This window comes from Methylobacterium sp. J-118 (assembly GCF_057836565.1).
The window spans coordinates 2,274,058-2,322,500 of record NZ_JBYQFA010000001.1 but is presented as its reverse complement, the minus strand read 5'-3'; the positions used below and the strand labels follow the sequence as shown (position 1 = coordinate 2,322,500).

The following is a 48,443-nucleotide window of genomic DNA, read 5'->3' as shown; positions in this document are numbered from 1 at the left end:
GCGGGCGGCAACTGGGTGGTCACCCTGGAGGATGTCAGCACCCGCAAGGCCACCGAGGCCCGCGCCGACGCGATGGCCCGGCTCGATCCGCTCACAGGCCTGCCGAACCGGCTGCTCCTGCGCGAGCGCCTCGCCGCAGCCCTGGCGCGCCTGGCACGCACCGGCGAGGCCTGCGCCCTCCTGCTGATCGATCTCGACCGGTTCAAGCCGGTCAACGACACCCTCGGCCACCCGATCGGCGACGCGCTGCTGGAGAAGGTGGCCGACCGCCTGCGCTCGACGATCCGCCCCACCGACACGGTGGCGCGGATCGGCGGCGACGAGTTCGTCATCCTGCAGGCCGGCATCCGCGACGCCGCGGGCACCCAGGCGCTCGCCCGAAGGATCGTCGACCTGATCGGCCGCACCTACATGGTCGAGGGCCATCTCCTGACCATCGGGGCGAGCGTCGGCGTGGCGCTGGCCCCCGCGGACGGGACCGATGCCGACCGGCTCCTGAAGAACGCCGACCTGGCCCTCTACCGGGCCAAGCTCGACGGGCGCGGCACCTACCGGTTCTTCGAGCCGGAGATGGATGCGCGCATGCAGGCCCGGCGGAAGCTCGAACTCGACATGCGCCAGGCTCTGGCCCGCCGCGAATTCCAGCTGCACTACCAGCCGCAATTGCAGCTCCAGAGCGGGACGCTGATCGGCTGCGAGGCCCTGATCCGCTGGCGCCATCCCGACCGGGGGCTGGTCTCCCCCCTCGACTTCATCCCGCTGGCCGAGGAGATCGGGCTGATCGTCCCCATCGGCGAATGGGTCATCCGCCAGGCCTGCCGCGACGCGATGACCTGGCCGGCCCACATGTCGGTGGCGGTGAACGTCTCGCCCGCCCAGTTCAAGAGCGACCGGCTGGTCGAGACGATCATCTCGGCGCTCGCGAGTTCGGGGCTGCCCGCCCGGCGGCTGGAGGTGGAGATCACCGAGGGCGTTCTCCTGCAGGAGAACGAGAAGACGCTCCAGACCCTGCACCGGCTCCGGGAACTCGGCGTGCGCGTCTCGATGGACGATTTCGGCACCGGCTACGCGTCGCTCAGCTACCTGCGCAGCTTCCCCTTCGACAAGATCAAGATCGATCGCTCGTTCGTGAAGGACCTCGCCACCAAGCCCGACGGCGAGGCGATCATCCGCGCCATCGCGGGCCTGGGCAAGAGCCTGGGGATGACCACGGTCGCCGAGGGGGTCGAGACCCCGGAGCAGATGCAGCGCATCCGCCTGGAGGGCTGCACCGACGTGCAGGGCTACTTCATCAGCCGCCCCGTCCCCACCGAGGACCTGCTCCCGATCTTCGCCGCCTATCCGCAGGTCTGATCCCATCCCCCCGGACGCCCCGCCATGACCGATCTGTACCGCCTCGTCTACGCCAGCAAGAACCTGGTCCAGGGCCCCGAGTCCGAGGTGACCGCCCAGGTCCGCCAGATCCTCGACGCCTCCCGGCGCAACAATCGCGATGTCGGCGTCACCGGCGCGCTGATGTTCAACGCGGGGGCCTTCGCGCAGGTGCTGGAAGGCCCCCGCGCCGGGGTCGAGGCGACCTTCGAGCGGATCCAGCGCGACCTGCGCCACAGCGACGTGACGGTCCTGCAATGCGGCCCCGCGGAGAGCCGCGGCTTCGCGACCTGGTCGATGGCCTTCGTGGGCCAGGCTCCCGGCGGGCAGGCCCGGTTCAGCGGCCTCGCCGCCGAGAGCGGGTTCGATCTCAGCCGCCTCGACGGCGACCGGGTCTTCTCCATGCTGCACGATCTGGTGATCGAGGAGGAGGGCATCCCGGTCCCGGCGATCGCGCCGCCGACGGGCGCGGTCGCCGGGCTCGACGTGGTGCAGGTCCGCGCGGAGCTCGCGGCGTTGCAGCCGGACAGCCCCGCGCCGGTCAGCCCCGCGGGCCGTGCCGCGCCGGCCCGGGGGGCGACCGAGACCGCCCTCTGCGTGCTCAAGGCGGCGCTGGCGAGCGAGCGGGCACGCACCACCGAATTGCGGGCGGAGATCGACGCCCTCCGGATCGCCCTGGCCTCCGCCGAGGAGCAGGCCGGTGCCCTGCGCGACGCCCGGGACCTCTGGGCCGGGCGGGCGCGGCGCCTCGCGCAGGCGGTGGTGCGGGAGGCCGACGGTCTCGACGCCGACGCGCCGGCCCGGGAGCCGCAGGCGGCGCACCCGGTCGCCGCCTGATCGCGGCCCCGGTCCCTGGATCACGCCTCCGGTCGCGGGGCACCGGCCCACCGGAATCACGATCCTCGGTTGGGGAAACGGACCGTTCATCGCCGCGCCTGTGGCGTCGCCCGCGGCGGGCTTGCGGCGGCACAGATCGCGTGCGGATCTCGTCCCCGGTGGCCAATGCCCCGGTTCATGCGCTGGTGCGGGGATCTGTCGGCACCGTCGCCCCCAGAGGGACGGTGCGTGGCCGGTCCCGACCCGCATGTCCCGTCGAATCGCCGCGGGAAACATCCCTCCGCCCGAGCGGCATGCCCGTAAAACCCCTTGCCGGAGGATCGACCTTACGGTTGGCTGCGCCACACGGCCTCGAGGGTAGGACGGGCATCGCCGCCACCGGCGCGGGATGGGCTGGGCCCGGAGATCGTTCTCTTGAAAGTCTGATCCGTTCTCCATAAAGAACGCGTCGGGATTCGGCTGGACGATCCGGCACCGGCGCGGAGGGAGAATCGATGTCAGAGGGATTTGCGGCACGCACCGTCGCGGCGGCCAACGGCGTGGCCCAGGACACGTCCTTCGGGGCGGTGATCGCGCCGATCCACCTGTCGACGACCTTCAAGTTCCCCGCCTTCGAGCAGGCCGGGCCCTACGACTATTCACGCCTCGGCAACCCGACCCGCGAGGCGCTCGCCGACACGATCGCCAAGCTCGAGGGCGGTGCCCGCGCCGTCATGGTGGCGAGCGGCATGGCGGCCCTGGACCTCGCCCTGTCGAGCCTGCGGCCGGGCGACCTGCTGGTCGCCCCGCACGATTGCTACGGCGGCACGCATCGCCTGCTCAGCCTCCGCAGCGCCCGGGGCCATTACCGCGTGGCCTTCGTCGATCAGACCGACCCGGCCGCCCTGGCGGCGGCCCTGGCCGAGGGGCCGAAGGTCGTGATGATCGAGACGCCGAGCAACCCGCTGATGCGGGTGGTCGACATCCGGCGGATCACCGCGGACGCGAAGGCCGCGGGGGCGCTCACGGTCGTCGACAACACCTTCCTGTCGCCCGCCCTGCAGCGGCCGATCGCCCTGGGGGCGGACCTCGTCGTCCACTCCACCACCAAGTTCCTCAACGGCCATTCCGACGTGATCGGCGGGGCCGTGATCGCCGCCGAGGCGGCGGTGGGCGAGGACCTCGCCGCCTGGGCGAACACGATCGGCGTCACCGGCTCGCCGCTGGACGCCTATTTGACGCTCCGGGGCCTGCGCACCCTGTTCGTGCGGGTCGAGCAGCAGCAGCGGACCGCGGGCCGGCTGGCCGCCTTCCTGGAGGGGCACCCGGCGGTGAGCCGCGTCCATTATCCGGGCCTGCCGTCCCATCCCGGCCACGCCCTGGCCAAGACGCAGCAGGCGGGCTTCGGCGCCATGCTGAGCTTCGAACTGGCCGGCGGGCGCGACGCGGTGCGGGCCTTCGTGGAGGTTCTGCGGGTCTTCACCCTGGCCGAGTCCCTGGGCGGGGTCGAGAGCCTGATCGCCCACCCGCCGACCATGACCCATGCGGCGATGGATCCGGAGGCGCGGGCGATCGCCGGCATCACGGACGGGCTGCTGCGTCTCTCGGTCGGCCTGGAAGCCGAGGACGACCTTCTGGCCGACCTGTCCCACGGCCTCGCGGCTCTGGGCGGCTGAACTCCTGGCCGGCTGAACTCCTGGCCGGCTGAACTTCTGGCCGGCTGACTCCTGGGCGGCTGAACCCGCCGCTCAGGCCTCCTCGATCACGCTGAACCCGGATTCGTCCTCGACCACCCGGAACCGGGACAGCCGCAGGGTCTGGGAGCGCTCGGCCGCCTCGTCCCGGCATTTGAGGACATGGGCGGCCCGGTTGACCACCTGCAGGTTCGGCGCCCCCCAATAGGCGAGCAGTTCCGGCCAGGGCCGGGCGCGGTGCTCCCGCCAGACCTGATAGAGCGGCAGCGCGTGATCGACCTCGGCGGTCCGGAGCAGCCGCTTCCCCGAGGCCGCGCAGCGGTGCCGCTGACGGAGCTTCAGGACCCGGATCTGCGCGTGCGGGGCGAGCCAGAACTTCCAGGCGGCAACACAGGCCGCGTGCCAGCCGGCATTGCCGTTGGGCACGCCGCGGCCCCAGAGGTCCCGGTGCCAGCCGAACCGGTAGACCGGCTGGCCGCAGATGCAGCAGGCGCCGCGGCCGCGGGCGAAGGCGGGGTCGCGATAGGGGGCGGGCGGCATCCGGAAGCTGCCGGCGCGGGCCTCACCCGGTCCCTCGGGGCCGATCTGCCAGGTCCAGCCCTCCGGCGTGCCGGAGCGGGCCGCCAGGGCCCGGGCGAGCCGGTCCGCCCGGAGGATGTGGCTGCGCCAGTAGCTCTCGACGGCGCGCCGCGGCGTCGGCGGGATCAGGGCCCGCGCCAGGGCGTGCCGGAGGACCGGCACGGGGAAGACCGGCGGCAGGGCCCGCTCCAGCCGGGCCCGGGCCTTCGCGTTGCGGAGATCGCGCCAGCTCGCTGTCGTCATGCCCCTCCGCTGCTACCAGGCGCGGGCCCGGGCGGCGATGACGCCGCCGCCACAGGGCCGTGCCGTCGTCCCGGGGCGCGCTGTGTTTCCCGTGAAACATCGGCGTTCGGTCCGGCGGCGGACGAGCCCGGTGGGCGTCCCCCGAAGAGCGACCGGATTCACGCCTGTCCGACGAACGAGGGCAGCGGGCCGGACACCGATGCACCTCCCTCACCCCCTCTGGGGGCTACCGGATTCACACGTCTCTGGCTGACACGACCATCTCGAAACGGAGGCGCCGTTCCCCTCCCCGCAAGCGCGCGCGATCCCGGGCAAGCCCGGGACCGCCAGGGGAGGAGAGCGCGTCGCGCCTCGCAGCAAGTGATGCGCGGATCCCTCCGCCGCGGCCGGGCGGGGACCGCCGAAGGGGTCGGGAACGGCCCTACTGACGCAGCGGCTCCGGCTTCTGGCCGTCGGGGAGAATCGCGCGCAGGTGATCGTGGACCATGTCGGCCGTGAACGGCTTGCCGATGAAGCGGGCGCCCTCGGGCATGTCGCCCGGCCCCGGCTGCACCTGTCCGGACGCCACCACGATGGCGATGTGCGGCCATTGGCTGGCGGTCTCGCGCGCGACCGCGAAGCCGTCCCGCGAACCGGGCATCTGCACGTCGGTGAACAGCAGCACGATCAGCGCCTGCTCCCGGGCGAGCAGGGCCATCGCCGCATCCCCGTCGCTGGCCTCGAAGGTGCGGAACCCGGCCTCCGCCAGGATGTCCATCGCGTCCATGCGGATGAGGCCGTCATCGTCGACGACGAGGGCGTAGGGTGCCGGCGGCGGGACTGAATCGTTCATCCCCCACCAAGTCCGAACACGCGCGAAAGGTCCGCGGCGCGCCCCGGGGATCGACCCCCGCCGGTGTCATTTCGGGTATGCGACCTCGGTGCCCTCGCCGACCCGGGCGAGCAGATCGTCCAGGCGGAACGCGCACATCTCGGCCAGGGAGGCCCTGTGCTCGGCCTGGATGACGCGGAACTCGGCCTCCATGCAGCGCACGACGACCCGTTCGTAATCCGAGGAGATCTCCGCGAGGGCGCGCTCCAGGTCGGCGTTCCGGCGATCCATCCGCGACAGGTGGGATTCGAGCTCCCGGATCGTCTCGTTCTTGAGGGTGCGGTCCTCGTAGACGCGCCGGAACAGCCCGGTCGCCCGCCGCTGGACCATGTCGCGCCACGACCAGAACCCCCGGATCTGATCCCCGGCCTGCTGGATGAGCGCCAGCGTCCGGACCGGATCGACGACGCGGAAGGCGGCGTGCGAACCCTGCGCCTGAGGGATCGCCCCGCCGATCTCGTCGGATTCCATGGTCGTCGGCCGCGCCATCGTCGCAGGGGGACCGCGGCTACTCGGCGTCTTCGGCGGGGCTGGCCACCGGCGCGAGCTTGACGCGGGATCCGAAGGCCTCGACCGCGGCGTCGTGGAGACGCACGAGCCATTCCTCGGCCTCCGTCGCCCGCGCCTCCGCCAGCCGGGCCCGCTCCTCGGACCGTGCCAGGTTCTGGGCCCCCGTGGCGATCTCCTGCTCCAGGCGCCGGATCTCGAGATCGGCCTGCGCGACGACCTGGGCCAGCTGCGCCTCCAGCTCGGACGCCCGCTCCTCGCCGACCCGGATCGCCTCGCTGGCCTCGCGGATCAGGTCGACCGCGGAGGCCCATTCGCGGGTGGGGATGCCGACCGCGTTCGGGCTTTCGGTGGTGACGACCGCCCCGTTCCGGCTCTCGAGACCCAGGAAGCTCACCACCTTCTCGGGGGACGCATCCGCCTTCGCCTGCCACGCGCGCATCATCACATTCGGGCTTCCGTTGTAGGACGCGTCGATCGGGGCCCTATCGCTCATCGTTCGAACCTCTCACAGGACCGCATCGGATCAGCCGGCCGTGCCGGGCGATGTGAACGGGTGCACATTGCTCGACGCCTCGGGTTCCGGCTGCGCGGCGAAGTCCTGCCCCGACGGCAGGCCCTCGCCCGCCCCGTCCGGCTTGCGCCATCCGCGACCGGAGCGCTTGAGCGCCTCGTACTGCTTCTGAAGCGTCGTCCGGGTCTCGCGGGCGATGTCGAGGGCGCCCTGGACCAGGGCGCGCTCGGAGCGCTCGTTCTGCAGATCCTCGGAGAGGCGCCGGTTGGCGGCCTCGAACTCGATCCGCGCGGCCTCCTGCCGGTGGGTCAGCTGCTCGATCCGCTCGGTCAGGGCGGCGTTGCGGGCCGCCGCCTGCTCCAGGGCGGCGTCCTTGGCGGCGAGCGCCTTGCCGAGCATCTCGCAGCGCGAATCGAGGTCGCTGCGGGCGCGCTGCATCTCGACGAAGCGCTCCGTCTGCCGGGACAGGTCGTCCTGGATGGTCTCGAGCCGCCGCTCCGCCGTGACGCGGGCGATGTTGGTTTCCTTGAAGGTGCGTTCCGCGAGCCGGTGCGCCTCGTCCCGCTCGCGCAGCTGCGCCCGGGCCTGGCCGAGCAACTGCTCGTTCGAATCCGCCCGGTTGGCGGCGGCCTCCAGCTTCATCGCGAGGGCCGAGCGCTCGGTGCGCAGGGCGGTGGCATCCGCCTCGAACTGGGCCTCGATGCGGACGCGCGCCGAGGTCTCGGCGGCGAGCTGGCCTTCGGCGGCGCGCGCCTTCTGGCGCTCGGTCTCGACCGCGGCCTCAACGGTCCGGCACCGGGCCTCCACCTCGCCGAGGCGCAGGGACTGCTCCTCGTTCTGGGCCCGGAGCCGCCGGTTGTCCTGTTCGAAGGCCGCCAGGGTCTCGCGCGCCTCCAGCCGGTCGTGCTCCGAGCGCGTGAGGGCGCTGTCGGCGGCCTGGGCCTCCGCCCGCAGGGCCTTGCCCTCGGCGACCAGCGCCTTGCTCTGCTCGATCTCGGCGGCGAGGCGGCGCTCCAGATTCTCGGAGGCCAGCACCCTGTCCCGCAGCTCGACCCCCTGCGCGGCCAGGGCGGCCTCCCGGGCGTGCAGCAGCTCCTCCGCCCGGGCCACCCGCGCCGTGGCATCGGAGAATTCGTTCGTCAGGATCGAGATGCGGGCCGAGAGTTCGGCGGCCTCCAGCCGGACCGCCTTGCCGGTCTGGAATTCCTGGGCCAGCGAGGTCTCCAGCTCGGCGATGCGCATGCTCGCCCGCGGAAGCTCGTCGCTGATGCTGACGATGGGCTCCAGGATCGAGACGAAGTCGTCCTGGAGGGAGCGGATGTCCTCCAGCCGGTCGACCATGGCGTCGATGCGCTGGCGCAGCATCTCGTCGCGCTTGCCGATCGCGTCGAGGGAGGAATGGGATCGGTCGGCCAGGGAGGCGCGCTGGCCCGGCGCCTCGGCGGTCGTGCGCACCCGCGCCTGGGGCATCGCCGGCTCGGCCGCCGGCGGCAGCGGCTCGGGCGTGCCATCCGGCGCGGAAAGCATGTTACGGAAAGACGACCACGCCATTAAATAAACTCTCCCGCGCCCTCAATCCGAGGAAATTAACTAATCTTAAACCTGTTAGACTGTCGAGTCGGTTTTTGCATTTTACTTCGTACTGCACAGGGTGAGACTAGAGCATCGTGCCGGTTCCGGTTCCCGGAACCATGGGCTCGGGCGCAATTGCATAGGGATCGCGGGCGGGCGAAGGCCTCCGGCGGGCGGACCGCGCCGCACGATCCGAAAGCCATGCGCCGGGACAGCCGCGGGCGCCTGCGGTTTCGGGAGAAGCTCCAAGGCGCACCACGTCGAGCCTTCCTGATCGCGCAGACCCGGCCCCGGATCGGCCTGTTAACGCGTCATTAACGATTTACCGGACGTTAATAAACCGGTCCATGGCTCGATAACTGAGAAACCGTGGATCGTGGCCGTCCTGTTCAACCGCCGCGCGACGGAACCTGTGTTCAGGGCCACGGGCCGTTCGATGAGGGGTAGGAGGGTGCGGTGACGGCGATAGTCTTGGCGGCGCTGGCCGCCGAACCCCAGCGCGAGGACCGGCGGCGCTACGCGCCCCAGCTCCTCCTGGCCCTGGGCTGGTTCGGCCTGTTCGCCTATTGCGCCACCTACCTGACCGAGGACATGCCGTTCCGGACTTCGGCGACGCCGGCCATCGGGGAACCGCTGCTGGATCAGCCGGAGGACCTGCCGCGCCGCGTGATCGCCTTCGCTCCGCCGGAACAGCCGGCCAGCGCGCCGTCGACGCTCGCGGCCCCCGCGGCGGCACCGGCGACCGAACCGGCGGCCCCGGCCGTCACGGTGCAGCCCGCCGCGGCGCCGGCATCCCCCCGCCCGGCCCCGGCCGGCGCCGATTATGTCGGGACCTGGGGGCCGGCCACCGAGGCCTGCAGCGCCCCGTCGCGCCGCCACGGCTACCTGCAGGCGACGATCACCCCCGAGCGCGCCAGAGCCGGCGACACCGTCTGCAATTTCCGCGACGCACACCGCACCGGCAACGCCTGGTCGATGGCGGCCGATTGCGCGGATCGCGACCGTCGCTGGTCGTCCCATGTCCGTCTCGTGGTCGACGGTGACCGCCTGACCTGGACGAGCGCCTGGGGCACCTCCGCCTATATCCGCTGCAACCGCCGCGCCGGCTGAGGGGCGGCCGGCCCCGCCGGGGCGGCGCCGGCTCCCGTCTTGCGGGCTTGCGGAGGCACCCGCCGCTTCCGGATACAGGCGATGGTCGGACCGTCGCGCGCCGCCAGTCAGGCTCGGATCAGGGGCCCGTCGTACGGCCGGCCTGCGCGGGTCCGCCGGATCGCTCTCAGCCGCCGCCGCCGTTACCGCCGGAGCCGCCGCTGCCCGTGGAGCCGACGCGCGACGGCTGATCTTCGTTGCCTGCGGCGGCCGAATCCGTCTCGATCCCGTCGGCGGCGCGGCCGGTGGGCGAGTACGTGAAGGCGTCCTGATCGCCGGTCGAATTGCTCTGACGCGTCACGATGCCCGGGGCCCCGGGCGGCACGATGACCTGGGTGCTGGTCGGCGTCTCGATGACCTGCGCGAAGGCAGGCGTCGCCAGGGCCGCGAGGGCCGCCGTGGCGAGGATGAATCGGGTCACGCAAATCTCCTGATGCGTCGGACATGCCGGAAAGCTCCGGATGCCTCGACCAACCCGATCCCGGCACCTGGGATCCGCGGACGGTATGCAAGCGTGTACAGAACGTGCGCCTTCGCACGTGATTTACATATGGATACATCGTGTCCATCGGGGAATTATTGATTTACGCCTAATTTTACACTCAATCCCCCTTGAAAGATCTTTCTCAACACAGGCCGGGGCCGCGGGTTGTTCCGGACGCGCGGCGAAGCTGAGCCATCCCGCCCTGGGACGGCCCCGCCGCGGCCCCCGATACGGCCGGCTAACCGGCGGGCGTCATGCTCCGGCCCGGGTCGCCCCGCGGGGCGGCTCATGCGGGTGAAGTCGGACGTCCGCCCTCCTCCGGGCGGGGCGGACGCATGCGTCGAGGAGGCGCCCGATGTCGGATCCGAACGGACAGCAGCTCTCGGACGAGGAACTCGACCGGCTGGCACGCAAGCTGTTCGCGGAAGTGCGGGCCGAGAGTCCCGAGGCGAAGGCGGGACGCGCCCTGGAAACCGCCGGCGCGGTGGCCGGCGAGGTGATCCCCGGCCTCCCCGACTGGCTCCTGTCGGCGGGCGGCGACGCGGATGAGACCGACGGCTGATCGGGGCGCGTCTCCCCAGGCGCCCGTCCGGCTAGCCACGAACCAGTAAAGACCCGCGCCGCCGAGCCGGCGCTCATCGGGCAGGACGGTGCGTCAACCGCCCGGACTGTCCAGGCCCCGCGCCGTGAGCACGGACCGGAGGGCCTTCGCGAGCCCGTCCGCGGTGAAGGGCTTGCGCAGAAAGCCCGCCCCCATCGGCATCGCGCCCTCCTCCGGCCACGCCAATCCGGACACGATCAGGATGGCACGCTCCGGCCAGCGCGCCGCCACGGCCTTGGCCAGGGTGAAGCCGCTCAGCGGCTCGCCCGGAAGGTCGACATCCGCCACCAGGGCGATGAGTTCGGGCCGGGCCACCAAATGGGCCTGCGCGGCCTCGACGGTGGCGGCCTCGGCAACCGCGAAGCCCGCATCGCGCAGGGAAGCGGCCGCCTCCATGAGCTGCACGGGGTCGTCCTCGACCAGCAGCACGGCGGGCTGCGGTGCAAACGCGTCCGCCATTGAGAATCTCCCTGCGACCGGTGCCGCATCAACGCGGGCGGGCCCGATTGGCCCACGCGCGTCCGGTCACGTTGCCGTGGCGGTCCGGCGGACACGGCGCGCCCGAGCCGGGTACGCCGTGCCCGCCCGCGCCGGTCAGGCGGCGTCCGGCATGCGGTCGAGGAGCTTGTCCAGGGTGATCGGATAGTCCCGGACGCGGATGCCGGTGGCGTTGTAGACCGCGTTCGCCACCGCGGCGGCGATCCCCGAGATGCCGAGTTCACCCACGCCCTTCGCCTTCATGGGCGAGGACATCGGATCGACCTCGTCGAGGAAGATCACCTCCTGGTGCGGGATGTCGGCGTGGACCGGCACCTCGTAGCCGGCGAGATCGTGGTTGGCGAAGAAGCCGCGCTTGGCGTCGACCGCCAGCTCCTCCATCAGGGCCGCGCCCGTGCCCATGACCATCCCGCCGATCACCTGGCTGCGGGCCGATTTCGGGTTGAGGATCCGGCCGGCCGCGCAGACCGCCAGCATCCGCCGGACCCGGACCTCCGCGGTATAGAGGTCCACGCCGACCTCGACGAAATGGGCGCCGAAGGTCGATTGCTGCTGCACCTTGGAGATGTCGCCGAACTCGATCGTATCCTCGGCCACCAGCTCGCCGCCGGCGGCGGCCTCGGCGAGCGGGATCGCGCGGTTGCCCGACCGAACCTCGCCGTCCTCGAACACCGCGTCGGTGGCGTTGAAGCCGAGCTTCTGCGCCACCGCCTCCCGGAGCTTCACGCAGGCCGCGTAGACGCCGGCGGTGGACGAGTTGGCGCCGAACTGCCCGCCCGAGCCGGAGGAGGTCGGGAAGTCCGAATCGCCCAGCCGCGCCACCACCCGGTCGAGGGGCACGCCCATCATCTCGGCGGCGGTCTGAGCGATGATCGTGTAGCTGCCGGTGCCGACATCGGTCATGTCGGTCTCGACCGTGACGGTGCCGCTGGCATCGAGGCGCACCCGGGCGCCCGACTTCATCACCATGTTGTTGCGGAACGCCGCCGCCATGCCGATGCCGACGAGCCACTGCCCGTCCCGCACCTGCCCGGGCTTCGGATTGCGCTTGTCCCAGCCGAACCGCTCTGCGCCGAGCTTGAGACAGCCGACGAGGTCGCGGTGCGAGAAGCGGCGGTCCGGCTGGTTCGGATCGACCTGGGTGTCGTTGCGGATGCGGAACTCCACCGGGTCGAGGCCGAGTTTTTCCGCCATCTCGTCCATGGCGATTTCGAGCACCGCCAGGCCCGGGGCCTCGCCGGGGGCCCGCATGGCGTTGCCCTCGGGCAAATCGAGATGGGCGAGCTTCATGGCGGTCAGGCGGTTCGCCCCCGCGTAGAGGAGCTTGGTCTGGTTCACCGCCGTCTCGGGGTCGCCGTCGGGCAGGTTGCCCGAAATGCTCTCGTGGGCGATGGCCGTGATGGTGCCGTCCTGCGTGGCGCCGATCCGCACGCGCTGGATCGTGGCCGGCCGGTGGGTGGTGTTGTTGGCGATCAGGGGACGCGTCAGCGCCACCTTCACGGGCCGCCCCGCCGCCTTGGAGGCGAGGGCCGCCAGCACCGCGTCGGCGCGCACGAACAGCTTGCCGCCGAAGCCGCCGCCGACATAGGGCGCATCGAGCCGGACCTTCGCCTTGGGCAGATCCAGCATCTTGGCGATGCTGCCATGCCCCCAGCCGATCATCTGGTTGGCGGTCCAGAGCGTGACCCTGTCGCCGTCCCAGGCCGCCACCGTGGCGTGGGGCTCCATCATGGCGTGGCTCTCGTCGGCGGTCGTGTAGGCCGCGTCGAGGGTCACGGGGGCCTGCGCGAAGGCGCCCTCGAAATCCCCGACCCGCTCCTCGCCGTCGCCGCCGCTGCCCTCGCCGCTCTCGGCCGGGACCGGCTCGGCCCCCGCCGCCTCGGCGGCGAGGTCGAACTTGCCCGCCTCGGGGGCGTACTCGACCTGGACCAGGAAGGACGCCGCCCGGGCCTGCTCGAAGGTCTCGGCCACCACCACGGCGATCGCCTGGTGGTAGTGCTGGATCACGTCGCCGCCGAACAGGTAGGCGACGTTCATGACGCCGCGCTCGACCCGGGGCGTGTCGAGGGTGGTGACGATCGCGATCACGCCGGGGGCCTGCCGGGCCGAAGCGGTGTCGATGCGGCGCACGCGGCCCTTGGCGATGCCGGCGCCGAGCACGTAGCCGTAGGCGGCGTCGGGCGCGACGTCGTGGCGCTCGTAGGCGTAGGGGGCGGTGCCGGTGGTCTTGTACTTGCCGTCGATGCGGTCGGTGGGCTGGCCCACGACCTTGAGCCGGTCGATGGGGTTCTGGCCGGCGGGGGTGTCGAATTTCATGGCTCAGGCCCTCGCTTGGTTGAGCGCGGCGCCGAGGGTTCGCTCGGCGAGCTTCAGCTTGTAGGCGTTCTCGTGGGTGGGCCCGGCCTCGGCGAAGACCCGGTCGGTCACGGCCTTGGCGCCCTTGGGCAGATCGGCCTCGGCCGCCTCGACCCGCCAGGGCTTGGGGGCGACGCCGCCGAAGGCGACGTGGCCGCTGCCGTCCTTGCGCAGGATCGCCGCCACCGAGACCAGGGCATAGGCGTAGGAGGCCCGGTCGCGGACCTTGCGGTAGATATGCGTGCCCGCCACCGGCTCGGGCAGCGTCACCGCGGTGATCAGCTCGCCGGGCTTCAGGGTCGTGTCGCGCTGGGGTTCGTCGCCGGGCAGGCGGTGGAACTCGGCGATCGGGATTTTTCGCGCGGTGCCCTCGGCATCGATGGTCTCGACCGTGGCGTCGAGCACGCGCATGGCCACCGCCATGTCGCCGGGATGCGTGGCGATGCAGGCCGCGCTCCCGCCGATCACCGCGAGCTGGCGGCTCACGCCGTCGAGCGCCGAGCAGCCGGAGCCCGGCTGGCGTTTGTTGCAGGCCTGGGCGGTGTCGTAGAAATACGGGCAGCGCGTGCGCTGGAGCAGGTTGCCGGCGGTGGTCGCCTTGTTGCGCAGCTGCCCCGAGGCGCCCGCGAGCAGCGCCCGGGCGAGCACCCCGTAATCCCGGCGCACCCGCGGATGGGCGGCGAGGTCGGTGTTGCGCACCAGGGCGCCGATGCGCAGGCCGCCCTCCGTGGTCGGCTCGACCGTGTCGAGGCCGAGCCCGTTCACGTCGACGAGGTGGCGCGGGGTCTCGATCTGCAGCTTCATCAGGTCGAGGAGATTCGTGCCCCCGGCGATGAACTTGGCCTCCGGCGTGCCGGCGACGGCGGCGGCCGCCGCGGCGGGGGAGTCCGGGCGCTCGTAGGTGAAGGACTTCATGCCGACCTCCCGGCAACCTCGGTCATCGCCTCGACGATGTTGGAATAGGCGCCGCAGCGGCAGATGTTGCCGCTCATGCGCTCGCGGATCTCGGCCTCGGTGACCGTGGGCGCGGCCTCGAGGTCGGCGGTCACGTGGCTCGGGATGCCGGCCCGGATCTCGTCGAGGACGGCCACCCCCGAGCAGATCTGGCCCGGGGTGCAGTAGCCGCACTGGTAGCCGTCGTGCTTCACGAAGGCGGCCTGCATCGGGTGCAGGGCGTCGGGCTGCCCGAGACCCTCGATCGTGGTGATCTCGGCGCCCTGGTGCATGACCGCCAGGGTCAGGCAGGCGTTGATGCGCCGCCCGTCCACGATCATCGTGCAGGCGCCGCACTGGCCGTGGTCGCAGCCCTTCTTGGAGCCGGTCAGGTGCAGGTGCTCGCGCGCCGCGTCGAGCAGGCTGGTGCGGGTGTCGAGTTCGAGGTCCCGGCGCTGGCCGTTCACCGTGAAGGTGACCTTGGCCAGGACCGGCGCGTCGGTCGGTGCAGGTGTCCGTGCGGACGTGTCCGTGGCCCTGGCGCCGGCGCCCTCGGGCGCGGCGGCGGTAGCTCCCAGCATCAAGTCTCTCCGGTTCAGATCGCGATGGCGCGGGCGGCGCAGCTCCCGCACCCGCGCGCAGGGCGGGATGCGCGGGGAAACCCCCGATACCCTGGATTTGCTCCAAGGTAGGGGATACCGGCGCCGCGATCAGGGGTCAGGGTCCGCCTGGGCCCATCCGTCGCGCCCATGATGCGCCGGGCGCAACGCGGCGCCGGGATGCGCGGCGGCCAAACGAAAGGGGCCGGCCCGAAGGCCGGCCCCGAGGGCGGGATCGCCGGGGGGCGGTTACTCGGCCGCCGTCATCTCGGGGGTGTAGTGGCCGCACCAATCGGCAGAGGCGACCACCGGCCACAGGCCCTTCGACTCGGGCGCGGGCTGGCTGACGGGCGGGTTGAAGCGGCACAGGCCGGCATCGTTCTGAGCGACGCCCCCGTTGCCCTTGTGCTCGTCGAAGAAACGGCAGGTCTCACACTTCGCGTTCATGATCAGGCTCCCGTGAGGCCGGCGGCCTGGGGCCGCCCGGTCCGGCATTCCGAGGACCGCTCTAAATTTAGAAACGATCCAATCTGATCAACCAACGGCGGAACGCACCGCCGGTTCCCAGAGGCCGGTCAGGGCGGGCGGTGGACGGCGTGCCGGGGCGGGAGCGGGCGGGCGGCCGATCAGGCGCGGCCGTCGCAGGGCTCCGCGGCGAAGCCCGCGAGGAGCTGCTGGAGTTCGTCCTCCTGGACGAGGCGGGCCGCGTCCTCCGGAGCGAACCAGCGCAGGGTCCGCTGGTCCTGCTCCGGCCAGCGCGCGTGCTGGGCCTCCACCCGCAGCGGGTAGACGCGCACCTTGCAGGGCAGCGCGCGGCCGTCGGCGAGTCGCTTCTCGTAGCGATACCAGCCGACCGGATCCGCCGCGATCTGCCCGATCAGGCCGGCCTCTTCGAACGCCTCCCGCTCGGCGGCCCGATGCGCCTTGCGGCCGGACATCGGCCAGCCCTTGGGGATGATCCAGCGTCCGGTATCCCGCGAGGTGATCAGCAGCACTTCGATCTGACCGTCCGGACCGACACGGAACGGCAATGCCGCAACCTGCTTGAGCGGTTTGGCCCGCGCCTTCCGGAGCAGCCTTCTCAGACCGGACTGTTTCGATGCCGTCTTCAGCGCGGACCTCAAGGATGTGAACGCGTGGATTTGCTAACGCCGATTGTGCATTCTATCGACGTTTGGCATATTTACATAGATAAAGATTTTGGCTTTACATCTATGTCCGGTCGTTAGGGAGCCATGTCCGTAACGCCGAGCGCAAAGCCAGGACCGCCCCTTGCCGTGCGGCGGTTTGTCCGCGAAAGCTCTCGCCCCCAACGACACCGAGTCACGGCATGGCTGTCGAGATCGAGCGCAAATTCATCGCGAGTCCGGCCGTCCTGCCGCTCTGCGAGTCGGGAACGCCGTTCGTTCAGGGCTATCTCTTCACCGACGCCGCCAACACCATCCGCATCCGCAAGGCGGGCGAGCGCATGCTGGTCACGTGGAAGAGCCCGCGGCGGGGCGCCTGCCGCGAAGAGGTCGAGTTCGCCATCGCGCCGACGGACGGCGCGACGCTGCTGGCCCGCGTGCCGGCCGACCGGCGCCTGGAGAAGACCCGCTTCCGGGTCGAGCATGCCGGGGCCACCTGGGACGTCGACGTCTTCGGCGGCGCGCTCTCGGGTCTGATCCTGGCGGAGATCGAACTCGAACGCGAGGACCAGCCCGTGGTGCTGCCGCCCTGGGTCGAGCGGGAGGTCACGGGCGACGCACGCTACCGCAACTCGCGCCTGGCCGGGGGCACGATGCCGGACCGGCCGGCCGCCGAGTCTCGAGTGATCGAGTCTCCGACAATCGAGTCTCCGGCGAGCGAAGAACCCGGCGGCCCCGTTCCGACGGGATGCCGCGGGGCCTGATCACCGGCGATCCGACCGCGTCCGCTCAGCGGGCGTAGGGCGGGAGACGGCGCTTCCAGCGCTCGCCGAGCCTGAGTTCCTTCGTCCGGCGCCAGGGCGCGGGACGCGGCATCAGCTCTTGAGCGGGTCCGGCCGGATCCGTGAGTCCGGGCAGCGCGGCGATCGGGTCGAGCCGGATGGCGGCCGGGCGAGCCTCCGGCACCGGCTGCGCCGCGGGGATCTCCCGGGCGGGCTGCGCCAGCGCAGGGGCCTGTTCGCGCCGCGTCCGGGGCCGGCGCGGGCGGGGCGTCGGCTCGACTTCGATCTGCGGTTCGGCCGTGTTCTCGAACATGGGGACGAGGCTCGGCAGGACGCGGCGGGCCGGTGCCTCCGGCTCCTTCGGCTCCGGCCGCGGGGCCGGCGCCGCCTCGAAGGGCGGCCGCACCGGCTTCGTCTCGGCCTGGACCAGTTCCTGCCACAGAACCTTGGCCGGCCGCATCTGCGGATCGGCGTCGGTCGGTGCTGTGCGCTGGGTCCGGGCGTGCTTGACTTCGACCATAAATGGCCGCGCGCTACGGCGCTTCATGTATAACGATCCTTGGAAGCATTCGAGCCGCGACGTCGGCGGCACGAACACACTTAGGTTAAGCCTGATCTCGGGAGATGTCCAGAAAGACGAATCCGTATCCGTTGGATTTCTTTGTTCGGACAACGAGAGCGGCGGCGGCGGTGGACCGCCGCGCGTCCGGATCGATCAGGCGGCGCGCATCGCCGTCGAATCCGCCCGGGCCTGCACCGGCCCGGGGAGACCGGCGGCGAACAGGGATTGATAGAGCGCCGCCGGCGACCGGGCCCGGCCGCTCCCGTCGGTGATTGTCACCTCGGCCATGCCGGCCGCGATCAGACTCATGCCCTGGTCGAGGGCGTTGAGGACGGAGGCGTGCTGATAGGCGAACCGGCGCGCGGCGAGGCGTGCGGAGACCGTGAAATTCATGGCGCTGCGTGATCCTGGGAACCCCGTCCGGTCACCGGACCGGATGGCAGCGGCGATTTGCCGGCCGGGATCGCGTCCGAGGGACGTCCAGACCGTCGGGCTCGACCGCTCCGACCCCATGAGCGCAAATAAAGTCTTTCTGTTGACAAAACATTGTCCTAACCGCCAACGGCGCGCGAAAGTCGATCTTATCGGGACCAATAAAGTGTTTGTGTTCTTCCGACCGGCCGCACGGGGCACGGGCCGCGGCGGAGGGGGGTCGTCGCGATGCGACACCGTGTACCGTGGGGCGCGTCCCCTGGCCCGGTGCGTGCTACGATCCGGCGGACCTCACCGGGGCGGACAGGCGGGCATGCTCAACAGACGATCCTTCATGGCCCTGTCGGGCGCGGCGCTGGCCGCCCCGGCGCTGGCGCAGGGCACGGCCGCGCGGGTGCTCAAGTTCATCCCGCAGGCCGATCTGACGGTGCTCGATCCGATCTGGACCACCGCCTACGTGACCCGGAACCACGGGCTCGCGGTGTTCGACACGCTCTACGGCACAGATGCCGCCTACGCGGCCCAGCCGCAGATGGTCGCCGGCCACACGGTCGAGACCGACGGCCGGCTCTGGCGCCTGACGCTGCGGCCCGGGCTGATCTTCCACGACGGCACCCCCGTGCTCGCCCGGGACTGCGTGGCCAGCATCGCCCGCTGGGGCAAGCGCGACGCCATGGGCCAGACGCTCATGGCCTATACGGACGAACTCTCGGCCCCCGACGACCGGACGATCCAGTTCCGGCTGAAGAAGCCCTTCGCGCTGCTGCCGGACGCGCTCGGCAAGATCGGCTCCTCGATCTGCGCCATCATGCCGGAGCGGCTGGCCAGGACCGATCCGTTCACCCAGGTGACCGAGATGGTCGGCAGCGGCCCGTTCCGCTTCAAGGCCGACGAGCGGGTGGTCGGCGCCCGGGTCGTCTACGAGCGCTTCGACAAATACGTCCCCCGTGAGGGCGGCACGCCGCAATGGACCTCCGGCCCCAAGCGCGCCTTCGTCGACCGGGTCGAGTGGCAGGTCATCCCCGACCAGGCCACCGCCGCCTCGGCCATGCAGACCGGCGAGATGGACTGGTGGGAGCAGCCGCCGGCCGATCTCGTGCCCACCCTCGGGAGCCTGACGACGCGCATCATCGATCCGACCGGCCTGATCGGCTGCCTGCGGATGAACCAGCTCCAGCCGCCCTTCGACAATCCGGCGATCCGGCAGGTGCTGCTGAAGGTGCTCGACCAGACCGACTTCATGCAGGCGGTGACCGGCACCGACCCCAAGCTGATCCACGTGCCGACCGGCTTCTTCTGCCCCCGGCTGCCGATGGCGAGCGAGGTCGGCCTCGACGCGCTGACGCGCCCGCGCGACGACGCGGCCGCCAAGGCGGCGCTCGCGGCGGCCGGCTACAAGGGCGAGAAGGTGGTGCTGATGGGCGCCTCCGACTTCCCGAGCCTGAAGGCGCTCGCCGACGTGGCGGACGACATGCTCACCCGGGCCGGCTTCAACGTCGACTACCAGATCATGGATTGGGGCTCGGTGGTGCAGCGGCGCGCCAAGAGGGACCCGGTCGCCCAGGGCGGCTGGAGCGCCTTCTGCACCTTCTGGGCGGGGCTCGACCAGGCCAACCCGGCGGTGAGCGCCTTCCTGCGCGGCACCGGCGCGAGCGCCGCGATCGGCTGGCCGACCAGCGCGACGATCGAGGCGCTGCGGGACCGGTGGCTCGACGCCCCCGACACCGCCGCGCGCAAGGCCCTCGCCGACGACCTGCAGCGTCAGGCCTTCGCCGACCTGCCCTACCTGCCGCTCGGGCAGTACTTCAACCAGACCTCGTACAAGCCGTCGCTGACCGGGGTGCTCGACGGCGTGCCGGTGTTCTGGAACGTGAAGAAGGGCTGAGGTGGGACGGCCCGGGCGTCCACCCGGGATCGGACGATCCCGGTGGCGAGGGGCCCGTGACGTCTTACGGGCGCGGGGGGAGCCCTATAGGCGCTCAGGCTAGCCTTGAAACGGCTCGGAAACGCCGCGCGCGCGATGACGGGGCGGGGCGGGTCGGGGGCGGACAGGTCGAGCGCCGAACACCGTGAGAGGGCTGGGCATGCCGCCCTCTGGACACCCACGATCGCGCGTCGATGGGTGACGGTATCCGCGTGGGGACACGATAAGCGGCGCGCGCGTCGTCGACGGTGATGTCGGCGCTCGAAGACGCCGCATCGGACCGAAAGCGTCTCACGGGACTCCCGCCGCGCGCTTCCCAGCCACACCGGGACCGGGTTAAGCAGGACCGGCACAGGTCACCGCCAGAGCTGACCGGCCCGCGAGGAAGCCCCAGACGGGCCCGCCGCTCCCGCCGTCTCCGCGGTGGTGGTGGGCGCCCTCCGAGCCTGCGCGGGCCCGGCCGTGATCTGGATCGGTCCGGACCCACCACGCGCGACGAGGACAGGCCCCATGACCGGCCCCATCACAGGCTCCCTGGACGAGACCGCCCTGGAACGCGCGGCGATGCGCCGGATCGGCTGGCGGCTCGTGCCGTTCCTGATCCTTGCCTACTTCGTTTCCTTCCTGGACCGGGTGAATGTCGGCTTCGCGGCGATCCAGATGAACCACGCGGTCGGCCTGACGGCCACGGTGTTCGGCTGGGGCGCCGGGATCTTCTTCCTCGGCTATTTCCTGATGGAGATCCCCAGCAACCTGATGCTGGAGCGCTTCGGGGCGCGGCTCTGGATCGCCCGGATCATGGCGACCTGGGGGGTGATCTCCGCCGCCATGGCCCTGGTGCAGGGCCCGTGGTCCTTCGTCGGCCTGCGCTTCCTGCTCGGCGTGGCCGAGGCCGGGTTCTTCCCCGGCGTGATCCTCTACCTGACCTACTGGTTCCCCTCGGCCTATCGGGCGCGGATCATCGGGATCTTCATGATCTCGATCCCGATCTCGTCGTTTCTCGGCTCGCCGATCTCCGGGGCGCTGCTCAACGTCAACGGTCTGGGTCTCGCCGGCTGGCAGTGGCTGTTCATCCTCGAAGGCGTTCCGGCGTTGCTGATGGCCGTCGCGGTCCTGCGGCTGCTGCCGGACGGGCCGCGGGACGCGGCCTGGCTCCCGGCCGAGGAGCGCGACTGGCTGGAGCGGCGGCTCCAGGCCGAGGCGGCGCGCAACACCCGGGACGGACAGGCGGCGAAGCCGCCGCTCCGGGAGGTGCTCCGCGACCGGCGGCTCGCCCTGTTCGCGGCGATCTATTTCGGATCGACGGCGAGCAGCTACGGGCTGTCGTTCTGGACGCCGCAGATCGTGAAGAGCTTCGGCCTCGGCAATGTCGAGACCGGCCTCCTGAACAGCATCCCGTACGGCTTCGCCTCGGTGGCCATGATCCTCTGGGGCCGCCACAGCGACAAGACCGCCGAGCGGCGCTGGCACCTCGCCGTCTCGTTCCTGATCCTGGCGCTGGGGCTCGCGGGCGGCACTTTCCTCACGGGGCTCGGCCCGGTGGTGGCGGCGCTGACCGTGGCGGCGGTCGGCGTCTACATGCTCAAGGGTCCGTTCTGGGCATTGGCCACGGAGCAGATGCCGCCCGCCACGGCGGCGGCGAGCATCGCGGCGATCAACGCGGTCGGCAATCTCGGCGGTTTCCTCGGCCCCTACCTGATCGGCGCGATCAAGGACGGGACCGGCAGCTTCACCCTGAGCCTCCTGCCCCTGGTGGTGTTCGCCCTGCTCTCCGCCGGCCTGTCGCTGGTGCCCGGCCGTACCGCCCGGCCGGAGGAGCCCGGCCTGCGGCGCCCGTCGGCCGCCTGACCGGTCGCGCCGGGCCGCAACCGGACAGGATCCGGCCGGATCGCGCCCTCGCCCCTCTGCGGGGGAGGACAGCCGCGGTGTCTCCGACGTGACGTCTCGAATGCGAGGCTTGAATCCGGAGGCCCAATAGCAGCGCGGCCGCCCCCTCTCGGGAACGGCCGCGCTGACGGTCACGGCGATCGGGGTCCCGACGGGGCGGAGGAGATCCGCCCCGTCGGGCCGTCCGGATGCCCTTAGTACGAGCCGAACTTGTAGTTCAGGCCGGCGCGGACGACGGCGAACTCGTCGGAGCGGCGGCCGATGCCGCTGCTGTAGACGGCGGGGAAGTTGCTGGCGGCGTTGATGACGAACGCGCCCTGGTTGCGGGTGTTGCGGTCGAGGTTGACGTACAGGCCTTCGACCTTGAGCGTCACGGCCGAGGAGCGGAAGAAGTTCAGGAACGACTCGGTGGGGAGCGCGAATTCGACGCCGCCGCCGACCGCGTAGCCGGTGCGGAAGCTGTCGTTGCCGGCGTAGCCGCCGAAGGAGCGGTCGGCGCTGCCCGAGCCGTAGGCGAAGCCGCCGGTGCCGTACACGAGGGTGCGGTCGAAGGCGTAGCCGAGGCGGCCGCGCACGGTGCCGAAGTAGTCGAGGCTCGACAGGCCGCGCGGGTCGGTGACGTAGTAGCCGGGGGCGAGGGCGCCGTTGATGAAGGCGTTGTTCCGGCTGCGGCCGAAGTCGAGGTACTGGGCGTCGGCCTCGATGCCGACGACCACGCCCGAGCCCGGGGTGAACTGGTAGTTGTAGCCGATCTGGGCGCCGCCGGAGAAGCCGTCCTGGCTGCGGTTGCCGAAGGTGGCGGTGGTGCCGGCGGCGGCGTAGGGGGCCGGGACGCCGAAGGTGGAGTTGTTGTTGCTGCGGCTGGAGGCGTCGAACGCGTAGCCGGCGTTGATACCGAAGTAGGCGCCCGTCCAGGTGAACACCGGCACGGGGGTGAACACCGGCGGCGGGGCGGCGCGGCGGGGCAGGTCGGCGGCCGAGGCGGCACCGGTCAGGAGGGCCGTGGCGGCGCTCGCGAGAAGAAGCTTCTTGATCATCTGGTCCTCTGTCTCCCGTTTGACGGGATGTGTGCCGGACGACAGGACGTCAGGACGCCATCTGGCGATAGTGCAAGGATGCAACAGCCCCTGCGGAGGTCCGGAACCCCACAGCAGGAAGGTGCGCTAGAACACATCTTCACGTCGTTCTGATTGGTCCATCGGGAACTATTAAGGAATCTCTGCTGCGGCACTCTGTCTTTATAGGCAGTCAATATGCCGGGGCGCGCAATCACCTGACGGCGCCGGTCCGATACCGGAGCCGAACGGGGCACGGCCTGGTGAACCCTATTGCAAGTTGTCGCGACTGCCAGTTCTGACGCGCAGAGCGGGAATCCTCCGGCACCGTCGCCCGCCATCCGCGGGCACCCCGTCGCGCGAAGGCCGCGGCGTGGACGCAGGACGGCGCGTCCGCTATCCCGGCGGCATGGCCGAGACGCATTTTCGCCCCGAGCCGGGCCTGGCGCTGGCCATCGACTCGCTGGAGGCCGCTGCCTCCCTGGAGGCCGCCGCCTCCCTGGAGGAGGTCGTGTCCGTCCTCCGCAGATCCGCGCGGGCGATCGTCGGCTCCGACGGGATCGCGGTGATCCTGCGCGAGGGCGACAGCGCCTACTACGCCGCCGAGGACGCCATCGAGCCGCTCTGGCGGGGACGCCGGTTCCGGCTGACCGAGTGCGTCTCGGGCTGGGCCATGCTCCACGGACAGGCCGCCATCGTGCCGGACATCGAGGACGATCCCCGGGTGCCGGTCGCAGCCTACCGGACCACCTCGATGCGCAGCCTCGTGGTGGTGCCGATCGGCGCGCCCGTCCCGGTCGCCGCGCTCGGCGCCTATTGGTGCGCGTCCGTCATCCCGGATGACGCGACCGTCCGCCGGCTCGAAGCGCTGGCCCGGCGGGCCGCGGCGGCTCTGGCGCGGGTGCGGCGTCCGGCCGAGGCGGCCCGGTCCCGGGAGCCGGCGCAGCCATCCGGGCGGTGACGGTCGCGGCCGCCGGTGGAATCGCCGGGGATCGATCCGCCGCTTCGGCGGTTCCTCGGCCTCCGCGACTCCACTGGAAACTCCTGCCTCCTCATGAAGCGCTCCCTCCTCGTCGGCATCTTCGTCGCCCTGCTGGGCGCCATCATCCTGATCGCGGCCACATGGTCGAAGGTCACCCCCGTGAGTCCGGCCGTGTCCCCGGACACCGCAGCGACACCCAATCCCACCAGCCAGCGGAAGTGACGCCGGACAGCCGCAGGGGACGGCACGGGATCGATCGACCGGCGGCGCGCACCGGGCCGGCATCATCGAGAGAACAATCTCGACTATAAGCCGGCGAATAAGCCGAGCATTACAAATTCTTGAATTTTGGAACGTACTGCTCCGACAAAAGATTGTGGTTCCGCAACGATCGACGGAGCCCAATCATGCGTATATCTCTCGCTCTTGTCCTCGCGACCCTGCTCGGATCGAGCGCCGTCGCTCAGACCACGGTCACGGGCACACCGGCCGCCCCTGACGCCAAGACGAGCCAGAAATCCGGCGGTCAGGACAGCGTGACGCGGCCGAACACCGACAAGATGACGCCGAATGGCACCGGCACCGTCACGGGCGGCACCGTCCAGCTCGAGAAGGGCGCCAACAGCTTCACGGAGGGCGAGGTCCGCTCGCGTCTCGCGAAGGCCGGCTACGCCGACGCCAAGGATCTCAAGAAGGATCCCGACGGCATCTGGCGCGGCACCGCCATGCACGGGGGCCAGTCCGTCGCCGTCGGCCTCGATTTCAAGGGCAACGTCGCGGCCCGGTGAGCCGTCGGACGCTGACCAGATTCCGCTGATCCCGACCCTCGGTCGGGCCCAGCGAGATCCGGCGGACCAATGCCGCCGCGCCATCGCGCGGGCGGACCTCGATCGCGTCACGCTCATCGCGGTCCGGAATCAAACAGGAGACAACTCATGGCCCAGCAGACCATTACGGCCCTCTACGACCGCTACGAGGAGGCCAGCGCCGCCGTTAGCGAGCTCGAGGGCAACGGCATCCCGCACGGCGACGTGAGCCTCGTGAGCAACAACGAGAAGGACCAGCATGCCGGCCTCCTCGGGGGCGGACATGCGAGCACCGACACCCGCGAGAAGGCCAAGGACGGCACCGGTGCGGGAGCGACCCTCGGCACCCTGGCGGGCGGCGCCGCTGGTCTCCTGGCCGGGCTCGGGCTGATCGCGATCCCCGGGGTCGGGCCGGTGGTGGCCGCCGGCTGGCTCGTCGCCACCCTGACGGGGGCCGGGATCGGGGCCGCCGCGGGCGGCCTCGCCGGAGCGCTGACGGGCGCCGGCGTCAGCGAGGGCGACGCGCATACCTACGGCGAGGGCGTGCGGCGGGGCGGGACCCTCGTCACGGTCCGCATCGATCCGGCGCGGACCGGTCTGGCCGAGACGGTGACGGCGGTGCTGGAGCGGCACGGCGCGGTCGACCTCGACGAGAAGGCCAGCGCCTGGCGCGCGGACGGCTGGACGGCCCCGCAGGCGACTGTCACCGGGACGGCCGCGGGACAGGGCCGGGTCCGGACCTATCCCACGACCACCGGCCTGTGATCGATCGGCGCCCGGCAGATGCGCGTTCCGTGCAGGCTGGCCGGGCGCCTGTCCAGGACTGACGAAGTGGTTCGCCGCGCCTCGCCGAGGGCGAGGCGTGGGCGAAACCGAGCCTATTCGTTAAGTGTTCTGCTTAAATTTACTTCGTTTAAACCCTTGAAGGCTCCAAACGATAAGGAGACGAAGCGCGATTTGAAGGACCCCTCATGAACGACACATACGACAAGGCCGCCGATACCTTCGCCGTGGTCACGGCCGGGCTCGTCGCCGCCTACGTGTCGAACAACCCCGTGCCGGCCGCGGAGCTGCCGGCCCTGATCGCCCGGGTGTATGGGGCCATCGCCGGCCTCGCCGCGGGCACCCTGCGCCCGGAGACGGGCGTAGCCGCCCAGCAGGCCGATCCGGATCGGCCGAGCGCGGCCCAGATCCGCAAGTCGGTCCGGCCCGACGGGATCGTCAGCTTCATCGACGGCAAGACCTACAAGACGCTCAAGCGCCACCTGACCAGCCACGGGCTCGACCCGCGCGGCTACCGCGACCGCTACGGCCTGCCGGCCGATTACCCGATGGTCGCCCCGAGCTACGCCGAGCAGCGCTCCGCCCTGGCCAAGGCGATCGGCCTCGGACAGCCCGGCGCCATGGCCGAGCGCGAGATCGCCGCGCGTGCCCGGAAGGGTCACGGCACCGCCTGAACGGGATTTCTCCGGCCTGGGCCGGCGGCGGCGAGATCCGGAACGCGGGCCTCCCGACCACCGCCGCCCTATGGCCGATCCGGACGGGGCGGCACCGCGGCCCCACCCGCCCCCGTCCAGCCGCGGGCATAGCCGCGGGAGATCAGGCCGTCCTGCCGGGCCATGCGCTGCTCTGCTGCCTCGAGATCGGCGAGCGCATCCGCGATGGCGGCCACGAGGGCCTCCCAGGCGTTGCCCCGGGCGGCCCGATGATAGGCGTAGGCGATCACCTCCGCCTCCCGGGGACGGATCTCCACAGGCACCTCGTCAGGATCTGCGTGCATCGCGGCTCGATTCCATCTAGAACATTCCATGAACAAAGCGCATCGACCGGCCCGGTTCAACCCTCGGTCGGTGGTGGTTCCGGATTGCGGTGGAACGCTGTGGATGGATCGGGGAAACGCCAATGCCGATGCGGCTTTACCGCTTCCACTGCACGGACGGCCACGCGCTGGTGACCGATCTCGGGGGCAGCCGGCTCCCGAACGCCGCGCAGATGCGGGTCCAGGCCGAACGCGTGGCGCTCGCCCTGATGGAGCGGGTCGTCGAGCGGTTCGACTGGTCGCGCTGGCAGGTTGAGGTCTACGACGCGCGGGGGCGGCGGGTCTGGATCAAGGCCTTCTCCGACGTGAACGTCGATGCGCGGGCCGCGTGAGCGGCGCGGCCGCTGGGCCGGGACAGAGAGGGACGAGCAGAATGGCCTTCACGCCGAAATCCGCCGCGCAGACGAAAGCGCGGGATCTGGGCCTCGCCCTCGCCCGGATCGCCGAGGGCGAGGGATTGCCGGCGGTCATCGCGGTGGACCGGCTGCGGCAGGCGAGCCCGCGTCTGACACCGCTCGCGGTCGGCCAGATGGTCCGCAAGGAGCGGGAGACCGTCGCGGCGACCCTGGCCGAACGCGGCCTGACCCTCGCCGACTATTCCGACCACGGCCCGGGCCGCGGCATGACCTTCACGATCGACGCGTCGGAGTGAGCGTTCCGATCAGGCGGCGGCCGGGCGGCTGCGCAGCAGGCGCGCGGCGAGGCGGAACGGCATGAGCGGCAGCTTGAACAGGGCCGTGACCATCAGGACCGCGAGGACCGTCAGGAGGGCCAGGAAGGAGTTGATCATGGGGTCTTCGCCTGCAACCGGGTTGCCCCCGTGGGGCTGATGGCGCCAGGGGGCGCTTGGAACACGGCGAGACTATGAACGTGGCCGGTCCGTCCGGTCGCAGGGGGGGGCCGGACGCGCGCTCGACCGCATCGATGGCTCGCCGAAGAAACCGTGCGCGTCCCGTCATCTCCGATCGGGACATTCTGGTTTCAGAAGGTCCGTGACCCAGCCCCTCACGGTGTCGCGTGGGATGGGCTCAGGCGCGCTGATCCCCCGACCCGCGCTCGGCCCAACCCCTTGAAAGGGCCGGGCTCGCAGCCCCTTGGAAACCCAGGACCCGGCGTCGCCGGCTTCCGTCACCAGCGCGCCTGCAACCCGGCGGAGACCACCTGTGCGGTGGCGCCGGGGCGCAGGTCACCCGTGTAGCTCAGCGACAGCATCACGTCCTCGGCCACCGGACCGGTCAGGCTCGCGCCCAGCACCGCCCCGTCCCGGCCCAGAGCGCTGGTCCGACCCGCGAACGGCACGCCGAACAGGCTGGAGCGCACAGGGGCGCCGGTATCGGCCAGCTCGTGCGCCCAGTAGGCCCGGCCCTCCAGGCGCAGGCCCGCCGTGCCGTCCAGCGCCAGGCTCGCCACCCGCCCGCCCAGGAGGAGGCGCGCCGCGTCGAGGGCGCCCGTGGCGAAGCCCTGGCTCGCCAGGCCGCCGCGCTCGGTCGCCCGGGTCCGGGTCAGCCGGTCGTAGCTGAACCCGACCTCCGGCGCGAGCTCCACCGGCAGCCCCGTTGCCAGCGCGCTGCCGGCGAAGCCCGACACCCCGGCGTCCCAGCCCGAGGCCAGCCCGCTCGCCCGCGACAATGCGGAGCCCAGCGCCACAGTCCGGTCGATCCGCCCGTCCGCGTAGGAGCCGCCCGCCGTACCCCGCAGGATCACGGCGCCGAGCCGCGCGCCGGCGTAGAGGGTGCCGCCGTAGCTGTCGGTGGTCGAGCGGCCGAGGCCGAAGCCCGCCCCCCGCGACGTGCCGGTCTCGCGCAGGTAGCTGAACGCCCCGCCCACCCGCGTGTCGGCTCCGACCTGCCGGTCGACGCCGAGCAGCAGCCCGCCCGCGTCGAGATCCGCCCCCGCGGCCGCCCGGTCGCCGGCGCGCGACCCGAACCCGTAGAGCGCGTCCGCCCAGATCCGGCCTTCGCCCGCGGCCAGCGGCTGGTCCGGGCCCCCCGCGCCCCCGCGCAGCTGCAGCGCCGAGCGGTTCGGGCCGAGCCCCGGATCGCCGGCGCTGAACGCCGCCGCCCCGCCGCCCTGCCCGCGCAGATGCCGGTCGATCGTGTCGGCGACCAGGCGGCGGGCCGCGAGATCCGCCATCACGGCGTCGCCGTAGGCCTGGCCCGACAGGCTCGCCAGCCCCCCCGGCAGGGACGCCGGGCCGGCCGCGTAGAGCGGGTCGAACACCCGCGCCCGGGCCGCGTCCGGCCGGGTGCCGGCGGCCGGACGGGCGACGTCCAGGGCCGCGCCCACCGCCCGGGCGTTGCCGGTCTGGGACAGGCCGAGGCCGGCGAGGGTGCCGTAGGCGGCCGGCGTGACCACGAGGTCGAGGCCGGCCGGGGCATAGAGCGCGTCGAAGCGCGTGCCGGCCGCCAGGCCGGAGGCCGGCTGGGCGAGCCCGGCGAAGGCGCCGGTCAGCCCGGCCTGCGCGGTGAGCACGGCGAAGCGCTGGCCCAGAGCCGGGGTGAAGCGGTTGCCGGCATTGCCGGTGATGCCGCGCAACTCCGGCACCAGGGTGCCGTCGGCCGCGACGCCGCCGCTCGGGCCGAGCGCCAGCAGGCGGGCGTAGCTGCCCGCGCCGGTGCCGGTGCCGGGCCCGTCGATGTCGAGCCCGAAGCGGCTCCCGGGGGCGAAGGCGACCGGGCCGAGCACCGTGAGCGTGCCGGGGGAATTGCCCGGCCGCAGGGCGCCCGCCACCGTCACCGGCGCGGCCACGGTGCCGATGCCGCGCAGCGTCCCGGCGGCCGCCACCGTCACGGGCGAGGCCCAGAATCCGTTGAGCGCGAGCGTGCCGGCCTGGACCGTGGTCGGCCCGGAGAAGCGGCCGGGGCCCGTGAGCAGGAGGCTGCCGGATCCGGCCTTGGTCAGGCTGGTGGGGCTGGCGCTCTCCAGGATCGCGCCCGCATAGGTCGCGCTGGCCGAGCCCGTGACCGTGATCGAACCGTTGCCGATCACGCCGCCGGCCGGCCCCGAGAGGCTGGCGACCGTGAGCGCGCCGCCGCCAAGGTCGAGCGGGCCGGCATTGGTCAGGCTGGTCAGCCCGGCGAGCGGTCCGGTGACCTGGAGCGATCCGGCGTTGATCAGAGCGCCGTTGAGCTGGCCGGAGAGGCGCGCGGTGCCGGCGTTGGTCAGGTCGGTGTCGAGGACGCCGTCGCTGGCGACCAGCCCGGCATTGGCGAGGCCCGCGGCGGCCGCGAGGCGGGCGGTCTGGGCGACCGCGACGGTCCCGGCATTGGTCAGCGGCCCGGCGAGGCTGTAGGCGCCCCCGCCGGTGACCGCCAGGGTGGCGCCCGCCGCGTTGGCGAGGGGGCCGTCGCTGGCGACCGGGCCGGAGACCGCGAGGGTCCCGGCCTGGTTGCGGATGGCGCCGTCGATCCGGCCGGCGCCGGCCAGCACGGTACCGGTGTTGGTCAGCCCGCCCGCGATCGTCCCGCCGGTGATCAGGCTGCCGGTGTTGCTCGCCCCGCCCGCGATGGCACCGCCGTTGAAGGCCAGCCCGGCATTGGCGAGGCTGCCGGAGATCGTCCCGCGCGTCGTCAGTGCGCCGGTATTGGTCACGGCACCGGTGATCGTGCCGCCATTGGTCAGGAGGCCGGCATTGCTCAGGCCCGCCGGGGCCGCGAGGCCGGCGGTCTGGGCCACCGCGACGGTCCCGGCATTGGTCAACACGCCGGCGAGGCTGTAGCGGCCGGTCCCCGTCACTGCCAGGACGGCGCCCGGCGCGTTGGCCAAGGTGCCGCCGCTGGCCACCGGCCCGGAGACGGCGAGGAGCCCGGCCTGGTTGCTAACGGCCCCGTCGATCCGGCCGGCGATGGCCAGCACGGTTCCGGCGTTGGTCAGGCCACCCGTGATGGTGCCGCTGGTGGTCAGGCTGCCGGTGTTGATCGCCCCGCCCGCGATGGCGCCGCCGTTGAAGGCCAGCCCGGCATTGGCCAGGCCGCCCGCGATGGCGCCGCTGCTGGTCAGGGTGCCGCGGTTGTCCACGCCGCCGGCGGCGAGGCCGGCATTGGCGAAGGTGGCGGTGGGGCCGACGAAGACCGGCGCGACGAGGCTGCCGGTCACGGTCAGCGCCAGGGTGCCGCCCGTCACGCGGGTGCCGCCCGTATAGGTGTTGGCCGCCGACAGGATCGCGGTGCCGGATCCGGTCTTCTCCAGCGTCCCGGACTGGGCGCCGTCGGCCATCGCGCCCGCGAAGGTCGCGCGCCCCTGGTCGATGCCGAGCCTGCCGAGGCCGTCCAGGGTGACCGGCCGCCCGGTGGTGAATCCGTCGGCCAGGACCCGCAGGCCGCCACCGTTGCCGAGGGTGAGCCCGGTGCCCGCCGCGCCGAGATTGGCGTCGCACGACACCGCCAGGGCGCCGCCGTAGACCGCGGTGCCGCCGGTGTAGGTGTTGGCCGCCGTGAGTGCGAGGGTGCCGGGGCCGGTCTTCCAAAGCGTACCGGACCGGGCGCCGTCGGCGACCAGGCCCGAGACGGTCGCCGTGCCCTGGTCGATGCCGAGCACGCCCAGGCCGTCCAGGGTGACCGGCCGCGCGGTCGCGAACCCGTCCTGCCGCACCCGCAGCCGGCCGCCATCCCCGAGGGTGAGCCCGGTGCCGTCCGCGCCGAGATTGGCGTCGCGCCACACCGCCAGGGTCCCGCCATAGACCGCGGTGCCGCCCTGGTAGCTGTTGGTGCCGGTGAGTTCGAGGGTGCCGAGCCCGGTCTTGGTCAGGCCGCCGACGCCGGAGATGGCGTTGGCGAAGACGCCGTAAGAGGCTTGGCCGTCGGAGGGGGTGTTGACCGTCCAGGTCGCGGTGAACTGACCCGGACCGTCGATCGCCTTGCCGAGGTTCAGGAGGCCCCAGCCGTAGGTCGCGTTCGGGGCGTCGGCGGGACCGTCACCGAGATGGGTGGCGGTGGTGAACATCGTCTGGGCGATCTGCGGCGCGGTCAGGAACGGGAGGGCTTGGCGCAGCACCGCGGCCGCACCGGCCACGTGCGGTGCCGCCATCGACGTGCCGCTGATCGTATAATAGCCGTCCGTTGTCTGACGGCGCGGATGGAGGTTTCGAGGCCAGGTCGAATAGATGTCCGTACCCGGAGCGGCGATGCACCAGGACGCCGCGACGCCGCACAGGTTACTCGAATCGTTTGGATCATTGTCTTGGTCGATATTCACCACCGCGACGACGTAACCTGACACGGACGAAAAATCTGCCTCCCGCCGCTCGATGCCGTTCTGGTCGATGAGCCGATAAACATTCCGATCGGCATTCTCAGGGCGCATATAGGGAATCAGCGAGGAGCTTGAAGCGTTGTTCCAATTGTAAAGATTTCGAGAAACGTGGTTGTTGCCGGCAGCGAAGACCAGAAGCGTGTCCTTGTCGGCCGCCCGCTTGATCGCCTCGTACTCCCCGTCGAGTGCCTCGTAGCTGTACGTTTGATAAACGTTCGAGTCCCTGAAAGAATACCCGTAACTTCCATTGATGACGCGCGCGCCGTGCTGAACGGCGTAATCGATTGCCGCATGGGTATTGCCGACGAGTTGGGTCGTGGGCTCATTATAGGTGTCGCTGTCGCTCGTCCCGACGATAGACCGAAGGGCCAGGATCGTGCTCTCGAACGCGACACCCATCATGCCCCTGGGATCACCGTCGCGCGCAGCGCCGATGGTCCCGGATACGTGCGTGCCATGGCCATCCCTGTCCACGATGGAGGGCATGGCGAACGGAACAGGCGTTTGTGGGAGCCAGGCGTAAAAGTCGGCCGAGTCCGGGGAGATCCGCGTTCCACCGGGGTTTGCCAGATCGCGGAACTCCGGATGTCCGGCATCGATGCCGGTGTCGACCACACCCACCAGGATGCCGCGTCCGGTGAAGCCTCGGGCGTAGGCGGTCGCGGCGTTGATCGCCCCGAGGCCCCAATCGTTCCGGTACTCGGGCGTCTCGAAGTCCTGTTGCGTCAGACCGACCGTCGAGGGCGAGCGCAGCGGCGCCAGATCCTCGGCCAGGGCCGGCCCCAGGGCCGCAACCAACGCGACGAGCGAGCAGCCGATACATAAAGTCCTGCGCGCCGATTCCGCTCGATTCGTTCCGTAATTAACATTTTCAAGCAAATACCAGGAATTATTGAGACAATCCGCGATATTGCGTGGATAAATCATCGAATTTCCCTCGATTTTTGCTCTGCTGCTATTAACTTTTGCTCTAGGCGAGTCGCATTCAACCGTCTGTTACCTTGCCGCAACAGACGGCTCAGCGGTCGTCCATTTGGACGACGATCCCCCTTTCTGGAACGGATGGACCCCTTGCTCAGCGGGACCGCAGGGTCGCGCGACGCCGCGCTTCGATATTGTCCACGCAGAAACGCACGCCGCCGGCACCGGCAAGGGTATCGATTCGGTCTTCGCCGGGGCGCAGTCGCCGACAATGCACATCGCCCCGACCGTCATAGGGCTCCGACGATCCCGCCGCAGACTATCGCTTCGATTTTCTACAGGTTCTCGGCGCTATACTGTGTTTATCATCCATCGAAGCCGGGACGCGTGTCAGGTTCCAGCCATGTCTTCTGATCAGAGAGCGCCGAACTCCGATGCGCGCCCGCCCGTCGGCGGGGTCGCCTGCCTGCGCTTCGAGCCGCCGCAGGATCCGGACTCGGTGGGCCAGGCCCGGCAGGACCATCTCGCGGCGATCTTCGCCGTGAGCTTCCGGCCCGAGACCGACCTGACGGTCCCGATCGCCATGCGCAGCTACCACCTCGGCGATCTGCTGGTCGGCGACGTGATCGCCCCGGCCCACGCCCTGGAGCGGTCGCCGGAGATGGTCAGCCAGCAGGGCCTCGACCACATCCTGCTGCAGTTCTACCACCGGGGGCAGAGCCGCGTGGAGACCGACCAGGGCCCCGGCACCGTCGCCGAGGTCCAGTGCGTCGTGTTCGACCTGGCCCGGCCCGTGCGCATCGTCGCGGGGCCGGTCGACGCCACCAACGTCGTGATCCCCCGCGCCCAGCTGGAGCGGCAGGGCTGCCACCCGGACGCCCTGCCCGGCCGCGCCCTCGACCATGACGGCGATCCGTTCGGGCGCCGGGTCCACTATTTCGTGGCGAACGTCGTCGCCTGCGGCGACCTCCTCGACCGGCGCGAGGCCCCTCGCGGCCTCGGCGGCGATCACCCCGCTCTGCGCGAGCTGGCTGCGCGGGCAGGCGGGGGCCGGTCCGGTCCGACGCACCGCACCGCCCGGAGGCCGGTCCGGATCACGCCCCCGGCGCGGTCCTGCATCGCTGGATCGAGAGTCTCTGACCGGCCGGATTCCACCGCGCCCGCCGCGACAGGGCCCTGGGCCGAGGACCGGCAATCCTCGTGGCGCCGCGGCAAGCATCGGCCGACCGGGCCCTGTCGTCCCGACGGCCGGGCATGTGTCCACCAAGCAGACACAAGGCGTCCGATTTCACGACACTTTGCGGGATCTATCCGGGGCGCCGACGGCGATCACGAAAAATTAGGTTCCCCCGCGGCCACGCTCGGGCCCGATGCCGGAACTCGGCCGCATCCGGGGCGTCGGGCCGGTCACGACTGTCGCGGTGGATGGTCGGGGCCCATCCGGAGAGTGCGATGGCGGACGGGACATTCAGGGTGATCGGACGGGGGGCGGGCCGCCGCCACGCGGGCGCCCCATGAGCGGGGTCCGCGACGTGTTCGCCTTCGCGCATATCGGCGACCTGCACCTGGAATGCGCGGGCGACCGCAACGCCGAGGACCTGCGGGCGATCCTGCGTGAGGTCGACGGCCTCCACGGGCGGGGTCTCGTCGACTTCGCCTATCTGCCGGGGGACCTCGCCGAGGACGGGAAGGCGGAGCAGTACGCGATCCTGACGGAGGCCCTGGCGGCGCATCCGGATCTCCCGATCCGCCTGATCCCCGGCGACCACGACCGCCAGCACGGCGCGATGGCGGCCTTCGACGCGCTGTTCGCCGCGGTGGCGCAGGGCGCGCGGGGCGGCGCGCACGTGCCACGGCACCACGACCTGCCCCGGCCCGAGCAGCCGACCCGGATCGCGCATTACTACTTCGCCGAGACGATCGCGGGGGTGCGCTGCGTGTTCCTCGACATGGTCAGCCCCGGCTACGGCCGGAAGGGATTCGGCCTCGACTTCCGGCTCGGGCCCTTCCAGCTCGCCTGGTTCGAGGACGAACTCGCGGACGCCACCCGGAACGGCCTGCCCTGCGCGGTCTTCATCCACACCTATCCGGACGACCTGCAGCACCACGCGGAGAAAACGGCCCTCGCCGGCCTGATCCGGGGCCACGCGGTGCGCCTCGTCGAGATGGGCCACACCCACTACAACGAACTCGCCCATGACGGGCGCACGCTCTACGCCTCGGCCCGCTCGGTCGGCCAGAACGAGGACGGCTCGGTGGGCTACGCGGTCGCGGCGATCGACGGCGCGGTGACGAGCTGGCGCTTCAAGCCCCTCGACCGGGCCCTGCCCTTCGCGATGATCACGGGCCCCGCCGACCGGCGCCTCGCCACCGCGGCCCTCGACGCCGCGGACGGGGCGATCACGGTGCGGGCCCTGGTGCTCTCGGACGCCCCCCAGGCGGAGTGGCGCTGCCACGCCCGCGTCGACCACGGGCCGCCGCACCCGATGAACCCGGCCGGCCCGCGCATCGTCGAAGCGCGGATCCCCTGGCCGGACGGGTCGCGCCGCCTCTCGGTCACGGTGACGGACGGCACGCTGGACCCCCGCACGGGCGCGGCGAACACCGACACCGACACGATCGAGCCGGTGGCGCGCGGCTTCACGCCGCCCCCCGCCCCGGACCGGCCCGGCAGCGACGCGTTCCGGACATCGGCCTGGCCGGAGAAGGGCATCCGCGGCGACCAGCTCGGCCCCAACCGCTTCGGCCGGCACTGGTAACCGGCTCTCTACCCGAGCCAGACCTTCGAACTTCACGACCTGAGGAAGACCGGACCCGATGGGCGCGCTGACGCTGACACCCAACCTCGCCACCTGGGCCATCGCGGCGCTCGCGACCCTCGGGGTGATCGTGCGGCCCTTCTCCTGGCCGGAGGCGATCTGGGCCGTGCTCGGCGCCGGCGCCCTGGTCGCCCTCGGGCTGCTCGCCCCCGCCACCGCCTGGGAGGGCGTGCTCAAGGGCACCGACGTCTACCTATTCCTGGTCGGCATGATGCTGATGTCGGAGGTGGCCCGGAAGGAGGGCCTGTTCGACTGGCTCGCCTCGATCGCCGTGCGGGCCGCCAAGGGCTCGGCCACGCGGCTGTTCACCCTGGTCTACCTCGTCGGCACCGTCGTCACGGTGTTCCTGTCGAACGACGCCTGCGCGGTGGTGCTGACGCCGGCCGTCTACGCGGCCACCAAGGCCGCCAAGGTGGAGAACCCCCTCCCCTACCTGTTCATCTGCGCCTTCATCGCCAACGCGGCGAGCTTCGTGCTGCCGATCTCGAACCCGGCCAACCTCGTGGTCTTCGCTGAGCACATGCCGCCGCTGATGCGCTGGCTCGCCCTGTTCGCCCTGCCCTCGCTGCTCGCCATCGCCACCACCTACGCGGTGCTGCGCCTGACCCAGGCCGGGACGCTGCGCGGCCAGAGCGTGGCCACCGATGTCGAGGCGGCGACCCTGTCGCGCACCGGCCTCGTGGCGGGGATCGGCATCGTGGCCACCGGCGGCGTGCTGATCGGGGCCTCGGCGCTCGGCCTCGATCTCGGCCTGCCGACCTTCGTGGCGGGGCTCGCCACCACCCTCGTCGTGCTGCTGCTCAAGCGCGGCGGCTTCGTCGAGGTCGCCAAGGACGTGTCGTGGAGCGTGCTGCCCCTGGTCGCCGGCCTGTTCGTGCTGGTGCAGGCCCTGGAGAAGACCGGCGTGCTGGCCACGCTGGCGGACCTCCTCAAGGGCTACGCCCACGCCGCCCCGACGGAGACCGCCTGGGGCGCGGGCGCGCTCGTCGCGGTGCTGTGCAACCTCGTCAACAACCTGCCGGCCGGCCTGATCGCGGGCGCCGCCGTGCACACGGCGGATGTCCCCGAGAAGGTCGCGGGCGCGATCCTGGTCGGCGTCGATCTCGGGCCGAACCTCTCGGTGACGGGCTCGCTTGCCACGATCCTGTGGCTCACCGCCATCCGCCGCGAGGGCCAGGATGTCGGCGCCTGGACCTTCCTGAAGCTCGGCCTGCTGGTGATGCCGCCGGCCCTGGTGCTGGCGCTGGCCGGCCTGCTCCTCGTCTGATCCCTTCCCGGAAACCCAAGGTCCGCGCGCGTGACGGCTGCCCTCCTCTATCCCTTCATCCTCGTGGCGGGCGCGCTGCAGGCCCTCGGCAACGCCATGAACGCGCAGCTGCGCGGCAGGCTGGTCAATCCCTGGCTCGCCGCGACCGTGTCGTTCCTGCCGATCGTCTTCGTGTTCACGACCCTGTTCTTCACGATGCCGACGCCGCTGCCGAGCCTCGACTCCCTGAGCAAGATGCCCTGGTACGCGCCGCTCGGGGGCGTCGCCGGCGCGGTGGCGGTGTTCGGCGGCCTCGCCTTCATCGACAAGGTCGGCGCCGGGCCGTTCAACGGCCTGACGCTCACCGCCAACATCCTCACCTCCCTGGCGATGGACGCGCTCGGCCTGTTCGGCCTGCAGGCCGCGGGCTTCAAGCCGATGCCCTGGCTCGGCGGCCTGCTGATGGCGGTCGGCGTGACCTTCATCGCCCGGTCCGGCGGCAAGAGCGAGGGCGGCGAGGCGGGCGTCGGCGGCAAGCTGCTCTATCCGTTCATCCTCGTGGCCGGCGCCCTCATGGCGATCGGCGTGGTCTGGAACGCGCAGCTGCGCGGCGCCCTGGAGAATCCCTGGCTCGCCGCGGCGGTGTCGTTCGTGCCCGTCGTGTTCGTGTTCGCGCTGGTGTTCCTGCTGCGGCCCTCGCCCCTGCCGAGCCGGGCGGACATCGCGGGCGTCCGCTGGTGGATGCCGCTCGCCGGGATCACCGGGGCGGTGGCGGTGTTCGCCGGGCTGCTCTTCGTCGACAAGGTCGGGGCCGGGGCCTTCAACGGCCTCTTGATCACCGCCAACCTGATCACCTCGGTGGCGCTGGATCATTTCGGCTGGTTCGGCATGAAGCAGGTCAAGGCCGGCCCGCCGCGCCTGATCGGCGCCGCCCTGATGGTCGGCGGCATCGTCCTGATCTCGCTGTTCTGAGCGTCCGGGGCGATGTGGAGCCTCCCCGCCTGGCTGCTGCGTCGGGAGGTTCTTCTCCTGGCGGGCGCCGCCCTCCTGGGCGCGGGCGGGGTCGCGGCGTGGTACCTCCTGCAGGCGACCGTCCTGACCATCGCGGTGGCCCCCCGCGACGGCACCGAGCCGGAGCTGATCAAGGCCTATGCCGACGCCCTGGAGGCCGGCCGCGGCAACGTCCGGCTGAAGATCCTGCCCTTCGACGACGTGCGCGAGAGCGCCGCCGCCCTGCAGGACGGGCGCGCCGACCTCGCGGTGGTCCGCCCCGACGTGCTGCTGCCGACCAACGGGCTCACCCTGGCGATCCTGCGCGACCAGGCGATGATCATCGCCTCGCCGGACCCGGGCGGGATCACCGGCTTCCCGAAGCTCGCCGGCAAGCGGCTCGGCATCGCGGCCCACCGGGACGCCGATCTCTGGCTGCTGCGCAACCTCCTCGGCTATTACGGCCTCACCCTGGAGGAGACGGCCGGGCCGGGCCGGGACTCCGCGGTCCTGCTGGTCCCGGTCGATCAGGAGGCGGTGGCAGAGGCATTCCGCGCCAAGCGGATCGACGCCTTCGTGAGCATCATCGCCCCCTCCGCCCCCAAGGCGCTGGCCCTGGTCGGGGCCGTGCAGTCGGTCGCCCGCGGCGGCAAGGTCGCCTTCGTCGCCGTGGAGGACGACGATGCGGTGATCGAGCGCTTCCCGCGGCTCCAGGCGGTGACCGTCCCGGCGGGCCTGTTCGGCGGTCGCCCGAAGCTGCCGGCCGAGGACGTCAAGACGGTCGGCGCCTCCTACCGCCTGATGGCGCGCGCCTCCCTGAGCCGCGTGGTGGCGGCCGACGTGGCCCAGCTGCTGTTCGAGAAGCGCACCGCCGCCGCGCAGGTGACGGACGCCGCCGAATACGTCCAGGCCCCGGCCTACGACACGACCGTGGCGGCCACCAGCGCCCGCATCCCGATCCATCCCGGGGCGATCGACTATTTCGAGCGCGACCAGCACGGCTTCATCGAGCGCTACGGCGACACGCTCTATCTCCTGGGCGCCCTCGCCGGCGGCCTCGTCTCGGTCCTGGCCTGGATCCGGCAGCGTCTCGCCAGCCTGCGCCGGGAGCGCATCGACGAGATCATGGACCGGCTCCTGGAGATCGCCGGGCAGGCCCGGGCGCTGCAGGATCCGGCGGCGATCGACGCCCTCACCGTCGAGGTCGACGCGCTGGCCATGGACGTGGTCCGCTACGCCCGGGAGCGGGAGCCGGATCAGCGGACCCTGGCGGCGGCCGCCGTGGCGATCGACACGGCCCGGGCGACCCTCGCGGATGACCGCATGCGTGCGGCGGATGCCGGCGCCCGGATCGGGCGACCGGTCCGGCTGCAGGGCGGCTGAGGGGACGCCCAGGCGGGTCCGGCGGAGGATCATCCCCAGTGCCGGAAGGGAGATTCGCCCCGCTCCGGCCTCGGCCCGACCGATGAGAAGAAGCTGTTCGTCTCGCCACGCAGGGAGAGAACAAGAGTCTCTCGGCCCAGGGAAATACGAAAGACGCGTCCATTGCGGATGGGGCGCCCGGAGGCAACATTCCACCCTATGCGTACCGCCCCGGAAACCCAGCCGACAGCCTTCGATCCGTTCGGCGAACCCGTCGCGGACGGCGTCGCGCGCGCCTGCCCGGAGGCCGCCGGCGACCGGACGGCCCGCCGCTTCGCCGGCGCCGTGTTCTGGACCCTCGCCCTGGCGATCCTGGCCGGGCGGATCTACACCTACGACCTGCCGGCGGTGCACGACGTCGCCGCCCACGCGGTCCAGATCCTGGCCCTGCGCTAGAACCTCGACCCGAACAGGTCGGACGCGGTGCGGGCCGATAGACCCGCATAGGGCATCCGAGGCGGTGTCCGGCCGTCATCCGACGGTCGCCGTATTGGCGGGAGAATCCGGACTGCCATCCGCGTCGAGGCCAGGGCCAGCGATGCCCGAGACGGTTTTCGCGCGCGGTTCGCCATGCGATCGCGGCGGTCGCTCCGGGGCACGGGCTTGTCCCACCCGTGATACTCATCCCGAGGTGCCAGCGGAGCGAAGGCCTCCTCCGGGACGGCCGCGCAGCGCCGCGGGAGGCGGGTTGTGATCGGGATATGGCCAAGCGCGACTGTGATCGCCCGGGCCTCAGGGCAACAGCCATCTGTCGCGGTCCTGGCGAGCAAGAGGGCACCTTCGTGCCCCGACCCCGCGCCGTCCCGCGCCCTCACATCGGGTGCCACCACTTTCCCCGCAGCACCACGCCCTCGGCAAGGATCCGCTGGGCGCCGGTCATGTGCTCGCCCCGCGTGTCGACATAGTCGAACGCCCCGTCCCGGACGGCCAGCACGGTGGCGTCGCCGAGCGACCCGACCTTCAGGCTCCCGTATTCCATCCGCTTCACCGCCACGGCGGCGTTCACCGTGGACGCCGCGATGACGTCGCGGAGGCTCATGCCGAGGCAGAGCATCTTCGACATCGTGGTGACCTGATCGAAGGCCGGCCCGTCGATGCAGAGCTGGTGGACATCGGACGAGATCGTATCCGGCAAAAAACCGCCCGCCATCATGGCCCGGGCGGTCTTGAACGCGAACGAGCCCTTGCCGTGGCCGATATCGAACAGCACGCCCCGGGCCCGGGCCTCGCGCAGGGCCGGCTTCACCGCGCCCTGGGCGGTCACGGGGGAATTGGGGAACGGCCGGAAGGCATGGGTCAGCACGTCGCCGGGGCGGAGCATCGCCAGCACCTCCTCGTAGCTCGGCGGCGGCTCGTCGATATGGGCCATCAGCGGCAGGCCGGTCTCCTCCGCCACCTGGAGCGCGATGCCGAGCGGCGCGGTGCCCTGGTCCCCGGAGGAATTGCGCCCGACTCGGACCTTGATGCCGATGATCACGTCCCGGTTGGCCTCGGCGATCTCCACGGCCTCGCGGGGCGCCATCAGCCGCGGATCCTGGCTCTCGCCGACCATGATCGTCTTGGAGAAGGCGTAGATGCCGGCGAACGACACGTGGAGATAGGCGAGGATCCGCGCCTCCGATCGGTCGATGACGTGCTTGCGGAACCCGGCAAAGTTGCCGGGCCCGGCGCTGCCGGTATCGACCGACGTGGTCACCCCGGAGGTCCGGCAGAATTCGTCGGCGTCGATGCCGATCGAGGTGCCGCCCCAGTAGACATGGGTGTGCAGGTCGATCAGGCCCGGGGTCACGATCGCGCCGGCCATGTCGCGCACCTGCGTGCCCGGGCCGACGGGCAGGTCGCGGCCGAAGCCCGAGACCCGGCCCTCCGCGAAGGCGACGTCACAGATCCCGTCATGGGCCTGCGACGGGTCGATGACCCGCGCGCCCTTCAGGATGAGGTCGTGCTGCACAGCTGTCTCCGGATCGGTCAGGCCGCGACCGCCTGTGCGGCGGCGTCGTTGAGGTGGCAGGCGGCGAAGTGGCCGGCGCCCACGCGGTCGAGCCCGGGCACCTCGACCCGGCAGCGGTCGAAGGCCTGCGGGCAGCGGGTGTGGAAGCGGCAGCCCGCGGGCGGGTTGATCGGGCTCGGCACGTCGCCCTTGAGCACGATGCGGGTGCGCCCGGCCCCGGGCTCGGGGATCGGCACCGCCGAGAGCAGCGCCTGGGTGTAGGGATGCTTGGGCGCCAGGAACAGATCGCGGCGGGGGCCGATCTCGACGATCTTGCCGAGATACATCACCGCCACCCGGTGGGTCATGTGCTCGACGATGGCGAGGTCGTGGGAGATGAACAGCATCGCGAGGTCGAGTTCGCGCTGGAGATCGCGCAGCAGGTTGACGATCTGCGCCTTCACGGAGACGTCGAGCGCCGAGACCGCCTCGTCGCAGATGATCAGGTCCGGCTCGGCGGCGAGCGCCCGGGCGATGCCGATGCGCTGGCGCTGGCCGCCGGAGAATTCGTGGGGCCAGCGTCCCAGCGCCTCCCGGGGCAGGCCGACCCGCTCCATCAGGGAGGCGAGCTTGGCCTCGAGATCGGCCGAGCCCCTGGCCAGCCCGAAATTGCGGATCGGCTCGGCCAGGATCGCCCGCACCCGCATCCGCGGGTTGAGCGACGAGAACGGGTCCTGGAACACCATCTGGATGTGGCGCCGCAGGGGCCGGAGCGCCCCGGCCGAGAGGTCGTCGATGCGCCGGCCGTCGAGCACCACCTGGCCGGCGGTGGGGGCGTAGAGGCGCATCAGCGCCTTGGCGACGGTGGACTTGCCGCAGCCGGATTCGCCGACGAGCGACAGGGTCTCGCCCCGGGCCACCGTGAAGGACAGGCCGTCCACCGCCTTGAGCACGCGGTTCGACCGGCCGAACAGGCCGCCGCCGAGGGGAAAATGCTTCTTGAGGTCGTTGACCTCCAGCAGGGTGCGGCCGGTCACGGGCGAGCCTCCGTATGAGCGTGGAGCACGACGACGCGCGCATCCTCCCTCGCCCCGCAGAGGCTACGATGTTCACACATCGCTGCCGGAAGAGGGCCACGGCTGGATACGGGCGCGTCTCCCTCCCCCCTCTGCGGGGGAGGGTGGCCCCCGAAGGGGGTCGGGAGAGGGGCGCGACGGTGCAGAATCAAGCGCGGTGCTGCGTGAAAGCCGCGCCCTTTCCTGAAGCCGGGTTCCCCTCTCCCCCCCTGCTGCGCAGGGTACCCTCCCCCGCAGAGGGGGGAGGGAGGGCGCATGGGTTTGCCGGTTCGTCCCAAAAGACTCATGCCGCCAGCGCCTCCTTCGGCGCGTAGTGACAGGCGGCGAGGTGGCCCGGCGCCTTCGGCTCGAGGGCCGGGGCGTAGGTGCGGCACAGGTCGGTGACGTCCGGGCAGCGCCCGGCGAAGACGCAACCCTCGATCCGGCCCTTCAGGCTCGGGACCATGCCGGGGATCTCGGCGAGCCGCGCGTCGCCGCCGTGCTCCAGGGCGCCGAGCTTGGGCACCGCCCCCATCAGGCCCCGCGTGTAGGGATGGCGCGGCGCCCGGAACAGGTCGCGGACCGACGCCTCCTCGACCTTGCGGCCGGCATACATCACCACCACCCGGTCGGCGACCTCGGCCACCACCCCGAGGTCGTGGGTGATCAGCATGATCGCGGCGCCGACCCGGGCCTTCAGGTCGCGCATCAGGTCGAGGATCTGGGCCTGGATGGTCACGTCGAGCGCCGTGGTCGGCTCGTCGGCGATCAGGAGCTTGGGCGAGCAGGCGAGCGCGATGGCGATCATGACCCGCTGGCGCATGCCCCCCGAGAGCTGGTGCGGGTATTCCCGCACCCGGCGCCGCGGCTCGGGGATGCCGACCAGCGTCAGCATCTCCACCGCCCGGTCCTCGGCGGCGCGGCGGCTCAGGCCCTGGTGCAGGCGCAGCGTCTCGCCGATCTGGCGGCCCACCGTCAGCACCGGGTTCAGGCTGGTCATCGGCTCCTGGAAGATCACGCTGATGTCGTTGCCGCGGATCTTGCGCATGGCGCCGTTGGGCAGGTCGAGGAGGTTCCTACCCTCGAACTTGATCGCGCCGGCGATCCGGGCCGGCGGCTCGGGCAGGAGCCGCAGGATCGACATGGAGGTCACCGACTTGCCGCAGCCGGATTCGCCGACGATCGCCAGGGTCTCGCCGGACTGGATCGCGAACGAGACCCCGTCGACCGCCCGGTTGACCCCGTCGGGGGTGCGGAAATGGACCTGCAGGTTCTCGATCGACAGGAGGGGTGTGCCGCTCATGCCGGTGCTCATCAGACGTCTTTCGCCATGCGGGGGTCGAGGGCGTCGCGCAGGCCGTCGCCGACGAGGTTCACCGCCAGAACGGTCATCGACAGGAAGACCGCCGGGAACAGGATGATGTAGAACTTCACCTGCCAGAGCGCCCGGCCCTCGGCCATGATGTTGCCCCAGGAGGGGGTGGCCGGCGGCACGCCCGCGCCGATGAACGACAGGATCGCCTCGGTGATCATCGCGGAGGCGCAGATATAGGTCGCCTGCACGGTCATGGGCGCCAGCGTGTTGGGCAGGATGTGGCGCCAGATGATCGCCGGCATGCGCGTGCCCGTGGTCACCGCCGCCTCGACATAGGGCTGCTCGCGCAGGGACAGGACCACGCCGCGCACGAGGCGCGCCACGCGCGGGATCTCCGCGATGGTGATCGCCACGATGACGTTCTGGACGGAGCCGCGGGTCAGCGCCATCAGCGCGATGGCGAGCAGGATCGGCGGGATCGACATCATGCCGTCGACGACCCGCATGACGATCCCGTCGAGCCAGCGGACCATGCCGGAGACCAGCCCGACCGCGAGGCCGGCGATCGAGGCGAGGAACGCCACCGAGAAGCCGACCAGCAGCGACACCCGGGCGCCGTAGACCACCCGCGAATAGACGTCGCGGCCGAGCATGTCGGTGCCGAACCAATACTGGGCGGAGGGCACCCGAGTGCGCTTGGCCGGCGCCAGGGCGGTCGGGTCGACGGTGCCGAGCCAGGGCGCCAGCAGCGCCATCAGGAACACGACGAGGAGCAGGACGCCGCCGGCCACGATGGTCGGGTTGCGGCGCATGTAGGTCCAGACCGGGCCGCGGCGCTTGCGGGCCGGGATCACGTCCGGCAGGGGCGCCGCGACGGCGAGGCCGGGGGGCGGCGCTGCCTTGGGGACGGCCTCCTCGGGCGGGTGGCCGGCGGCCGGGGCGTGATCGGGGAAGGGCGCGACGGTCGCGGTCAATAGCGGATCCTCGGGTCGAGCACGGTGTAGAAGAGGTCGATGGCGAGGTTCACGAGCACGTAGACGAAGCTGAACAGCAGCACGACGCCCTGGATGACCGGATAGTCGCGCCGCAGGATCGCATCGACCGTGAGGCGGCCGAGGCCGGGAATCGCGAAGACCGTCTCGGTCACCACCGCGCCGCCGATCAGCAGGGCGATGCCGATGCCGATCACGGTGACGATCGGCACCGCGGCGTTCTTGAGGGCGTGGATGAACAGGACCGGCCCCTGCGACAGGCCCTTCGCCCGGGCGGTGCGGATGTATTCCTGCTGCAGCACGTCGAGCATGGTCGCCCGGGTCACCCGGGCGATCAGCGCGATGTAGACGAGGCCGAGCGTCACCGCCGGCAGGATCAGGTTGGACAGCCAGGGCCACAGCCCCTGCTCGATCGGCGTGTAGCCCTGCACCGGCAGCCAGCCGAGCTCGAGGGCGAAGACGTAGGCGAGCACGTAGCCGACCACGAACACCGGCACCGAGAAGCCCAGCACGGCGATCCCCATGACCAGGCGGTCGATCAGGCTGCCGGCCTTCCAGGCCGCGACGACGCCGAGGGGCACCGCCACCACGATGGCGAAGATCAGGGTGACGAGCATCAGCGAGACGGTGGGCTGGACCCGCTGGCCGATCATGGTGGTGACCGGCAGGTTGGTGAAGATCGAGGTGCCGAGATCCCCGTGGAGGATCTGCCAGGACCATTCTCCGAACCGGACCAGGAACGGCCGGTCGAGGCCCAGCGAGGCGCGGATCCGGGCGACGTCGTCGGGGGTCGCCTGGTCGCCCGCGATGATCGCCGCCGGATCGCCGGGGGCGAAGTAGAGGAGGCTGAAGACGAACAACCCGACCACCGCCATGACCGGGATGGTGGCCAGGATGCGCCTGCCGATATAGCCGAGCATGGGGCCTCGCTATGCGGTGGGCCGGAGGGCGCGGCCGGCGCCGCGGATTCCCCTCCCCCCTCTGCGGGGGAGGGTGGCCCCTGCGTCAGCAGGGGTCGGGAGAGGGGAGCCCGGGTTCAGGATAGGGTAGAACAGATGTGACGGACTCAGCCTCGTTCTGTACCGTCGCTCCCCTCTCCCGACCCCCTTCGGGGGCCACCCTCCCCCGCAGAGGGGGGAGGGAGCGCGTGCGGCGCGTACCGGCATGATGACCACCCGCTCCATCACGCCTTCGAAACCCCCCAGGTGAAGGGGATCGGCCCCTTCACGATGCCCGAGACATTCTTGCGCCACGCTTGGTAGCCCAGGAAGAACCCGGTCGGGACGTAGACCACGCCCGCGCAGGCCGCCGCGTTGACCTTGTCGATGGCGGCCTTCTCGGCGGCCGGGTCGGCGGCGTCGAACCACTCGGCGATGGCGGTCTCCACCGGCGGGATGTTCGGCCAGCCGAACCAGGCCGTGTCGCCGCTCGCCCGCACCGCCGGATAGCCCGCCGGGTTGATGGTGTCGGCCCCCGCGTGCCAGGTGTGGAACATGTTCCAGCCGCCCTGGGCAGGGGGCGCCTTGGAGGCCCGGCGGGTGCCGGTGGTGCCCCAGTCGGTGGCGACGAAATCGACGTCGAAGCCCATCTGCTTCAGCAGGTCGGCGGTGATGTCCCCCTGGGCCTTGGTGATCGCCTGGTCCTGGGCGACGACGCAGACCACCTTCTCGCCCTTGTAGCCCGCCTCCTTGAGCAGCTTCTGGCCGAGCTTGATGTCGCCCGTGCCGACCTTGCCCCCGCCGGCCTCGCTGTAGAGGGGTGTCCCGGGGGTGAAGAAGCCCGGCAGCTTCTTCCACAGGCCGTCGTCGTCCCCGACGATCGCCCGCATGTAATCCTCCTGGCTCATCGCGGTCATGACCGCCTGGCGGATCTTCGGGTTGTCGAAGGGCGGATACAGGTGGTTCATCCGGAACGACCCGATGTTGCCCAGCGGGTCGGCGATGTCGACGGTGAGGCTCGCGTTCTTGCGCAGGAGCGGCACGAGGTCGGAGATCGGATTCTCCCACCAGTCGACCTCGCCGTTCTGCAGCGCCGCCGAGGCGGTGGCCGCATCCGGCATGATCACCCACTCGACCCGGTCGACCAGGATGCGCTTGCCGCCGGCGAGCCAGGAATTCGGCTCGTCGCGGGGCTTGTAGCCGGCAAATTTCTCGAACACCGCCCGGGCGCCCGGCACCCACTCGTTCCGGACGAATTTCATCGGGCCGGAACCGACATACTCGGTGATCTGCGTGAACGGGTCGGTCTTGGCGATCCGTTCCGGCATGATCAGCGCCATCGGGGCGTTGGTCTTGCCGAGGGCGAACAGCAGCTTCGGGAACGGCTTCTTCAGGCGCCAGCGGAACGTCCTGTCGTCGGTCGCGGCCAGCTCGTCCTGGATCCCGCGGATCATCACTCCCATCGGGTCCCGGGCCATCCAGCGGGTGAGGCTCGCCACCACGTCCTTGGCCCGCACCGGCTCGCCGTCGTGGAAGGTCAGGCCGGGGCGGAGCCGGAAGGTCCAGGTCAGGTGGTCGCCCGAGACCTCCTCGGACTCGACCATCTGGCGCTGCGGCTTCAGCTGTTGATCGACGCCGTAGAGCATGTCCCAGACGAGGGTGCCGGCGTTGCGCACCACGTACTGGGTCCCCCAGATCGGGTCGAAATTGGCGAGGTTGGCCTGGGGCACGAAGCGCAGCACCTTGGCGCCCTGCGCCAGGGCCGGCCTCGCGATCTGCGGGGCGGCCAGCCCGAGCGCGGCCGAGCCCTTGAGGAAGGTCCTGCGGTCCATCGTGATCTCCCTGGCGGCGCGGATCTCAGGCCCGAAGTGCCGGCCTACACCCTGTGGGCGAGTTTGCGCGGTTCTCGAGCAGCGACGCAATGGCCCGGCGTGACACCGGGGCACGGGCCGGCACGCCCCGGGCCGCCGGGCGCGGCACGGGGGGACGGGGGCAGGCGGGATCGGCGCTGATCGAACTCACACCCGGCGCCTCGCAAGCCCCGCGCCAGCCCGGCCGGAGATGCGTTATGTATTCAGAATCTGAGGGGTCTCGCCGGGGCGGGCCGGCCTGTACGGGATCCGGTCGACGGGTATGGCAGTCGGAGCCGCCGCGCGCGCTTCCTCCCCCCTCTGCGGGGGCGGGCAGGCGCGCGGCGGCGGCGAGACCGGATCGGGCCCGTCCAGCCCCCGGATCCGGGCGCCTCAGCCCACCTGCCGCAGGTGGCCGCCGCGTGTGCCCGGGATCGCCCGCATGGCGCGGATGAAGGCCGCGATCCGCGGAGCGATCACCGCTCGGTAGCGGGAGCCGTTGAACACGCCGTAATGCCCGACCCCCGCCTGGAGGTGATAGGCCTTGCGCGCGTCGGGCAGGTTCGGCGTCAGGTCGAGCGCCGCCTTGGTCTGCCCGACCCCGGAGATGTCGTCGTTCTCGCCCTCGACCGCCAGGATCGCGCAGCGGCGGATCGCCCCGAGATCGACCGGCGTGCCGCGGTGCGCCATCCGGCCCTTCGGCAGGGCGTGATCGACGAACACGGTCTGCACCGTCTGGAGGTAATACTCGGCGGTGAGGTCCATCACCGCGAGATACTCGTCGTAGAACTCCCGGTGCTTCTCGGCCGAGTCGCCGTCGCCCTTCACCAGGTGGTCGAACATGTCGGTATGCGCGGTGACGTGCCGGTCCAGGTTCATCGCCATGAAGCCCGAGAGCTGCAGGAAGCCCGGATAGACCCGGCGCCACGCCCCCGGATAGAGCGGCGGCACCAGGCTGATCGTGTTGCGCTCGAACCAGGTCTGGCCGCGCTCCTGCGCCAGGCAATTCACGGCGGTGGGCGAGCGGCGCGTATCGATCGGGCCACCCATCAGGGTCATGGAGGCCGGGACCGCCGGCTCGTCGGCCGCCTCCATCAGCGCCACCGCGGCGATCACCGGCACCGCCGGCTGGCACACGGCCATGACGTGCAGGTCCGGGCCGAGGACGGCGAAGATCTCCTGCAGGTAGTCGATGTAGTCGTCGAGGTCGAAGCGCCCGGCGAGCAGCGGCACCATCCGCGCGTCGGTCCAGTCGGTGACGAACACCCGGTGGTTCGGCAGCATCGCCTCCACGGTGCCGCGCAGCAGCGTCGCGTAATGCCCCGACATCGGCGCGACGATGAGCAGCTTCGGCTGCGGCTCGGCGGGCGGGGTCCCGAAGGCGCGATCGAAGGCGACCAAGCGGCAGAACGGCCGCTCCCAGACCACCCGCTCGGTGACCGGCACGGACACGCCGTCGACCACCGTCTCGCCGAACCCGAAGGCGGGCTTGCCGTACTGGCGGGTGGCGCGCTCGAACATCTCGCAGCCGGCGCTGACCGCCCGCGCGTAGG

Annotated in this window: 46 protein-coding genes (2 of these 46 only partly in view); 21 read left to right on the top strand and 25 right to left on the bottom strand. The window is 71.5% G+C overall.

The genetic code is table 11. The annotated features are described in order from the left end of the window. The 3 genes from AC3IF3_RS11195 to metB all read left to right on the top strand — a co-directional run. Positions 1–1,353: the 3' portion of a putative bifunctional diguanylate cyclase/phosphodiesterase gene (locus tag AC3IF3_RS11195; RefSeq protein ID WP_489228770.1), read on the top strand. 372 nt of this gene lie to the left of the window's left edge; the window shows 1,353 of its 1,725 coding nt (coding positions 373–1,725); its start codon lies beyond the left edge, outside the window; the stop codon is at positions 1,351–1,353. 24 nt (positions 1,354–1,377) lie between these two features. Next, positions 1,378–2,208: a BLUF domain-containing protein gene (locus tag AC3IF3_RS11190; RefSeq protein ID WP_243970008.1), complete on the top strand. Its 831-nt coding sequence runs from the start codon at positions 1,378–1,380 to the stop codon at positions 2,206–2,208. A gap of 494 nt (positions 2,209–2,702) precedes the next feature. Beyond that, a complete protein-coding gene (gene metB, locus AC3IF3_RS11185) occupies positions 2,703–3,863 on the top strand; it encodes a cystathionine gamma-synthase (RefSeq protein ID WP_243970010.1) in 1,161 nt (386 codons plus the stop codon). A gap of 72 nt (positions 3,864–3,935) precedes the next feature. On the opposite strand, the gene AC3IF3_RS11180 is transcribed toward metB, so the two are convergent. The 5 genes from AC3IF3_RS11180 to AC3IF3_RS11160 all read right to left on the bottom strand — a co-directional run bounded on the left by AC3IF3_RS11180 (position 3,936) and on the right by AC3IF3_RS11160 (position 8,146). After that, entirely contained in the window at positions 3,936–4,703 is a 768-nt protein-coding gene (locus AC3IF3_RS11180) for a hypothetical protein (protein WP_489215945.1), read from the bottom strand. A gap of 421 nt (positions 4,704–5,124) precedes the next feature. Further along, positions 5,125–5,535: a response regulator gene (locus AC3IF3_RS11175; RefSeq protein ID WP_489215943.1), complete on the bottom strand. Its 411-nt coding sequence runs from the start codon at positions 5,533–5,535 to the stop codon at positions 5,125–5,127. Positions 5,536–5,601: 66 nt separating this feature from the next. Next, on the bottom strand, positions 5,602–6,045 hold the full coding sequence (locus AC3IF3_RS11170; protein WP_489228768.1) for a hypothetical protein: 444 nt from the start codon (positions 6,043–6,045) through the stop codon (positions 5,602–5,604). Positions 6,046–6,082: 37 nt separating this feature from the next. Then, on the bottom strand, positions 6,083–6,577 hold the full coding sequence (locus tag AC3IF3_RS11165) for a hypothetical protein (protein WP_489228766.1): 495 nt from the start codon (positions 6,575–6,577) through the stop codon (positions 6,083–6,085). Positions 6,578–6,607: 30 nt separating this feature from the next. Next, positions 6,608–8,146: a chromosome partitioning protein ParA gene (locus tag AC3IF3_RS11160; protein WP_243965209.1), complete on the bottom strand. Its 1,539-nt coding sequence runs from the start codon at positions 8,144–8,146 to the stop codon at positions 6,608–6,610. Positions 8,147–8,623: 477 nt separating this feature from the next. On the opposite strand from AC3IF3_RS11160, the gene AC3IF3_RS11155 reads away from it, so the two are divergent. Continuing rightward, positions 8,624–9,277: a peptidase inhibitor family I36 protein gene (locus AC3IF3_RS11155; protein ID WP_489215939.1), complete on the top strand. Its 654-nt coding sequence runs from the start codon at positions 8,624–8,626 to the stop codon at positions 9,275–9,277. A 166-nt stretch (positions 9,278–9,443) separates the two neighbouring features. On the opposite strand, the gene AC3IF3_RS11150 is transcribed toward AC3IF3_RS11155, so the two are convergent. Then, complete coding sequence (locus AC3IF3_RS11150; RefSeq protein ID WP_243965206.1) at positions 9,444–9,737, bottom strand: hypothetical protein; 294 nt, start codon at positions 9,735–9,737, stop codon at positions 9,444–9,446. Positions 9,738–10,155: 418 nt separating this feature from the next. On the opposite strand from AC3IF3_RS11150, the gene AC3IF3_RS11145 reads away from it, so the two are divergent. Further along, entirely contained in the window at positions 10,156–10,362 is a 207-nt protein-coding gene (locus AC3IF3_RS11145) for a hypothetical protein (RefSeq protein ID WP_489215937.1), read from the top strand. Positions 10,363–10,455: 93 nt separating this feature from the next. Here AC3IF3_RS11145 and AC3IF3_RS11140 read toward each other — a convergent pair whose 3' ends face one another. The 6 genes from AC3IF3_RS11140 to AC3IF3_RS11115 form a co-directional block, all read right to left on the bottom strand. Further along, entirely contained in the window at positions 10,456–10,860 is a 405-nt protein-coding gene (locus tag AC3IF3_RS11140) for a response regulator (protein ID WP_489215935.1), read from the bottom strand. 135 nt (positions 10,861–10,995) lie between these two features. Continuing rightward, positions 10,996–13,215: an aldehyde oxidoreductase molybdenum-binding subunit PaoC gene (gene paoC / locus AC3IF3_RS11135; RefSeq protein WP_489228764.1), complete on the bottom strand. Its 2,220-nt coding sequence runs from the start codon at positions 13,213–13,215 to the stop codon at positions 10,996–10,998. Positions 13,216–13,218: 3 nt separating this feature from the next. Next, on the bottom strand, positions 13,219–14,169 hold the full coding sequence (locus AC3IF3_RS11130) for an FAD binding domain-containing protein (protein WP_489228763.1): 951 nt from the start codon (positions 14,167–14,169) through the stop codon (positions 13,219–13,221). Further along, positions 14,166–14,768 (bottom strand): aldehyde dehydrogenase iron-sulfur subunit PaoA, encoded by a 603-nt coding sequence (gene paoA / locus AC3IF3_RS11125; protein ID WP_489228761.1) that lies wholly within the window; start codon positions 14,766–14,768, stop codon positions 14,166–14,168. Before paoA ends, AC3IF3_RS11130 begins: the two co-directional genes overlap by 4 nt. 267 nt (positions 14,769–15,035) lie before the next feature. After that, on the bottom strand, positions 15,036–15,233 hold the full coding sequence (locus AC3IF3_RS11120) for a hypothetical protein (protein WP_243965197.1): 198 nt from the start codon (positions 15,231–15,233) through the stop codon (positions 15,036–15,038). 179 nt (positions 15,234–15,412) lie between these two features. Continuing rightward, the gene (locus AC3IF3_RS11115) at positions 15,413–15,817 is read right to left on the bottom strand and encodes an NUDIX hydrolase (protein WP_313900818.1); all 405 of its coding nucleotides are present in this window, start codon (positions 15,815–15,817) and stop codon (positions 15,413–15,415) included. Between the two features lie 299 nt (positions 15,818–16,116). On the opposite strand from AC3IF3_RS11115, the gene AC3IF3_RS11110 reads away from it, so the two are divergent. Next, entirely contained in the window at positions 16,117–16,677 is a 561-nt protein-coding gene (locus AC3IF3_RS11110; protein ID WP_243965195.1) for a CYTH domain-containing protein, read from the top strand. Positions 16,678–16,702: 25 nt separating this feature from the next. On the opposite strand, the gene AC3IF3_RS11105 is transcribed toward AC3IF3_RS11110, so the two are convergent. Then, entirely contained in the window at positions 16,703–17,242 is a 540-nt protein-coding gene (locus tag AC3IF3_RS11105) for a hypothetical protein (protein WP_489228759.1), read from the bottom strand. A gap of 168 nt (positions 17,243–17,410) precedes the next feature. Continuing rightward, entirely contained in the window at positions 17,411–17,650 is a 240-nt protein-coding gene (locus tag AC3IF3_RS11100; protein ID WP_489215920.1) for a hypothetical protein, read from the bottom strand. A gap of 352 nt (positions 17,651–18,002) precedes the next feature. On the opposite strand from AC3IF3_RS11100, the gene AC3IF3_RS11095 reads away from it, so the two are divergent. Together AC3IF3_RS11095 and AC3IF3_RS11090 are read left to right on the top strand one after the other, a co-directional pair. Next, a complete protein-coding gene (locus tag AC3IF3_RS11095; protein WP_489215918.1) occupies positions 18,003–19,574 on the top strand; it encodes an ABC transporter substrate-binding protein in 1,572 nt (523 codons plus the stop codon). Between the two features lie 549 nt (positions 19,575–20,123). Beyond that, on the top strand, positions 20,124–21,461 hold the full coding sequence (locus AC3IF3_RS11090; protein ID WP_489215916.1) for an MFS transporter: 1,338 nt from the start codon (positions 20,124–20,126) through the stop codon (positions 21,459–21,461). A gap of 233 nt (positions 21,462–21,694) precedes the next feature. On the opposite strand, the gene AC3IF3_RS11085 is transcribed toward AC3IF3_RS11090, so the two are convergent. Further along, the gene (locus tag AC3IF3_RS11085; RefSeq protein ID WP_489228758.1) at positions 21,695–22,537 is read right to left on the bottom strand and encodes an outer membrane protein; all 843 of its coding nucleotides are present in this window, start codon (positions 22,535–22,537) and stop codon (positions 21,695–21,697) included. A 427-nt stretch (positions 22,538–22,964) separates the two neighbouring features. Here AC3IF3_RS11085 and AC3IF3_RS11080 point away from each other — a divergent pair, with 427 nt between their 5' ends. The 5 genes from AC3IF3_RS11080 (at position 22,965) to AC3IF3_RS11060 (ending at position 25,800) form a co-directional block, all read left to right on the top strand. Then, positions 22,965–23,516: a GAF domain-containing protein gene (locus tag AC3IF3_RS11080; RefSeq protein ID WP_489220310.1), complete on the top strand. Its 552-nt coding sequence runs from the start codon at positions 22,965–22,967 to the stop codon at positions 23,514–23,516. 93 nt (positions 23,517–23,609) lie between these two features. Beyond that, positions 23,610–23,759 carry a hypothetical protein gene (locus tag AC3IF3_RS11075; RefSeq protein WP_243964725.1) on the top strand — a complete coding sequence of 50 codons (150 nt, stop codon included), beginning with the start codon at positions 23,610–23,612 and terminating at the stop codon, positions 23,757–23,759. A 185-nt stretch (positions 23,760–23,944) separates the two neighbouring features. Then, positions 23,945–24,325 carry a hypothetical protein gene (locus tag AC3IF3_RS11070; RefSeq protein ID WP_243964724.1) on the top strand — a complete coding sequence of 127 codons (381 nt, stop codon included), beginning with the start codon at positions 23,945–23,947 and terminating at the stop codon, positions 24,323–24,325. A gap of 147 nt (positions 24,326–24,472) precedes the next feature. Beyond that, positions 24,473–25,108 carry a hypothetical protein gene (locus AC3IF3_RS11065; protein WP_489228757.1) on the top strand — a complete coding sequence of 212 codons (636 nt, stop codon included), beginning with the start codon at positions 24,473–24,475 and terminating at the stop codon, positions 25,106–25,108. 206 nt (positions 25,109–25,314) lie between these two features. Next, positions 25,315–25,800, top strand: coding sequence for a Ros/MucR family transcriptional regulator (locus AC3IF3_RS11060; protein WP_489228755.1), 486 nt, complete (start codon positions 25,315–25,317; stop codon positions 25,798–25,800). Between the two features lie 68 nt (positions 25,801–25,868). Here AC3IF3_RS11060 and AC3IF3_RS11055 read toward each other — a convergent pair whose 3' ends face one another. Then, entirely contained in the window at positions 25,869–26,123 is a 255-nt protein-coding gene (locus tag AC3IF3_RS11055) for a hypothetical protein (RefSeq protein WP_489228753.1), read from the bottom strand. Between the two features lie 122 nt (positions 26,124–26,245). Here AC3IF3_RS11055 and AC3IF3_RS11050 point away from each other — a divergent pair, with 122 nt between their 5' ends. Both AC3IF3_RS11050 and AC3IF3_RS11045 read left to right on the top strand, forming a co-directional pair. After that, positions 26,246–26,494, top strand: coding sequence for a DUF6894 family protein (locus AC3IF3_RS11050; RefSeq protein ID WP_243972885.1), 249 nt, complete (start codon positions 26,246–26,248; stop codon positions 26,492–26,494). A gap of 41 nt (positions 26,495–26,535) precedes the next feature. Further along, the gene (locus tag AC3IF3_RS11045) at positions 26,536–26,814 is read left to right on the top strand and encodes an adenylosuccinate synthase (protein ID WP_243972883.1); all 279 of its coding nucleotides are present in this window, start codon (positions 26,536–26,538) and stop codon (positions 26,812–26,814) included. A gap of 9 nt (positions 26,815–26,823) precedes the next feature. Here the strand turns inward: AC3IF3_RS11045 and AC3IF3_RS11040 are convergent, their stop codons facing one another. After that, a complete protein-coding gene (locus AC3IF3_RS11040) occupies positions 26,824–26,952 on the bottom strand; it encodes a hypothetical protein (protein WP_279598635.1) in 129 nt (42 codons plus the stop codon). Positions 26,953–27,290: 338 nt separating this feature from the next. Continuing rightward, positions 27,291–32,210, bottom strand: a complete 4,920-nt coding sequence (locus AC3IF3_RS11035) for a S8 family serine peptidase (protein ID WP_489228751.1) — start codon at positions 32,208–32,210, stop codon at positions 27,291–27,293. Positions 32,211–32,736: 526 nt separating this feature from the next. On the opposite strand from AC3IF3_RS11035, the gene AC3IF3_RS11030 reads away from it, so the two are divergent. From AC3IF3_RS11030 to AC3IF3_RS11005, 6 genes are all read left to right on the top strand, one after another. Next, entirely contained in the window at positions 32,737–33,810 is a 1,074-nt protein-coding gene (locus AC3IF3_RS11030) for a cupin domain-containing protein (protein WP_489228749.1), read from the top strand. A gap of 37 nt (positions 33,811–33,847) precedes the next feature. Then, entirely contained in the window at positions 33,848–35,092 is a 1,245-nt protein-coding gene (locus tag AC3IF3_RS11025; protein WP_489228747.1) for a metallophosphoesterase family protein, read from the top strand. Positions 35,093–35,150: 58 nt separating this feature from the next. After that, positions 35,151–36,419 (top strand): arsenic transporter, encoded by a 1,269-nt coding sequence (locus tag AC3IF3_RS11020; protein ID WP_489228745.1) that lies wholly within the window; start codon positions 35,151–35,153, stop codon positions 36,417–36,419. Positions 36,420–36,449: 30 nt separating this feature from the next. Further along, entirely contained in the window at positions 36,450–37,370 is a 921-nt protein-coding gene (locus AC3IF3_RS11015; protein WP_489215896.1) for a DMT family transporter, read from the top strand. A gap of 12 nt (positions 37,371–37,382) precedes the next feature. Next, the gene (locus AC3IF3_RS11010) at positions 37,383–38,771 is read left to right on the top strand and encodes a TAXI family TRAP transporter solute-binding subunit (RefSeq protein WP_489228743.1); all 1,389 of its coding nucleotides are present in this window, start codon (positions 37,383–37,385) and stop codon (positions 38,769–38,771) included. Between the two features lie 198 nt (positions 38,772–38,969). Beyond that, positions 38,970–39,206 carry a hypothetical protein gene (locus tag AC3IF3_RS11005; RefSeq protein WP_489228742.1) on the top strand — a complete coding sequence of 79 codons (237 nt, stop codon included), beginning with the start codon at positions 38,970–38,972 and terminating at the stop codon, positions 39,204–39,206. Positions 39,207–39,621: 415 nt separating this feature from the next. Here the strand turns inward: AC3IF3_RS11005 and AC3IF3_RS11000 are convergent, their stop codons facing one another. From AC3IF3_RS11000 to AC3IF3_RS10970, 7 genes are all read right to left on the bottom strand, one after another. Then, positions 39,622–40,761, bottom strand: coding sequence for an amidohydrolase/deacetylase family metallohydrolase (locus AC3IF3_RS11000; RefSeq protein ID WP_489228740.1), 1,140 nt, complete (start codon positions 40,759–40,761; stop codon positions 39,622–39,624). Positions 40,762–40,778: 17 nt separating this feature from the next. Next, positions 40,779–41,777: an ABC transporter ATP-binding protein gene (locus AC3IF3_RS10995; protein WP_489228739.1), complete on the bottom strand. Its 999-nt coding sequence runs from the start codon at positions 41,775–41,777 to the stop codon at positions 40,779–40,781. Between the two features lie 322 nt (positions 41,778–42,099). Then, positions 42,100–43,110 (bottom strand): ABC transporter ATP-binding protein, encoded by a 1,011-nt coding sequence (locus AC3IF3_RS10990; RefSeq protein WP_243972857.1) that lies wholly within the window; start codon positions 43,108–43,110, stop codon positions 42,100–42,102. Continuing rightward, a complete protein-coding gene (locus AC3IF3_RS10985) occupies positions 43,110–44,084 on the bottom strand; it encodes an ABC transporter permease (RefSeq protein ID WP_489228738.1) in 975 nt (324 codons plus the stop codon). Before AC3IF3_RS10985 ends, AC3IF3_RS10990 begins: the two co-directional genes overlap by 1 nt. After that, a complete protein-coding gene (locus AC3IF3_RS10980; protein WP_489228737.1) occupies positions 44,081–45,022 on the bottom strand; it encodes an ABC transporter permease in 942 nt (313 codons plus the stop codon). The genes AC3IF3_RS10985 and AC3IF3_RS10980 overlap by 4 nt, the downstream gene beginning before the upstream one ends. A gap of 263 nt (positions 45,023–45,285) precedes the next feature. Continuing rightward, positions 45,286–46,872: an ABC transporter substrate-binding protein gene (locus tag AC3IF3_RS10975; RefSeq protein ID WP_489215882.1), complete on the bottom strand. Its 1,587-nt coding sequence runs from the start codon at positions 46,870–46,872 to the stop codon at positions 45,286–45,288. A 411-nt stretch (positions 46,873–47,283) separates the two neighbouring features. Then, positions 47,284–48,443, bottom strand: the 3' portion of a protein-coding gene (locus AC3IF3_RS10970) for a polyhydroxyalkanoate depolymerase (RefSeq protein ID WP_489231279.1). Its footprint extends 118 nt past the window's final position; 1,160 of the gene's 1,278 nt are visible here — the last part of the coding sequence; its start codon lies beyond the right edge, outside the window — the gene reads right to left on this strand; it ends in the stop codon at positions 47,284–47,286.

Bases quoted from the DNA above. Each gene is read 5' to 3' on its own strand.
- AC3IF3_RS11175 (WP_489215943.1), bottom strand. From the start codon at position 5,535: ATGAACGATTCAGTCCCGCCGCCGGCACCCTACGCCCTCGTCGTCGAC.
- AC3IF3_RS11145 (WP_489215937.1), top strand. From the start codon at position 10,156: ATGTCGGATCCGAACGGACAGCAGCTCTCGGACGAGGAACTCGACCGG.
- AC3IF3_RS11025 (WP_489228747.1), top strand. From the start codon at position 33,848: ATGAGCGGGGTCCGCGACGTGTTCGCCTTCGCGCATATCGGCGACCTG.
- AC3IF3_RS11090 (WP_489215916.1), top strand. From the start codon at position 20,124: ATGACCGGCCCCATCACAGGCTCCCTGGACGAGACCGCCCTGGAACGC.
- AC3IF3_RS11080 (WP_489220310.1), top strand. From the start codon at position 22,965: ATGGCCGAGACGCATTTTCGCCCCGAGCCGGGCCTGGCGCTGGCCATC.
- AC3IF3_RS11045 (WP_243972883.1), top strand. From the start codon at position 26,536: ATGGCCTTCACGCCGAAATCCGCCGCGCAGACGAAAGCGCGGGATCTG.
- AC3IF3_RS11190 (WP_243970008.1), top strand. From the start codon at position 1,378: ATGACCGATCTGTACCGCCTCGTCTACGCCAGCAAGAACCTGGTCCAG.
- AC3IF3_RS11030 (WP_489228749.1), top strand. From the start codon at position 32,737: ATGTCTTCTGATCAGAGAGCGCCGAACTCCGATGCGCGCCCGCCCGTC.
- AC3IF3_RS11100 (WP_489215920.1), bottom strand. From the start codon at position 17,650: ATGAATTTCACGGTCTCCGCACGCCTCGCCGCGCGCCGGTTCGCCTAT.
- AC3IF3_RS11060 (WP_489228755.1), top strand. From the start codon at position 25,315: ATGAACGACACATACGACAAGGCCGCCGATACCTTCGCCGTGGTCACG.
- AC3IF3_RS11095 (WP_489215918.1), top strand. From the start codon at position 18,003: ATGCTCAACAGACGATCCTTCATGGCCCTGTCGGGCGCGGCGCTGGCC.
- AC3IF3_RS11120 (WP_243965197.1), bottom strand. From the start codon at position 15,233: ATGAACGCGAAGTGTGAGACCTGCCGTTTCTTCGACGAGCACAAGGGC.
- AC3IF3_RS11085 (WP_489228758.1), bottom strand. From the start codon at position 22,537: ATGATCAAGAAGCTTCTTCTCGCGAGCGCCGCCACGGCCCTCCTGACC.
- metB (WP_243970010.1), top strand. From the start codon at position 2,703: ATGTCAGAGGGATTTGCGGCACGCACCGTCGCGGCGGCCAACGGCGTG.
- AC3IF3_RS11055 (WP_489228753.1), bottom strand. From the start codon at position 26,123: ATGCACGCAGATCCTGACGAGGTGCCTGTGGAGATCCGTCCCCGGGAG.
- AC3IF3_RS11140 (WP_489215935.1), bottom strand. From the start codon at position 10,860: ATGGCGGACGCGTTTGCACCGCAGCCCGCCGTGCTGCTGGTCGAGGAC.
- AC3IF3_RS11075 (WP_243964725.1), top strand. From the start codon at position 23,610: ATGAAGCGCTCCCTCCTCGTCGGCATCTTCGTCGCCCTGCTGGGCGCC.
- AC3IF3_RS11110 (WP_243965195.1), top strand. From the start codon at position 16,117: ATGGCTGTCGAGATCGAGCGCAAATTCATCGCGAGTCCGGCCGTCCTG.
- AC3IF3_RS11040 (WP_279598635.1), bottom strand. From the start codon at position 26,952: ATGATCAACTCCTTCCTGGCCCTCCTGACGGTCCTCGCGGTCCTGATG.
- AC3IF3_RS11160 (WP_243965209.1), bottom strand. From the start codon at position 8,146: ATGGCGTGGTCGTCTTTCCGTAACATGCTTTCCGCGCCGGATGGCACG.
- paoA (WP_489228761.1), bottom strand. From the start codon at position 14,768: ATGCTGGGAGCTACCGCCGCCGCGCCCGAGGGCGCCGGCGCCAGGGCC.
- AC3IF3_RS10990 (WP_243972857.1), bottom strand. From the start codon at position 43,110: ATGAGCACCGGCATGAGCGGCACACCCCTCCTGTCGATCGAGAACCTG.
- AC3IF3_RS11105 (WP_489228759.1), bottom strand. From the start codon at position 17,242: ATGAAGCGCCGTAGCGCGCGGCCATTTATGGTCGAAGTCAAGCACGCC.
- AC3IF3_RS11070 (WP_243964724.1), top strand. From the start codon at position 23,945: ATGCGTATATCTCTCGCTCTTGTCCTCGCGACCCTGCTCGGATCGAGC.
- AC3IF3_RS10980 (WP_489228737.1), bottom strand. From the start codon at position 45,022: ATGCTCGGCTATATCGGCAGGCGCATCCTGGCCACCATCCCGGTCATG.
- AC3IF3_RS11020 (WP_489228745.1), top strand. From the start codon at position 35,151: ATGGGCGCGCTGACGCTGACACCCAACCTCGCCACCTGGGCCATCGCG.
- AC3IF3_RS11010 (WP_489228743.1), top strand. From the start codon at position 37,383: ATGTGGAGCCTCCCCGCCTGGCTGCTGCGTCGGGAGGTTCTTCTCCTG.
- AC3IF3_RS11180 (WP_489215945.1), bottom strand. From the start codon at position 4,703: ATGACGACAGCGAGCTGGCGCGATCTCCGCAACGCGAAGGCCCGGGCC.
- AC3IF3_RS11065 (WP_489228757.1), top strand. From the start codon at position 24,473: ATGGCCCAGCAGACCATTACGGCCCTCTACGACCGCTACGAGGAGGCC.
- AC3IF3_RS11170 (WP_489228768.1), bottom strand. From the start codon at position 6,045: ATGGAATCCGACGAGATCGGCGGGGCGATCCCTCAGGCGCAGGGTTCG.
- AC3IF3_RS11130 (WP_489228763.1), bottom strand. From the start codon at position 14,169: ATGAAGTCCTTCACCTACGAGCGCCCGGACTCCCCCGCCGCGGCGGCC.
- AC3IF3_RS10975 (WP_489215882.1), bottom strand. From the start codon at position 46,872: ATGGACCGCAGGACCTTCCTCAAGGGCTCGGCCGCGCTCGGGCTGGCC.
- AC3IF3_RS11165 (WP_489228766.1), bottom strand. From the start codon at position 6,577: ATGAGCGATAGGGCCCCGATCGACGCGTCCTACAACGGAAGCCCGAAT.
- paoC (WP_489228764.1), bottom strand. From the start codon at position 13,215: ATGAAATTCGACACCCCCGCCGGCCAGAACCCCATCGACCGGCTCAAG.
- AC3IF3_RS11005 (WP_489228742.1), top strand. From the start codon at position 38,970: ATGCGTACCGCCCCGGAAACCCAGCCGACAGCCTTCGATCCGTTCGGC.
- AC3IF3_RS11050 (WP_243972885.1), top strand. From the start codon at position 26,246: ATGCCGATGCGGCTTTACCGCTTCCACTGCACGGACGGCCACGCGCTG.